We start from the raw sequence: 57,671 nt of genomic DNA on the forward strand, positions 1-57,671 counted from the left end.
CTCCGTTGTTACGGAGTTTTTATCTTTACAGATTGGCTATTTTTGAGATTGTTACATCTTATTTTATTCAAAACAGGCCTAGGCTACTTGCCATGATTAGGTTAACCGATGAATGTCTCGGCTCTGGCATCCTGCTTCGTTCTACCTTCTAAATCTATTTAGTCGTAGTGCCCCAGAAAGTCCAAAAGGATATGGGAAAAACCTGGCTGCGATAAGATCGCAATAAGAGATTACTGCGTAACGCACCCTAGATGTGTTTGCCGTAAGCTACTTGCTTAACAGCCACATCGACATACGAAGTAAACGAATTTGCTTATTGAATTAGAGTTGATTTTTGATTGACCTTCAATTTATAAAACGGTCAAAAAGAACACTATTGCCTATTGACAGAGTTAAGGCTCATATGTATTAGGCAATTGATTCTGCAACATAAATACATCAAACGCAATTACTAACTTCACCCGCAGCAAATGTAAGAGTTTTACCTTTAGTTTTAATAAAGTAAGGTGTGATTTTATGACGTTGATCTGGATATTGAGGATGAGGCACTTCAAATGATGGTTCGTCCATGTCGTTCCAAGGATACTTCCAAATATTAATACCATTGATTTTTTTAGTTTGGGATTCAAAACCAATATCGTGATACTGCCAACCATCCATGTAAATCACCTAACGAGGCTGTAGTATAACTCCAACAGCCAAATTCAATTAAAAGACGAGCTCCTGTAATTAACTCTAAGCGTTTTTAAAGCATTAGGTAATGCATTTGGAACCCATAAAACTGGCTGTCTTTCTTAAAAAAAGAGTAATTCTACAGCCTCAACCCCCAATTAAGGTGTGGGCCACGCTACCACGATGCTCAAATTGAACACCGTAAACACTGAACTAGCCCTAAACTGAAACTGCCAAGCGTGGGGAATCACTCTTAAATTGCTTGTTAGCTATCTTTTTCACAATGCAGTGGGAAATGCTGCGACACTCCCATTGCAGAACCGCATGATAGCCTAAGGTGTGTATCACGATAGTGGTCATAGCAATTATCAACTAAATTGATTGTAGCTCTTAATGCCACCTGCACTTCTTGAACTACTAGATCACAAATTTTGTCACGGGAGTTTTCATAAATACCGACCAAATCATAATCAGTGTTGTCGATAACTTTGCCTTCCATCCACGACATATTTTTGAACATTTTATCATCGCCAGTATAGAGTTCACTGAATCCCTTGTGTGCTCGGTCATTACGATCAGTCCGCAATTCTTCACCGGTTTTATCAAGAGTTTTTAAGTCCTCTAGAATTTCAGGGTACTCTGTTTTGAGAGCTTTTTTGAGTTGCTTAATATTTAACTGAAAATCAGAAAGTCCTAGCTCCAAAACTTCATTCACAAAATGAAAGGCTATATCTCTCAAGCTGGAAAAACGGAATAAAGTCAAATCAACGATAGATTTAAGCCAGTCGTATCTATTTATGTCTTGAACGCTGGATTTAACTGGAACAGTTTCAACCCCAAGCATTTGAGGGATAACCCGCAAATCAATGAATTGTTGTTCAAGCATGTTAAATCGGACATAGGTTAATTGTGCATAAGCCATATGTGGGTCAGCTTCAGAAAACTCTTCCCAGTTTTTGTAAGGCAAGTCATGCAAGAAATAACAATTTATCGAGTCGTATAAAACACCCTTGAAGCTAGAGTCTTCCAGATCCCACCAATGATATTCATTATTCATAGATACTCGCAATTTCTGACAGATAGCTAACAGCCTTTTACCAAGAATACCGATAAACACTCTTGAGTGATTACCCTGAACTGCGTAAACACACATTAAAATTTATAATAACAACTTATTAAGGTTACCTTTTTTCGTCTTCGATTTTTAATAATAGCTTTTTAATGTCGTTTTTGGCGCCCAAGATATGCTTTTTCAAAAAGTCACAGGCTTTTTTAGTGTCTTTTGCGCGACAGTGATTTAACAATGTGCGGTGCTCTTCGGGTGCGGTGGTTAAACCACCAGCCAGTAAAATATGCATGCGCACGTAGCGCTCTGAATTTTTACTATACATATCTACCAGCTCACGGGTTTGTGGCCGTTGCGCGCGCGAATATAATTTACCATGAAATCGACTATTTAAATCGCCTGTGGCAAGGTGGGTGTCGCCCGCATCCATAGCGCTTTCAAGCTCAGTTAAAATAAGCTCAGCGTCGATTAAATCTTGATCTGTTAAACCGTCTATTGAATGGCTTAATAGCTCTGCTTCAAGTAAGGCTCTTAAATCAAAAATCTCATCAATTTGTGATGCTGAAAGCTCTGTTGCCGTAGCTCCTTTGTGCGCTTCAAAGTTAACAAGCCCTTCGGCTTCAAGCTGAAGAAGTGCCTCACGTACAGGAATACGACTTACGTTCATCTCTGTTGCCAGTGCAGCTTGACGTAAGGGCTCGCCTGCTTTAATTTCACCAGAGAGAATTTTTGCGCGAATTGCTTCTGCAACAAGCTGGGTGCGGGTTTTGTGCTCGATAGCCATGGTGATCCTCTTACATTGCATTTAGCATACATTATACTCAAGTTCACTCATATGCCAAGTGAGAATCTGTCTGTACCCTATATAAACAAGGGGGAAAGCGGGAATATACAATTTGCATATCCCGCCCAATAAATCCTATGCTTGATAACAAATTGGTCGCATAAAACGTAACATTGCATTTGCGCCCACAGAGGTACTGCGTACATCGGTTGAACTTGGGAACGGCCCACCGTGGTTCATTGAAGCGCACACTTCAACACCTGTTGGCAGCTGATTTTTTATCAAACGACCTACTTTATATTGCAGCGCTTCGATAAGGCTATCGGCGTTGTTTAAATCAGCTTCAGTGCCATGAATACTGGCGGTTAACTGCCCTTGTAATTGGTTTATCAATGTCATGAGCTGCTGTTCACTGTCGTAGCGCACCACTAACGCAGCAGGGCCAAACACTTCTTCTTGCAAAGCTGAGATTGCTAAATAGTCATCAGCATTACAAGCAAATACATGTGCATTAGCATGAAATTCATGCTCCAGCTTGCCTTTACCCAGCACGCTAAGCTTATCAAGCTGAGTTCGCTCTGCTATTTGGTGTTTAAAGGTTTTAACAATCCCAGGGGTGAGTAAAGTGTCTGATGGGGCATCATTAATACACGCTGTTATATGTGCTTCGAGTTCGTCACACCCGGTTGGTACTAACCAAAGCCCTGGGCTAGTGCAAAACTGCCCGTTCCCCATCAGCATTGACTGGCAAAGTGATTGTGCCATCTCTTTGCTATGTTCAATGGCTTTATTGAGTAAAATAACTTGTGGGTTAATACTGCCAAGCTCACCATAAAATGGTATCGGCTCTTCACGCTTGGCAATTGTTGCTTGCAGCTTGCTGGCCACATTAAATGAGCCTGTAAACCCCACCGCTTTTATTGCCGGCGCAGCCACTAATTGATGCGATATGTCGTAGGCTTTACTTTGTACCATTGCAAACACGCCTAACGGCATTGCACATTCTTTAATGGCTGCAAGCGCCACACGTGCCATCAACTCACCCGTTCCTGGGTGCGCGGTGTGGTTTTTTACAATTACTGGGCAGCCTGCTGCAAGGGCTGCGGCGGTATCGCCGCCCAGTGTTGAAAAGGCGTAAGGGAAATTAGATGCACCAAATACAGCCACCGGCCCCAGCGGTAAATAGTTAAGTTCAGTGTGCGGCTTTGGTAACGGTGCTCTGGTGGCATCTGCTTCATCCACTATTTTTAAACCCAGTGGCGATTCAGGGTTGTCACGTAATGCATTAGCAAAGGCTTTAAGCTGATTTACGGTGCGCATACGCTCACCTTGCAAACGTGCCAGCGGTAAGTTGGTTTCTTGCTGTGTTTGCTCAAGTAACTCATCACCAAGCGCTAAAATATGATCAGCAATACATTCTAAAAAATCTGCTCGTTGTGCAAAACTGGTTTTACGATATTCATAAAACGCCGATTGTGCGGCTTCTATTGCACTGTCTAACTCAGTGGCGCTGAGGTTAAAAAAGCGCGTTGCGAGTGGTTCATTGCGGGCGGGGGAAAATGCGTTAAATTCACCATTTCCAGAGTGACCGAGCCATTGCCCTGCTACTAAACTTTGTCCTGTTAATGTCATGCTTTGCTCCTCATTAAATTACTTGAAACCCAAATGCGTATGGGTCATCGTCATCTACGGTGATAGCACTTGTGCCCGTCACCCTAGACCAACCTTGAATACTTGGTAAGATAGCTGTTATGCCTGCGATCTCTGTTACGTGTTCAATGCAACCAATAAACTGGCTGCCAATATAACTTTCGTGAATAAAATTTTGCCCTTGAGCCAACTGCCCTTTGGCAAATAGCTGTGCCATACGGGCGCTGGTGCCTGTTCCACATGGCGAGCGATCAATGGCTTTATCACCATAAAAAACTGCATTTGCGGCGTCTGAATTGGCATTTTTTGGGGTGCCTGTCCATAAAACATGGCTTGCGCCTTGAACGGTTGAGTCAAGCGGATGAACACATTTAATTTTGGCGTTTATTGCATCACGCACTAGCGGGCTATATTGCAAAATTTGCCCAGCCGTTAAATGTTCAATGCCTTTATAATTACCCTGTGGTTCAACAATAATGTAAAAGTTGCCACCATAGGCAATATCTACCTCAAGCTCGCCCAATTCAGGCACTTCAATAACTATCGACTGATGTGCTAAATACGCAGGTACATTATAAATTTTTACCCACTGTACTTTACCACCGGTCATTTCATAATTGATTTGAACACGCCCAGCAGGTGTGTCTAACAATAGGGTCCCTGGCACTTTTGCATGTAACAAACCATGCTCTAAAGCAAACGTAACGATACCCATTGTGCCGTGGCCGCACATAGGCAAACACCCAGATGTTTCAACAAATAAAATAGCGGCATCGCCGTCTTCCGTGGTCGGTGGATATAAAAATCCGCCCGACATCATGTCGTGACCGCGAGGTTCAAACATCAGTGCTTGGCGGATCCAATCGTGATTTTGCAAAAAATCTTGGCGCTTCTCACTCATGCTCTGCCCGCTCAATTGCGGGTGACCACTGGTTATAAGCCTAACTGGGTTGCCACAAGTATGGCCGTCAATACAAAAAAAACTTCCTTTACGCATCACTTAGCCCACTTTAATTTTGTTAGGTTAGTAGGGCTTGCTATAGCCAGTGCAATCATGCCGTGAACAGCTTTGTTGATCAGTTCATCGCTCATGTTTGCTGTTGTTGCAAAGTTAATGGAGTCGTCTGCACTAAACTGAGCCATTACTGCTGCACAGACTCCTTGCCAAGTTACTGTCATTTTAATTACCTGATTGATGTTTAGGCTTGATATCATAGGTATATTGTATACAATAATCAATATCCCACCTTAAAGTTTGTTAAAAGGTTTATCTTCTGAGGCTCTTTTGGGATTGGGAATAACTACTTAAGAAACTGAAAAACAATGCTTATTTACTGATTTAATACAGCGGGATTTTTTTCATAAATCACTGTTTAAAGTGAGATGCAATGTATACGCGCCTACAAATCAAGTGTTTGGTATTACTTTTATAGAAGAGGTAAATTATTTTGGCGGATAAAAATAAACAGCAAGTCGCCGTTATAGGAGCTGGTATTATTGGCATTTGTAGCGCATTACAACTACAACGAGCAGGTTTTGCAGTCACCTTGTATGATGAAAATGGTTTAGCGCAAGGCTGCTCTAAAGGCAATGCTGGACACTTTGCGACTGAGCAAGTGTTTCCGCTTGCGCACCCTTCACTATTAAAGAAGCTACCCGGTATGTTATTCAATCCATTAGGGCCGCTACGGATTGATTGGCGTTATGGCTTTAAAGCCCTACCTTGGTTTTGGCAATTTGTTAAAAACATGCCAAGCAAGACTTATCGCACTAACACACAAGCACTTAAGGCGTTAAACCAACTAGCGATCCCCGCTTATGAGCGCTTACTCAGTGAGTATAATTTAGGCCACTTACTAACTAAAAAGGGCAGCTTACTGACTTTTGAGACCACCCCTCTTAGTAAAATTAACGCTATGCTGCGCAGCTACCTTGATCAGGGTATTGAGGTGGAGTTACTTGATGGCGAACACGTGCGTCTACTAGAGCCCAATTTAGCTAAAACCATTACCTACGCTTTATTATTTAAAGAGGTGGCTCACAGTGTTGATCCGCATTTATTTTGCCTCAACTTAGCAGAACAATTTAGCGCGTTGGGCGGCCAATTTTGCCAACAAAAAATCACCTCGATACAGCCTGCAAAGCAAGGTTATACACTCAGTTGCCAAAATCAAATTGTCACAGCGAATAAAGTAGTCATCGCCGCAGGCGCATGGAGTAACACACTATTGAAACCTTTAGGCTACAAAGTGCCGCTTGATACTGAACGTGGTTACCATTGCATGCTAGCCAGTAATTACGGGCTTTCACGCCCTGTGGCCTCTGCCGAGCGTCACTTTATTATGACTCCCATGAGCCAAGGCCTACGCATTGCTGGCACGGTAGAATTTGCCGGCACCAAACGAAAAATGAATAACAAACGCGCATTAGCATTATTACCCAACGCTAAAGCATTACTGAATAGATCAGCCTTTTCATTACATGCTAACAGTACCTGGATGGGCTGTAGGCCATCGCTACCGGATTCATTGCCCGTTATTGGTAGCGCCCCGAACCACGATAACCTGTACTTTGCTTTTGGCCACCAGCACTTAGGATTAACCCAAGGCGCCGTAACCGCAGAGCTAATAACCGCACTGTGTTTAAACCACCCGCCGCAAATAGATATACACCCTTATTGTGTGAGTCGCTTTTCAACGCAACCCGCTTGCAGTAAAGCACAGCCACACGCACAATAGCCGCATATAAATAAAGGAGAGCACCATGACAACATTCGGAATTGGTACGCAAACTAAAGAGCAAGCACTCGCCGGTCTAAGCGATATGACGGGCGATTTAATGCCTATTCAGGCTGATGAGCATTTAGCGCGTATTGCCAAAGCACAAGCCTACATGCAAGCCAATTGTATTGATGCAATTTACTTAAATGCAGGCACTAACTTAACCTACTTTACCGGTATGCGTTGGTATGCCAGTGAGCGTATGGTAGGCGCAATATTACCGGCTAAAGGCGACGTACAATACATTGCCCCGTATTTTGAAATTGGCTCACTAAACGGTTTTAAAGTCATCGATGGCCCTATTCGTGGTTGGCAAGAGCACCAAAACCCTTATGCTTTATTTGTTGAAATACTCGCAGAAATGGGCATTGCGGCTAATGGCACTGTTGGCATTGACGAAAGCGCACAGTTCTTTATTTTTGATGGTATAAACAAAGCACAAACTGGCTTAAACCTAGTCAATGCACAACCTGTGACCGCTCATTGTCGAATGCATAAATCAGCCAACGAGCTGGCACTGATGCAACGCGCTATGGATATGACGTTAGCGGTTCACCAAGCAACTGCAAGTATGTTACACGAAGGAATCAGCACGAGCGAAGTTGAAGCGTTTATCAAGCAAGCACACCAAAAAGTAGGTGCTCCAGGTAACTATTTTTGCATCGTATTATTTGGCGTTGCAACCTCGTTCCCACATGGCGTGAAAGACCCGCAAATTCTTAAAAAAGGCGATATGGTACTGATTGATACTGGCTGTAAAGTACATGATTATTTATCAGATATTACCCGCACCTATGTGTTTGGTGAGGCCACAGAGCGCCAACGCCAGTTTTGGGATTACGAAAAAGCCGCGCAAATCGCCGCCTTCAACGCTGCAAAAATTGGTGCGCCTTGTGAAGCAGTCGATGCCGCCGCGCGTAGTTACTTAGCCGCGCAAGAGCTAGGTCCTGAATATCAAACGCCAGGTTGCCCCCACCGCACAGGCCACGGTATTGGCTTAGATATTCACGAATGGCCTTATTTAGTCGGCGGCAACAAAACCCCACTTGCAACAGGTATGTGCTTTAGTAATGAGCCTATGCTAGTTATACCTGATGAATTTGGCGTTCGCTTAGAAGATCATTTCTATATGACTGATAAAGGGCCAAAATGGTTTACTGAGCCTGCCCATAGCATCGAAGACCCTTTTGGTTTAGCTGACTAAGCTAGTCCATCATAACGACTGCACGGTAAACGCTTACCGTGCAGTTTAAGCACTTATTTCTGTAAATTGAAAATCCCCCCTCTTGAATTAACCCCTTCGCGCCTGCATATAGACCCGTACACACTGTAAAAAATAGGCTCACTCATGAAAAAGCTAAAAATCGACATCGTTTCAGACGTAATGTGTCCTTGGTGCATTATTGGTTATAAAAACCTTGAAACAGCATTAGCGCAATTAAGTGACGAATTTTCAGCTGAGATCAGCTGGAAGCCATTTGAGTTAAACCCAGATATGCCAATTGAAGGGCAAGATTTAAATGAGCATTTACAACAAAAATATGGCCTGAGCGAGGAGCAAGGCGACGAAAACCGCAAACGTATTTTAGAGATGGGTGAAAAAGCAGGCTTTACCTTTAATTTTGACGGTAAACGCATCATGATCAATAGCTTTGACTTACATCGCTTACTCACTTGGGCTGCCACTGAAGGCAAACAAACCGAGCTAAAACTCGCTTTATTTAAAGCCCACTTTACCGATTTAATTTTCCTTAATGAGCAAGACAACCTACTTGATGTAGTACAAAGTGTTGGTCTTGATAGAGCCCGCGCAAAAGAAATTTTAGACTCAGGCGAGTATTTCCAAGAAGTACGCAGCGAGCAAAATGCGCTACAGCAAATGGGCATTTCCTCAGTGCCAACCTTTATCATTAACGATCAATACGCCCTCACTGGCGGCCAGCCAAGCGACGCATTTGTGCAAGCATTTAAACAAATCGCCGAGCAAGAAGCGTAATAAAATGACAAGCGACGCAATTTACCTGTTGCGTCGCTTTTTAACTAACTTTCTTCTTTAACTTAGTGCCCCCCGTTACATTCCTTTACAGACTGACGTTGCTATTTTTATTGTGATTTTATAACTCGTGTTATCCTTAACAAAAAACAGCGAGGCATATCTGCTGCGCCAATTATAAAAATGGAGAACGTATGAGTAATTCTTTCAAAGTACCGCATACTTTGATTTTACTGCTAGGTATGATGGTCACTGCGTTAGTTGCTACCTGGTTAGTACCACAAGGTTTTTTTGACACAACACTCACCGAGTCTGGTCGGGAAATGGTCCTTGCGGGCACCTATCATACGGTCGCTGAACGTCACTATCTTACCCCTTGGGATTTATTAACGGCGATTCCGCGCGCCTTTGCTGCGGCGCAAGATGTGATCTTTTTTGTCTTGATTGTTGGCGGTGTACTGGCCATTGCCCGTGCTACCGGCACGGTTGATGCGTTGATTGGCCGTTTACTTGAGCGCCATGGTAAAAAGCCGCAACGACTTATATTTATGGTGGTTTTTTGTTTTGCCTTAGCATCAAGCAGTATTGGTACAGCGGGTGAATATATTCCATTTGTATTAATATTAGTCGCTCTTTGTAAAGCTATGCGCCTTGATGCAATGACAGCAGTAGGGATGATTGTAGCCGGTTACGGGATTGGTTATGGCGTGTCTGCGTTTAACCCATTCACAGTGTTAATTGCCCAGCAGATTGCTGAAATTCCTGTTTATTCTGGTTTATGGTTGCGCTTAGCGATATTTGTGCCCTTTGTACTAATTGGTTTTCATCATGTGTGGCAGTACACTAAAAAGGTGGCCGCCGATCCAAGTAAATCCATGATGCTTGATGTGCCTTGCCCTCTCAATGATCAAGCAACACCGCATTACCCTGAACTTGCACTGCGTCATAAATTAATTTTAGGTAGCTTTATTGTCACGCTAGGTGTTGCTGTATGGGGTATTGCAACCAAAGGCTGGTACTTATACGAATTAGGCGGCGTGTTTATCGCGTGGGGTGTGTTGATCGCTATTCTGGGCCGTTTATCTGCCGATGATGCTGCAAACCGCTTTATTGAAGGTGTTTCAGATCTCGTCACCACCGCTATTTTAATTGGTGTTGCCCGTGGTATTGCTTTAATCCTTGAAGATGGGCAAATATTGCATAGCTTAGTGCATGGCATGTCACTGCCATTATCTTATGTGAGTGCTGAAATATCAGCCATTGGCATGTTAGTAATTCAAACAGTGCTTAATACCTTTATTCCGTCAGGTTCTGGGCAAGCGTATGTCACTATGCCACTTATGGCACCACTGGGCGATTTAGTCGGCGTGCCACGCCAAGTTGCAGTGCTTGCGTATCAATTTGGTGATGGCTTTTCAAATATGATTATCCCTACCAATGCGGTATTAATGGGAATTTTAGGCATGGCGGGTGTCCCTTATGGGCATTGGTTCCGTTTTTGTTTACCACTATTACTTAAATTGATGTTAGCAGCATCGATTGTGCTCGTACTTGCAGTGATGTTTGGTTATGGTTTGGATGTACAACCAAGTGCCGTTGGCAGCTAAAGTTACTGGATACTTAAACGAAAAAACCACCTTTGTAGGTGGTTTTTTCGTTAAATCGAAGTCACTCGTTTTTCTAGCTAACTTTACTCTTACGTTCTATAAAGCACTTTTATCACATGCCAACCAAATTTAGTTTTTACTAAATGTGGTTCTAATATTTCTGCGCCAAAAGCCACTTTATCAAATTGCGGAACCATTTGGCCACGTTTAAATTCGCCTAAATCACCCCCTTTTTTACCCGATGGGCAAGAGGAATGTTTTTTAGCGAGCACATGGAACTTAGCGCCTTTTTTTAACTGCTGAATTATGTCTTCGGCAAGTTCTTTATGCTTAACTAAAATGTGTAATGCGTGTGCGGTGCTAGCCATGATCTATCTCTACAAAATTAAACTGAGGGGATTTTATCATAATAGATAAAAACTAGTCATTATCACTGGCCATAATAGCCAATTAAACGAATCGCGAATCCTACTTCGTCGCGATAATTGAGTTCTTCTCGGTATTCTATAAACGGCTCTAATTCATAAAACAGCCAACTGTATTTTACTTGCTGCCGGTAACGGTACGATACTGTATAGATAGTAAAGTCATCAAAACTATTCTGTACATTGGCACCAAACACTGCGGCTCGCTGCGCATCGGGTATATAACTTAAATAAACACCTGAGCGCATTTCGCTATCTATTTCGTCATCAATTTCACGGTAATTAGCAGAGACATTCAGCGAATAAAACTCATTGATCTTAGTATCACTGGAGAGCTTAATAAAGTAACCAAAGCCATCAGAGAAGTAATACTCTAAGCCGGCAGATGCAAAGTACTGCGTTTGATTAAATGTTTTATTCCAACGAAGTGCACTGCGTCCATAAAGTTGGCTACGTGATATGCCAACACGATTATCAACCTCTAAGTTAGCGGTACGCTCAACTAAAAATTGCAGCGCAGCATTTATGTCTTCAGTACCATTGTTTTGATTAGCTGGGGAGTCGGTTTCAAAAGGCAACCGGCTAAATTCGTCAGCGTCATTATCTATTATTAGATTTAAGCGGTTTTCCCAGCTAGGTAAGCTTAATGATACTTTAAAGCGTACTTCTGTTTCAGCTAGATCAGCACTGCGGGGAAGCCAGCCTAACCGCAAAAAACCTCTAGCATGGGCTTTGTTTGGGTTAACCTCTTCACCGAGTAAATCGTCTAACCACTGGGCGGTATTTTGCATCCGCAGATTAATTCTGTCGCGAACATCTACCACGATTGCAGAGTCATCATGGGTGTCATTTTGAGCATATAGTCCAGCACTAAACACTAAAAACAGTATATTAAGTTTAACCAAATAACCTGCCAACAGTCCGCCTTGTAAAGAAATTATAAGTAGTGGTGATCATACTCATGACTTGGGATCACGCAATAATTATATTTTCCAAATAAGCGATACCGGTTAAGTGCAATGGCATCATACCCCCAGTTGCGTATCCGTTTCGGTATTATTCGTAATATGTTAGCTAAGGGCCATGGCCAACCCAACTGTGAAACAACATTAATCACACCATCACTTTTGGTAACACACTGATTATTTTCAACATAGATCATGGTTTTAAAATTAGCTGTTGGGTAACCAAAGTGCGTGAGGATTGCTTGGCCTTTTAAAGACTGCACACTGCATAATTTAAAACACAGCTTTTTATCGTGCTTAATAATAAAATTACACCATGCATTACAAAGCTTACACTGCCCGTCAAAGAGTATTATTTTATTGTTTTGCATAAGCTGTTGAGCATTTATTTCACACATACTTAGCCTTTAATTGAACGTTTATATCAATATTTATTTAGCCCTACTCACACCAACGTCCTTGTTTTTGCATTATCAACAATAAATGCGCGGCACTCCACGAGAAATTAGGCGCGCCTTGTTGTTCGCCCGTCAAAGGATTGTAATTTTCGCGAATAGGAGCACTGGCCAATAAGCCATCAGCATGAGTAAGTAGTTGCTCACTGAGTTGCTGCGCCTTTTCACAATAACCGTAATGACTCATACCCACCAAACCAAAATACAGCTGATCAAGCCATACTCGACCTCGCCAATAGATATCTGCACCAAAAGCAGGGTTGCTCAAAGCCGCGCTGCCAAGTGGTACGTAGGTATTGAACTCTTTTTCATCAAGCATTACATCAACCACTTGCTGCGCTTGTTCAACCGTGGCTACTTGATTAAATAGCGGCGACCAGCCTTCAGGGCCTTTACCGCGCTTAACTAACGGCTTGCCTGCACAGCCACTTGCTAACGGTTGTGGTGCTATTTCAATGTCATAATAATAGCCAGTTGTTCTATCGAACATACATCGATTTATATACGCTCTTAGTTTGGCTGCTTGTTTTAAAAAATAACTCGCTTGGCGAGGATAATTCAGCTCTTTAGCAATTTTACTTAAATAGCGATTATCCGCTGCCATGTATGATGCCTGATCGACTGATTCTTGCAGTAATGAGTAGCCAATCAAACGCCCCGCTTTATCAAAATTTTCGGCAAAACCTACGTGCCAATCAGTGGCTTTACCGCCATTTTTTATATACTTCGCGAGTTGTTCACTGCTAATGAAACCAAACACCGCTGCATCATCTCGGCCCGACTCCCACGATGCCGCTGTTTGCGCAGGGATCTTTATCTGTTTTTGTGGATGGGCGATAAGCTGATCCTTATAATTTTCAAGACCACTTTGCGCAGCCCAACCCGTTGCTGTTTGCACCTCAAAGCGTAATTTACCGTCATCCGTTGTATGGGCCTTATCAACTGTTGCGCCATACTCTGGCACACCATTGCCATTGTGATCTCGATTAGTTAGCCACCAGTTTCTATAGCTGACCAACTTTGGGAATATTTCCGCAAGCCACTGCTTATCATTTGTGTACTCATAAACTTGCCACACAGCCCAAGCGGCTAAACTGGGTTTAGTATTACGTTCGTTCCAGTTAGTCCCATCACCACCCCGTTCAGGGCTTAAATTATAAGCCACTAAATCAGGAATAAACCCTACATCCCACGGTCTTACAGCATCATTTGCTGTTATTTGGTGCTCAAATACCGCATTGAGATTTTGCTTTGCGAGTACTGGGTGAAAAGTCGCCAGGGCAAAAGCGTGCTTATAACTATCCCACGGCCAAGTCTGATTACCGGAAAACCAGCGTCCCGTCACGGCAGGACTTACGGTATCAAAGCCAACAGCACCGGCTTTAGAACGCCAATTACCAATCAAGGTTTCAATACTTTTGACGGCTAACTTTTTATGCCTTTCATCGGCACTGGCTAACGGGCGCAGCGCACTATTAATATACCCTTGCCAACGCGTGGCACTGCGGGCTAAATACAGCTCGGGCTGGTTTAAAACATCTTTTATAATAGCCTGCTCGTTTGCCGCTTCTTGGCTATTTAATAAGTACGAATAAGTTGTGTAAAACGTGGTATCGCTATCAATTGTTGTGTCACTTGCATAGCTTAATGCTTCATGAGTGGTGTTGACTGATAGCGTTTTATGCAATTGTAACTGCGAGCTGCCAGAAGTTAGTAACTGGCCATGTGCACGCACTTTGCCAAACTTTAGCGTGATAGTATTATCACTCACTTGCCATTGAGGTAACAGTTGCGGGTATACTTCAAAAGGTGAACGCGCATCTTTTGCGATACCGTCTTGAGCTGTTAACTTACTCACTAACCGCCCTTCCCAGCGCAAAATGAGTGGTTTTTTGGTTGTGATCTGTGTTTTAACTAACGAAGTACGATTACTTACAAAACGTAACTCCATGCGAATACTTACGCCATCACCCGTTAATTCTTGCACTAAAGCACCCGGCAAGCTGTAACTATTCATGGCGAGTTTAACTTTATGACTTTGGTCTTTATAGACGCTGAGCTTTTCTAAATAAGGGGCGATAAAATTAAGGTATTCTTCGCTAATAATTGCAGGCCCGGTAAAGCTTCCGATATTGTCATCGCTTGGCAGTAAATGACCATGCCATGCACCTAAGTCAAATAATGGACTAAAGCGTTGATGCTCGCCTCTAGCAAAGTCTTGCATATAATATGGACTTCCCGTGCGATCAATTAAATTTTTATAATGACTATTTTCACCGCTCACTGGGTCATTTGCTGTGGCTTGTAAGCTCAACATCAGCATGGCAGCTATTAAAATAAGTCGCTGTTTAAGTTTCACTGTGGGTATCCTTATTATTTCGCGCTAGAAGGTAAAAACCAAAGCCAGTGAAAAGCGCGATCATTGCAAATAATAGCCACATGAGTGCCGGACGTTGCAGCTCTTTCACTAAGTAACCATAGCTCCAACCTGATAAAAAACCAGCAAATAAAAAACCCAGTGCCATAGATACAAAATAATAACCCATAAACATTGCAGCGCTATCTTTAGGGGCAATACTGGCAACATATTCTTGGCTTTTTGGCGAGGTGAGCATTTCACCCAAGGCAATCAATAAAATAACCGTGATCATGACCGCTCCGCCCAGTTGCGTCATTAATAAACCCGCGCTCATTAGCAATAACACTAAAAAAGCACCCGCAGTAACAATCAAACCACTGATCAAAACCGATATCACCTTAAATCTTTGGCATTTTACACTAACGATTATTTGTAATAATACTATGGCCGCAAAGTCTAAATTAATCAGGTACTCGGGATTAACTTGTCGGTAAACCAGCCATTGCTGGGCAAGTTGTTTACTTTGTTGCAGGGTAAAGTCGCTAGTCGCTATTTGCTCAATAAAAAGCGCTATTTCGCTCACTGGCACGTTTACTTTTAAATGCACTAATTCAAGGCGTATTGCTTCAAGCTCAGTGCTCGCTAAAGGTGATGAAGATGCATAATTGACTGATAGAAGCTGAATTTTTTCACTCAATGCTCCACTATCAACAAACGCAAAAAAATCCACTGTTGATTGACCAAAGTAACTGAGTAAAACAACTAACTCTTGAGTGTTTGTATAATCGCGTATAAACAACGGTAAAGTGTAAAATAGCTGATTATACACAGTCCAAAACCCTGTCAATATGGCTAAGTACAAGGCAAAATTACGGTTACTTACCCGCACCGGCTGTAAGTGCCAGTTATGGCTTTGCTTAGTACTGACACTTTTATCCCACAACCAGTTTGTCCCTAACCATAGAGCAATTAATACAAAAGCTTGCGTATAACTGAGCCAACTCACGCCTGCGGTCATTAGAATAATCACACAAGTAAATAACAACAGTGCAAAGCGGCTGTTGCCTAATACTTGTTGAGCTTGTTGTAATACCTGCTTAAGGCTGGTATTTGCTTGCGAAGATGGGGTTGTTTCGCGATAAAATAGCAGCGGAATAAAGTTAAGCAAAATCCACACGGCCGACATTACAAATACCGCATCCCAGCTGATCGCACGCATATAACCGGCGACTAATGGGCCAATAAAGCCGCCCAAATTAACCATAGTGTAAAAAATACCAAACCCTAGGCCACGGTTAGTATCATTCGTGCTGCGACTTATAGTACCAACCACCACAGGTTTAAAACACGCCGCACCAAATGCCACCAACATTAAAATCATAAAGAACGAATTAAAGTCAGTTACTTGGCCTAAAAAGTAGTAACCTGGCGCCATAATTATAAAGGAAATTATAAACAGCCTTTTATAACCATACCGATCAGCCAGCGCGCCTGTTAACACCGGTAATAAATATAAAAAGAAAGGAATAATACCTTGCACAGCACCACGCTGTGCATCATTAAAGCCCACCCCACCTTGTTCAACTGGGGTAGTCATATAGACAGATGAAACCGCAAAAAAGCCATACCAAGCTAAGCGCTCAAAAATTTCCATGGTGTTTGCAATATAAAATGCCACACCAAAGCCTTTATTAGCTGGGGTTTGCTTACTCTGCTTTGCTGCTGAGTTGGTTGTTATTGGTATTTGATTATTATTCATAGTTTACTTTCACAATTAAACACAGTATTTTATATTGCATACAATATACACATAAAACAACTATAATTATGAAAAAACTCTCACTCACTTTGTTATTACTGTTACTTGCCGCGTGTCAAAAAGAGCCGCAAGCCGATACTGCGCAGACCGTACAACCACAAACAACAACGTCAAGTGCTATGGAAACTGATCCACAACAGATGCAAGTAGACCTATCAGTACAAGGTTACACCAGTACGTTACACAAAATGGACATTGCATTCTTAGGGAAAACCATCCCCTATACATATAGCGATGGCAAAATTGGTAATAGCCGAGGATATGATTGGTGGGTAAGTAAACACTTTGCACTGAAGAGTGATTTACCAAAAGAAAAAGTAACGCTGTATTTAGCGCTTTTAGAAATGGCTTATCCACACTATGTTGCACTATTCGGTATGGAGCCACCTAATATTGAACGCCAGCGTATCGCTGTAGTGTATGGTAGCAGCCGCGATAGAGTGCGCGAGGCCATGCTTGATGACGGTTTTTTAAGAGGCGTACATAAAACCGCAGGCGGCGAAACTATGTTTTATAACCGCGCAGGATATAACTTCCCAAGCCATCGTGAGCATCACCAACGCTATATTGTCATTCACGAAACCATGCATGCTTTTCACATGGCTTTAAACGGTCATTCAACCTGGGCGCCTAATTGGATCACCGAAGGCTTAGCCGACTCGGTCGCTCACCATGTTTACGATGCCAAGCAAAAACAACTGACTGTGATGGTGTTTGATCGTGCCCCTATGAATTATATTGAGACCGGTTTAAAGCAATATTACAGTGCTGATAAACCCACTCTTGAGCAAATAAACGATGATCCTGCACTTAAACGCGGCCTTAATTTTTTTATCATTCATTACCTTTTAAGCTCTCCAGAACGCGCACAATATTTTGCATATTTTGTGCAGCAACTTAGGCTTGCCAACCCACACAGTGACGCCACGCTCAGCACAGCCAATTCACTCCTTAAACACACTTTTAAAGATTGGCAGGCAATAGAGCAAGGCTTTGCTGACTTTGTGCAAAATATAAAACCCAGTTTTCATATTGTATCAGGCCCGTGGGAGCAAAATGGTAATGCTTATTGGCTACGAAATACAGATTCAAATACCTTATCTCGATTGGATATAAACCCCGCTCTCACTACTGATGTATCGCACCCAGTGATGGACTTTCCCGCACCACAAGTAAATGCGTTAATCGATCTGACAAATAAGCACCAAGTGGCTGCTTTAATTGAATTTGAACCGGCACAATTACAGCGCGGTGAAATAGGCATTGCCATGCAAGGCAAGCGCAGCGAGCAAAACCAACAATACCGCACTACGTTTATTGGTAATGAGCAAGCGAATGACGACCAATTACTAAAACTATTAATAGAAGATGCTGAGCGGTTAATAATAACCGCACGTAATTTCAAGGATTTTCAGCCTGTGCAAATCGCACTTAGTCCTGAGTTAAAAGCCGCTTTAGCTCAACACGCAACACTTGGTTTAAACCTTACATTAGAGAGCAGCCAACTAACGGTGGGCTTAAAAGCGGATAACGGGACGAATATCATTGGGCAAACATTTACCCTTGCTTTATCGACTAAAATAACAGCCGCACTCGATACACAAAAAATCAGCTTATTAAGTAAAAATAACAATCACCAGATCACACCTTACTTATTTGCAACGCCAGCTGGCGATGCTAAATATTTAAATTTAGCAGCACAAAACCAAACACAGCTTACTGATCCGTGGCTATTTACAGGTTATAAATTATTAAATCGAGTGTTTAGAACCTGCCAACAACATCAGCGCAAACTGGTTAATTGCGATGTCGAGCTGAGTAAGTTAATGGCAAAATTACCTCAGCCGAGCAACCATACAGCCATAAATGCTGAACTTGCAGTTATATTTAACCGCTATAAAACCCTATTAGGTAATAGTGGTTTTAGCGCACTCAGTGGTATTAATTCTGGTGTTTACTATCACCACAACAAAGCCTTTTTACGCGTCGAAAACCCTACCGATTTTGAGCTGCAATTGGCCGCCCAAGTTAGCTTTGCAACTGCAGGTAAGGTGCTTAACAAGCACCATCTCCGTCAGCTCTTAAAACCCGGTATCCACAACATTCACTTACCAGCGTCAACACAAGCTCAAACAATTGTTGTCGAACAAGATCTTAATTGGCAAGGATTAAATAAAACCCGTGAAATTAGTGCTGCTAATGTCCCTTTCAACGGAGTTGGGATGACACTCACTCAGACTAAAAATAACGCGGGTGATTGGCTATTTACCGCGACCCTATCAGGCCCTTATTCAGGTGCGACAACGGGGCAAATAACACTGACAGCTACGCCCTTTATACAGCTTGAAAGTGTAATGACACAAAAACACCCTGTGGAGATTGCGCCTTATGCAGTACAAAACTATCAATTTAAATTCACAGCGAGTAGCGAACCGATGTTGATCACCGTCACTGCGTTATTAGATGTCGATGGGGAGGAGATCCGACTTATCAAACGGATAAACTTATAATTTAGTTAGCAGCTAAGAAATAACCTCTTAGCTGCTTTGCTTTAGCCACAACTCAACGACCCGTTGGCACGTCCCTAATATCGCCAAATGCTTTATAAATAAAGACAAAATAGAATTTAGTCCGTAAAATTAGTATCCTTGATTTTAGTCATGGTTACATATATGATAATGCCTATCATTTACAATCATCTTTTCGGATCCACTTTCATGAAAGCATTATTTAAATCAGCAACAACCTTAGGTGTGAGCCTTCTTTTAGTATCAGCATTTGTTGCGCAACCTGCATTTGCTAATGGCCCTATTGGCGAACATGTAAATCACTTACAAGCAAATATCAAAGATTACTCAGAAGAAGTTGAATGGATGATCGGCAAAGTCGATACCATGGTAAGCGACTATGAAAGCAAAGGCGTAAAAGCAGTAAAAAGCGATGACCTAATCGAGTATTGGGAATCAGTGAAGTTTCACAGCGCGATTGAAACAAATTTTGTGCCGGTATATGCGTCAATCTGGCAAGGTATTTATGGCGTAAAAATGGCCATTGATAATAACAAGCCGGCGACTGAAGCTCGTAAAGAACAACAAGCGATGAATGCTGCCTTGTGGCAAGGTCTTGGCGCAGTTAAACTAGCGGCGCAATTTCAACAAAAAGGTTTGCTTGCAAACGTTAAAGCAACTGCAACCACAAGCATGACTCAAAGTGCTACAATCGATGAAATTAAACATAAACTTGATCGTGTCATTGCCAAATATGCAGAGCGTTTAAGTGATGAAGCAACCAGCATTGTGCACGATACTTACCTTCACCTATTTGAAGGTGTTGAAGGCACACTTATCGAACAAGATGCCAAACTTGTTGAAATATTAGAAAAAGATTTTAACGTGACACTGCCAAAAGCAATTTCAGATAACAAAAGTGTTGATGAAGTACGCGATGTGGTAAGTAGCATGCACACTAAATTAGACCGCGCCAAGGTATTACTCGAAAAAGCCGAAAAAGCACGTAAGGATGTATTTTAAGTGAAGCGTAGGACCTTTATACAAGGCCTAGCTGCGTTTGGGGCAATCGGTGCATTACCATTGCCTCTTTCTCGCGCACTAGCTGCCAACATAGCAAACCCAGTTTCTGTTGATGACTTACCTAAACTTGAAGGTGAGCTGACCTTATACCTAGGTCGTGGTGAAGGTGGTTTGTATGAAAATGTGCTACAAGCAATTCAAGACAGAAACCCCAACTTTAAACTAGGCATTCGTCGTGGTCCTACAGCAGCTTTAGCCAATACCATTGTTGCTGAAGCAAAAGCAGGGGTGCGTAGAGCCGATTTGTTTTGGGCTGTTGATTCTGGCGCTATTGGCTTGGTTTCAGATGCCGGCCTTGCACAACCAATTCCGAGTGATCTATCAGCGCAGTTGCAACCACAGTTTCGCTATAAAGATTGGGCCCCTGTCACCGGTCGTGTGCGCACCATACCCTATAACACTTCGCGTTTGACCAAAGAGCAAATTCCAACCAGTATTATGAACATTGCTGATAGTGACTTAAGCATTGGCTGGGCACCTGCGTATGCATCGTTTCAATCATTTGTAACGGCAATGCGTATTCTCGAAGGTGACGATAAAACAGCGAAATGGCTGAAAAAGATTAAGAAGCGTGCTAAAACCTATGCCGGTGAGTTGGGTGTAGTAATGGCCGTTGAACGTGGTGAAGTGGATATTGGTTTTGCTAATCACTATTACACCTTACGTTTAAAATCAGGCAAACCAGATGCCAAACTTGATTTAGCATTTACCCAACAAGATGCTGGCTGTTTAGTCAATGCATCAGGTATTTTGGCATTGAACGACGACCCTCTTGCCACTCACTTTATGCGCTATTTATTAAGCATCGAAGTGCAAGGTTACTTGGCTCGTGAAGCCTATGAAATTCCGCTGGTAAATGGTGTCCCTCTACCTGAAGGGTTACCATCTTTAGCCAATATTTCACCACCCAAAGTGGACTTAACACAGTTAGCTGATCTTCGGCCAACCATAGCTTTGATGCGAAATAGCGGCGTACTGTAATGCGACTACCAGCTTCTTACCCAATGGCGCTGCTTGCAGCGCTTATTGTTTTATCTCCTATCTTTATTTTAATAACGCTGGCCACTGATGCCAGCTCTTTGTTTGATAATCATAATTTAAGTATTCTCGGCAATACTTTGTCCTTGATGGTATTAACGGTCATTGGTTCTATTTTAATCGGAGTACCGTTAGCATTTATCAGCGCTTATGTGCGCTTACCGTTTAAAAAAGTATGGTTGGTGTTTTTTGCCGCGCCTCTAGCCATTCCCAGTTACATTGGTGCATTTACGCTTTATGCGGCTTTTGGCTCCGGCGGAGAGATACATAATCTACTTGGTATTGAACTGCCATCGATGGATGGACTCAGCGGCGCAGCTATTGTCATGACTCTTTACACATTTCCATTTGTAATGATGACTACCCGCTCATCTTTACTTAGTCTTGATGCAAGCATGGTTAATGCGGCCCGCACCTTAGGTATGTCGATGACCGAAAGTGTATTTAAAGTCATTTTACCCCGTGTAGTAAATGGCATTGCCGCAGGTTCGTTATTGGTTGCACTGTATACTTTGTCTGACTTTGGCACACCTGCAATGATGCGCCTTGATACCTTTACCCGGGTTATTTATGTCGAGTACAATGCGTTTGAGTTAAGTCGTGCAGCAATGTTATCGTTACAGTTGTTGGTGATTGTGGGCTTTTTACTGTTGATTGAGTCACAAATTAAAACGGCTAGCGAACGCCATGGCCGGCCATTAATTTTGTTTCCTAGTAAGTTGCAACTAGCGGCTATGTTTGCCACTTTTGCGCCTATTTTATTATTAGCCATTGGCTTACCTCTGGCGATATTTTCGCTGTGGTTAGCACGTGATGGCTTTAGCTCATTTGATTTTAGCATCGCGTGGAATTCAGCGTATGCCTCAGCCATTGCTGCAGTGGTTGCGGTGATTGTAGCTATCCCTGTTGCCCATGCTGCACTTAGCGGTAAAGCGGGTCGTATCATGGAGCGTGTTACTTACTTTGGTTTTGGTATTCCAGGTATTGTAATGGGCACCGCGCTAGTTTACGGTGGTTTGCAATTGCCGTTTTTATATCAAACATTAGGGCTGTTGATCATTGCCTATATGCTGCGTTTTTTACCCTTAGCGGTAGGCTCTGTGCGCACTAGCACTGAGCACCTTGATCCAAGTTTAGTTAAATCTGCGCGGGTCTTAGGCGCCAGTCCGCGCGAAGCATTTACCCGCATAACTTTACCACTAACAATGCGTGGGATCATAGCCGGTGCCGCTTTAGTATTTTTAGAATCCATGCGTGAATTAGAAGCAACCTTATTACTTGGCCCAACTGGCTTTGAAACACTATCGACTTATTTATGGCGTGTTTATGAGGCGGGCTATTTTGGTCGTGCTGCTATTCCTGGGTTATTGTTAGTACTGATTTCTGCGTGCGGTTTAGCTATTATGATGTCTGGCGAAAAACGTAACCAACTCGAACATTGAGGATTTAAATACAAATGCTATCTGTAAGCCAGTTGTCTATAGATTATGGCAGTAACCGTGTAGTAAGCGACCTAAATTTGTTGCTTGGTGAAAGTGAAATTCTCATGCTAGTAGGCCCTACGGGCTGTGGTAAAAGCACAATTTTACAAGCGCTCGCCGGACTAATTCCTATTAGCGAAGGTGAAATTAACTTAGGTAAATGGCAGGCTACCCCTAAATTGACTGTGCCACCTGAGAAACGCAGCGTAGGTATGGTATTTCAAGACTTTGCGTTATTCCCTCATTTAACCGTTGAGCAAAACATTGGCTTTCGTTTAAAAGATACCGCCGTTGCTGATCATTGGATAGCCCTACTGGGTCTTGATGACTTTCGTCATAAAAAGCCAGCCACCCTTTCAGGCGGTCAAAAACAACGAGTTGCACTAGCACGTACCCTTGCCCACCAACCTGACTTTGTGTTACTTGATGAGCCGCTTTCAAACCTTGATGCGGCACTAAAAGATATGCTGCGCTGGGATATCCGAAATGCCCTGAAAAAAGCTGGCGTGCCTGCAATTTGGGTGACTCATGATCAAGAAGAAGCTTTATCAATAGGCGATCGTGTGGGTGTGCTCAAGGCCGGAAAAATCCAGCAACTTGATACTCCTGAGCGTTGTTTTAGTGTGCCCAACAATCGCTTTGTTGCACGTTTTTTAGGTGAAGCAAGTTTCATTAACGGTTTTTTTGAGAATAATCAAGCAACTACAGCCATCGGCAATGTGCCCGCTCACGGCGTAGATTGCCAACAAGGTGAGGTGGATGTCCTACTTCGCCCCGACGATGTAATGCTAGTACAAGGTGAGATCGGCAACAACGGTGTGGTCGTATGGGTACGCTTTGAAGGAGGGAGTCGTTTATGTGCAGTAGAGCTTGCCTGTAAAACAGTGGTTACTAGCCGCGTAAGCCACGAAGTCGTTGTATACCCTGGCGATAGCGTGCACGTATCGTTAAGTACTTCGCATCCACTCGCGGTGTATAAACGAGCAATCTAAACTCACTTTAACGCTTAAGTTACAACACTAAAAAAGCCCATCTAGATGGGCTTTGCTGTAGGTGCTTTACTTTTTTAATATGATAATTTTAACGACACCCTTGGCTATTAAAATCAACCACTAGACTTGCACCAGTACTATTACCCGACACCTTTAAATAACCCCAATATTGGCTTTGATCACTAATATAAATACATTCGCTATTGCCGCTATTACTGGACTGAGCCTGTTCATTACTGCCATTTGGCCAGCTGCTGTTTGAATAACTTAGGCTGATGTCGCCACTGCCATTAGCGGTAGTTATCGCCACACCACTTTGACTTTGTACGTCAGCAATACTAAACCACATAGGATCGCTGTTACCCAAACAAATCACTTCACCGTCATTTAAACGGCCATTGCTACGACTACCTTGGGTAGCACATGCATCAGGTACACTACTACTTACTCCTGTGTATGAAGCGGTTAATTTCACATTATCAAACATGTTATAGCCACGAATCATTACTTGATAAACACCTGCTTGCGCAGGATTTATTACACATTGTTCACTATTACCACCGACATAAGGACGACAATCATAACTATCCATTGTTGGTGTAGCAGCATAACTCACATATAAATCAGCATCGCCCGTGCCACCACTTAAGCTAAACACTAAGTCGCTGGCACCTTGCGGTACATCAAAGCTGAAATACAACAGCTCATCTTGCTCGCCAGCAATAGTCATTGGTTGAGCGTTTATCAACTCGCCGTTACCAACGCTGCTATCCTCTTCAATACTAGCCAATGTTGATGCGGTTTGGCTGGCACCTTGGTTATCAACAACCGTTAACGATACGCTATATTGTCCTGATGTTGTATAAGTATGCACCGGGTTTGCTTGATTAGAACTACTGCCATCACCAAAGCTCCACTGATAACTAACAATTGAGCCGTCACTGTCAATACTGCCATTGCTCGTAAAATTGATCTCATTGTTTTGCATACCGGCATAAGGTCCATTGATGTATGCGATTGGTGGCGTATTAGTGGTTGTACCTGCAACTAAGTCATCACACCATTGTACAAACTCGTTTTCATAATTATTTGCCCACTGCACAGTTTTCGCTTTATAAGCACTCCAATTACCAATGCGTGTATCTGCAAGCATGGCATTAATTTCACTGTAATGGCGTTCGAACATAAAGCGCACAGCTAAGTAACCCCAGCGATAAATACGGTCTTGATCAAAACCGTCATAGTTAGTGGCAAATACTTGCGCTAAGGTATAACGCGAACCATCACTGATGGTATTTTTAGCGGCGTCATTATTATCAAGATTAGCAACATATTCTGCAACGCCTTCTGACCACCACACAATATCTTCAGTTGGTGAATTAAAGTTTCCATATAAGTCAAAACGACCATCTAAGTAATGCACATATTCATGCTCTAGATTCCACACGTAATGCTCAGCATTGGCGTAGCTCGCCTCATAGGCAATAAAATTTGCTTGATTACCCACAACTGCGGGGTCACCTTCTAAATACATGCCGCCATTATTGGTGTTAATGCCAAAAATCGCACCTGCGTATTTACTATAATCATCGCTGCTATCAAATATATTTACTTGTAAAAAACTATTGTTATCATCGGCAACTGGGGCGTTATTGGTGGCAAGTTTAGTGTGAAATAAACCTTCTTCTGCGCCCATTGCAGCACATGCAGCTGTATGTTGTGCTGCAGTCATATTTTGTGAGCGAATTTTAATAGTGCTACTACAGCTATAATTTTGCGAAAGCGCTTGCTGAGTAAGTTCATCAACAAAGCCACAAATACCATAGTCATTACAATCAGCGTAATAACTGACAGAATCTGCCGCAGCAAGCCATACTGCATCACCATAGCCAAAGCTGTTATAAGTACTAAAAACCGCTTTTAAGCCAGTATCAACAGTAGCTTGAATAGCAGTGTCGGAATATTGCTTAAGGCGCGCAAGCTCACTGGCTGCATTAACAATTAAATATTGTGCGTCAGAGTCAATCATCCACTGCTTTTGGGTAAATGCATTCAGCTTAGTAACTAAATCAGTATCGCTAGCTACAGCTGTAACAAATGCATCATTCCACTGGCCGCGATAAAGCAAAGTAAAAATACCATTCACCGCACTGCGTATATTCCATTTTGCAGCATAGCTTTCGTTAAAACGCGTTAGCCACTGTTTCACCACATACAAGTAACGATGTTGCTGTTCAGCGCTGTCCATCGTAATGATCACTTCAGAAAGCGTTTTACCGTGGCCGTCATTATCGTCATAAAAATGGCTGTTGTTTACAAAAGCATCTATCGCATCAATTACGGCAGGCGTAACCCAAGAGCTAAAGCTCACGTTGTCGTTGTAAAATTCCGCATAAAAACCAGCTCGTAAATATAGGAACAATGCCTCGAGTTCAATGTCACCACCGCCAGCATAAGTCTGTGAGAGTGACTTTGCATGATTAGCAACCGCATACATATTATCAGAACTAAATACTAGGCTCTGAGTTGATGCTGATGCACTAAATAGTTCATTAACACAGCCACTACCTTGATTTTTAAGCTCAGTAATAATGCTCGTTGAACTAGCATTAGCCAGTGCATTTAAATCGCAGCTGACTGTGGCCGCTTGGCTACGCATCATTAACATACTAAATTTTTGGGGTTGTGATTGCAGCTGTGCTATTGGTGCTTTTTCATTATGGCCGTGTTCAACGCCATGATGATGCACACGTTCAACAATCGCAGCTTGTGGCTTGAATACGCGCTGATGGGTCGTATTAGCAAGCGCCATAGAGCTTGCCCCTAGTAACGGTAACGCCAAAATCAATCTATTCATTTTCATAATTTACCTTTGATAAATTTTATTATTTCAATCCAGAACGGGTTATCGAGGACGCAATTTGCAACATATAATCGCCATTACATACAATATACTTTGCCTAAAACTAAAAAATTTTTAATTCATTAGTTGTAGCAAAATAGAAAACAACAGCACTTTATCATCAAAAAGGGTACATATGTAAAGATATAAATGATAAGGCGACTTTGTGAAAAATCACCCAAACAGTAACGTGTGAGTTAGTAAGCTATCAGATATAAAAAAGCCAGTACTTTATTATTAATAACAACCACTTTCTAGTTCATTCTTGTTCCTAATACCTAATTACGTAACTTGCTATACACGCTACAATATAATTAACACTTTGATTTAGCGTGAAATATGGTAATTTATTAGTGAATCGCGTTCACTATCATGAGAAGTCGTATGACCCAAAAAAAACATTGGACATTAAAAAGCATCGCCAAAGAATTAGGCGTTTCTAACGCCACCGTTTCAAATGCATTTAATCGTCCAGATCAACTATCAAAAAGTCGTCGCGAGTCTATTTTATTGGCGTGTAAAGAGCTTGGCTATTTTGGCCCCAATAAAGCAGCGCAGTCATTACGCCGTGGTAAATTTAATATTGTTGCGCTGGTATTACCTGACAGTATTGAGTATATGGTGTCGGATCCTGTGGCCAGTAGTTTTATGCGTGGTGTGGCTTCTATCCTTGAAAAAAACAATATTAACTTATTATTATTTTCGGGAAATAGTCAAAACCTTAACAGCGTATTAGATTTTGTTGATGGCTTTATTTGTTATGGTCGTCCGCGCAATCAATCACTTGTAGATCAATTAAAAATTGTACCCAAACATGTGGTTACCGTTGATTTTGATATTGATCGTAATGCCTCAGTAAACATAGATAACGAACAAGCTAGTTATGAAGTGGCCAAACACGTATTAAAAAGCAGTGCTGATCAGGTCGCTATATTGGGACTGCGGTTATTAGATGAAAATGTATTGTGTCGTGTATATGAGCACCATGAATGCGAAGCCGGTCAATCAATTGCACATCAAAGATTACGAGGTTATCAAAAAGCATTAAGCGAAGTTAACATTACCTTAGGTGACGATAGAACTTGGAATATTCCAGAAAGTAGCGAACGTTATGCAAGCATCGCAGCAAAAGAAGCGCTCAACTGCATACCTAGACCCAATGTATTACTTTGTATGAGTGATCTTATTGCCCTCGCGGCAATTCGCGAAGCAGTTAAAATAGGTATAAAAATACCCCAAGAATTGCGAATTGTTGGATTTGATGGCATTGATGAAGCGCAGCGCTCTATGCCAACATTAACAACTATTCATCAAAATAGTGAAGAAAAAGGAGCATTAGCAGCTAATTTATTTATTAGCAAAAAAGAGCAAAAAGCACTTATCAACTACCAATTACAGTTAGGTCATAGTGGCTGATAAGTGACTGATTGTAAGGTTAACTTAGTTTAACAAATCATTTAGTGAGGTGAGTATTTGCTCATTCCCAGTGCGTGCAATTATTAACGCTTCGCGACGTGCAAAATTAACTTTTAGGACAATTTCACTGTCGTTTAATAGCCACTTTAAAGCACAACTATTGTCATCACCTTCAACACTAAACTCACCTGCAAAGGCACTGTGAGTATTACGTATCTCAATTAATTTTAGTAATCCCTGTACAACAGGCTTTGCAAGAGACTGCGCAATGATATCAGCATCTAAATATGGACGATTAATATCACGACCTACATTTGATTTTGCTAGTAACGCCATATCATTTTCAGCTGCGAATAAGCCACCGTAGTAAACTTGTGGTACGCCGGGTGCAAAAAATTGAATCGCGCGCGCAACTAAATAGTCAAAATCATTTGCGCCTAACGCATTGTAATAAGTGCAATTTACTTGGTACAAGTCGACATTACTGGCAGCAGCCCCAGTTGCTTGGCGGCTTTGGTTATTGCTATTTGCATGAATAGTTTCAACTAGATTATCAATTTGCGCTGCATTTAATAATCCTGGCTTATCACCCATTGGACCCGCATCAATAATACCAATGCCATCATGGGTATCGAGTACTGTTAAGCAATTACGTGGTGAAATATTTAACCACTTTACAAGTGCATCACTGTTATTGGTAAATAAGCTGTGCAAAATCAATGGTGGTAATGCGAAGTCATAAACCATATTGACCCGCTTTGCGACGTCAACTTGAGTTTGATAATGGCTGTGGATTTCAGCAATTGTTTCCATACCCAATGCATTAGCTTGCGCCGATAACTTATCTAAATAATCAAACGTTTCATCTAGCATAAAGCAGTTTGTGCCGGCTTGCTTAATCGCGTAACCCGCCGCATCTAAACGAATAATATTAACGTTATTAGCAGAGAACTTCGTTAATACATTATTTAAATACGCAATGCCCGCAGCAACTTTAACATTAATGTCGATTTGATTATCGGTAAACGTGGTCCAAAAATCATACGTTTGACCATCGCCACATGGCATTGGAGTAAAACAACTGCCAGGGCGCGGGCGATAAATCGCTTTTTGCTCGGCGTCGCTCATGCCATTTGGAAAGACATCTTCTTTAGTTAAAAATAAATCCCAAAACGAAGATGCTTTGCCTTTTGCCAGTACGTCCTGAAACTGAAAAGATTGCGCCGATACGTGGTTTACAATCAAATCGGCCATCAGATCATAGTCTGCGCCTAACACTTGAATGTCTTGCCAAGTACCGATCCGTTCATCCACGGCACTATGATCAATAGGGTCAAAGCCTGCATCACTACCATCAATTGGATTATAGAAGGGCAATAGGTGCACACCTCCAAATACGCCGTGTAATGGGCCATTTAAAAGTGTGGTCAATGCGTTGATATCTTGACCAGTGATCCGATCAGCGTATGTGATCAATTGAACTTTATTCTTCATCATTGTGTGATTACCATGTTGAAACTTAATCGATTAAGATATATCTTTAACTAGCGAGTGAGAATTTACAAGTAATTTTTAATAATTTTACATACAAAAATCGTGGCTTACGTAATACTACAATAAGTAACTAACTGACTTACTGAGTGTTAACTGAGCATTTAACGAGGAAAAAAGTACATGACAAAATCACACACACACGTAAGCAGCGACCCGTTGCAACAAATACGCTGGCTTACATATATGATGTTTTTTATGTTTGCCATGACTTCTGATGCGGTGGGCATGATCATACCTGAACTTATTAAAGAGTTTGGTTTAAGCATGACCCAAGCAAGCGCGTTCCATTATGCACCTATGGCGCTAATTGCTTTTAGTGGATTGTTTTTAGGTTTTTTAGCAGACAGTTTAGGGCGTAAAACAACCATCATGCTAGGCCTTTTAATATTTTCGGCGAGCTGTTTCTTGTTTGCGTTTAGCACCAGCTTTACCTTCTTTTTATTGCTACTTTGCTGCATAGGCTTAGCCATTGGTTTATTTAAAACGGGTGCGCTTGCGTTACTTGGTGATATTTCACATAGTAACGAAGATCACACTAAAACGATGAATAAGGTAGAAGGCTTTTTTGGCATAGGCGCCATTGTAGGGCCAGCTCTAGTAGGCGTCTTACTGGTGCAAAATGTAAGCTGGACTTACCTGTACATTATTGCAGGTGTAATGTGTTTAATTCTCGCTTTACTAGCGTGGCGTGCAGACTACCCAGCCGTTGTAAAAACCACAGCAAAGCCCACTTCGCTTGCCACCACCATGAAAATGATCAAAAATCCGTATGCGCTAGGTTTTTCTCTGGCAATTGCCCTTTATGTGGCCACGGAGGTTGCTATTTATGTATGGATGCCTACGCTGTTAAAAGATTATACTGGCTCTTGGCCACTACTTGCAACCTATGCATTGACAATATTTTTTGTACTGCGTGCCGCAGGGCGATTTATTGCCGTATGGTTACTAAACCGCTATAGCTGGCAAGGTGTTATGGCCTATTTAAGCTTAGGCATTGCGCTGTGTTATGTCGGTACATTATTCGGTGGCGTTGATTGGGCTGTGGGTTTATTGCCGCTTTCGGGGTTATTTATGTCGATGGTTTATCCGACTTTAAACTCTAAAGGTATATCCTGCTTTGCAGTGCAACAGCACGGTGCTGTGGCGGGCGTGATATTATTTTTTACCGCACTTTCGGCGGCTTTAGCACCCTTGTTCATGGGTATGATCAGCGATTACTTTGGCCATGTGCGTTACGGTTTTTATTTAGCTACGGGCTTTGCTGTCATTTTATTTTTAGCTATGCTGTTTAATTATTTTAAAGATCCATCAGCAACGGCTTTACAGCAAGATAACCCTGTAACTGAGTAAACCTATATTCTAAGACAATAAAAAATACTTTATAAATCAATGAATGAATAAAAAAAGAGCAAATTAAGCACAAAATAATTTGCTTCTTGTAAAATATTTGTTATTTTTACTTAATCGATTAAGTAAAAATACAAATCCAATTGGGTTCAACACAACGAGGCGTAACCATGACAACACACAACACACCTTTATATTTAATCAGTGCATTAGCACTTGCCGTAAGCCAAGGCGTACATGCGCAACAACAAGATCAAAATTCTCAAGTACAAGCTAACAAAGGTCTTGAAACAATCGTTGTAACTGGTGTACCACGTCGTACAACGATTATGGCATCAAGCGTATCAGTCAGTAGCTTGTCGCTTGAACAGGTTGAAGTGTCTACACCTCGCTCAACCGCTGAGGCGTTTAGAATCATTCCGGGTATTCGCGCAGAATCGACCGGTGGTGAAGGTAACGCAAACATTGCTGTGCGTGGTTTACCTGTGGCATCTGGCGGTGCGAAATTTTTACAATTACAAGAAGACGGTTTACCTGTACTGCAATACGGTGATATCGCTTTTGGTAACGCTGATATTTTTATGCGCTTAGATAATACAGTACAAACAATCGAATCAATTCGTGGCGGCTCAGCATCGACGGCTGCAAGTAATGCACCTGGTGGCATTATTAACTTTATTTCTAAAAATGGTGAAAACGAATCAGGCAGCGTATCAACTACTCTGGGCCTCGATTACGATAGCGTTCGTACAGACTTTGAATACGGTACTTACCTAAGCGATAGTGTACGTTTTCATGTCGGTGGCTTTGTTCGCCAAGGTGAAGGTCCACGCGAAACAGGTTACACATCAAATAAAGGCGGGCAAATTAAAGCCAACCTAACCAAAGATTTTGAAAACGGCTATGTTCGAATTTATTACAAGCATTTAGATGATAAAAGCGTAGGTTACTTACCGATGCCAATGTATGCAAATGGCGATTCTATCCCTGGGTTTGACGCACAATCGGATACACCACACTCGGCATTATTTACAAAAACAGTGCGTCTAAACGGCGAAAACCAAATTAGCAGTGGCGATATTCGCGACGGTATGAACCCTAACGTTGACTCAATTGGCTTTGAAGCAGTATTTGACTTAGATAATGATTGGCGTATCGAAAACCGTTTTCGTAAATCATCTGTAAGCGGTAACTTTAATTCACTTATTCCTGCTGAAGTAGGCAGTGCAACGTCGATTGCAGAAAGTATTGGCGGCGCAGGTGCAACACTCAGCAATGCAAATACTGGGGCTGCATTTAAAGACAATTTAGCAATGCGTATTCATACGTTTGACGTCACAATGAACGACTTTGACTCTATTGTGAACGACTTTAAATTGACTAAATCGCTCGATGACGACACCAGTATTACGTTTGGTTACTACGCATCAACGCAAAACATTGCCATGTCGTGGTTATGGAACTCTTATCTAATGGAGCTTAAGGGCGATAACGCAGCCTTATTAAATGTCACAGCTGCCGATGGTACTGAGTTTTCTGAAAATGGTTTATACGCATACGGAACACCTTTTTGGGGTAACTGTTGTCAGCGTGATTACGACACAGAATACGACACTCGCGCCCCGTACGTTGCATTTTCTACAAAACTTGGCGATGTAAGTATTGATGCAAGTGCCCGTTACGATAGTGGCGAAGCTCGCGGTAATTACGCAGGTGCAGTAACCTCTACAGTTGATATGAATCGTGATGGTGAAATATCCGTTCCTGAACAAAATGTTGCAGGCATTGATATTACTAATGCCAGCCCAGTTAACTACGACTGGAACTACACATCTTATTCAATTGGTGCTAACTATCAAATTGACCCAAGTCTGGCAACATTTGCTCGTATCAGTAAAGGCGGACGAGCGAATGCTGACCGACTTTTATTTGGTAAAATACGTGCAGATGGCTCTGTTGCGAAAGAAGATGCTGTAGATGAAGTTAATCAATATGAGTTTGGGGTTAAAAAACGTTTTGATTCCTTCTCTGTATTTGCAACTGCTTTTTATGCAGAAACTGAAGAGCAAAATTTTGAAGCTACATCACAAACCTTTTTCGACCGTGAATACGAAGCCAAAGGGATTGAGATTGAATCAACTTACTTCATCGATGCGTGGGATTTTCGCGGTAACTTAACCTGGACCGATGCTGAAATCGTTAAAGATGCACTAACACCGGAAGTAGAAGGTAATACGCCTCGACGCCAAGCAGATTTAATTTACTCACTAATGGCGCGTTATAGCTACGAGAAAGGTGCAGCTGGTGTAAGCTTTATTGGTACTACCGATGCATACGCTCAAGACAACAACGACCTTAAATTTGATGGTTACACCCAAGTAAATGGCTTTGTAAGCTACGATTTATCTGAAAACCTTAGCATCGCGCTTAATGTAAATAACCTATTTGATACAGTCGGTATTACTGAAGCCGAAGAAAGTTCTATCCCAGATAATAATATTATTCGTGCCCGCACTATTAACGGCCGCACAACGTCACTAACACTTAAATACCTATTTAATTAACCGAGCTTTAGTATTTTTAAGCGCTGAATAATGTATTTTCAGCGCTTGATCTCCTAACATCTATTTACCTTGAAAGACTCTCCCACTACTTTTGACCTAGCCCTTGCTAGGTTTTTTAGGATTTACAATATGACCAAATTACTTAGCCTTGGCGAGCTGCTTATTGATATGCTGCCGCAAGATTCTCAAAACAGTGCTTATTTGCCCATTGCTGGCGGCGCTCCTGCCAATGTAGCGGTAGGTTATGCCAAACTGGGCGGCAAAGCGGCTTTTTGTGGCGGTATGGGCGATGACTATTTTGCTAAACAATTAAGTAAATCGCTTGCGCAATATAAGGTAAGTACAGAGTACTTATTTACAATTAAAGACTCTCAAACGGCCGTGGTTATTGTCAGTTTGGATGAAACCGGTGAACGCAGCTTTAATTTTTATCGCCACAATACCGCCGATTTACTGTTAACGAGTGAGCATTTAAACCATATCAAATGGGATGAATTGAGTACCCTACACTTTTGTTCCAACACGTTAACTAATTTAGCCATTGCGCGCACCACGATCAATGCTTTAAAGCTGGCTAAAAAGAACCATAAGCTAGTCAGCTTTGATGTGAATTTACGCTATAGCTTGTGGCAAAATAGCAATGACATTGAGCAAAATGTACACGCGTGTTACGCCTATTGCGATATAGTTAAGCTATCGCGGGATGAGCTAAATTTTTTAGCTGAGCAAACACAGCAAACACCTGATGATTACTTGCAATCGATTCTAGATACGGATGTTAGCTTAGTGTTTTTAACCGATGGTCCCGCGCCTGCAACCGTTTACCATAACGCATTTGCATTTACTGAAGCTGCACCAATTATTACGGCGGTTGATACCACCAGTGCGGGCGATGCGTTTATTGCCGGGGTTTTGTATTATTTAAATCATAATGATGAAAATATATTGCTCACGGATAAACTCAACAATCAGCAAATAGTAAAACGCGCTTTAAATTTCGGCCTTCGCTGTGGTTCAAAAGCCTGTTTAGCCAAGGGAGCATTTCCCGCATTACCAATGTTAGTTGATGTAGTTTAAAAGATTAAAGCCCATGTTAATGCCAGTTAATTAGTATTGACTGGCATGAAACAATAACAGCGCTTGGTATTTACAGTATTTTATAAATACCCTACTCTTCTAGCCACTCAATTGCAGCTGTCGCATTTTCAAAATAGGCCATTTCACCTGATACAACGCGGTTTCCTATTTTAGCAATATTGGACTGCCATTTTTTATTGCCATAAATAGCAACTTTTTTCAGCTCTTTATTGTGTCTTATACCTAACTTTAAATCATCCCATGCGGCTCTAAAGCCACCGCCCTGAAACTCGATACTATCAATGAGTACATTTATTATTGGCTGTTTTACTTGCGATAAGGCTGAATCAATCATCGGGGGGATGGTTTTATAATCTTCGTGAGTAAGCTTGCCAACCGCTTTTAAGGTTAAGAAAAACTCACGGCCTGCGCCTTCAATATCAATAGATAAACCATGGTTTAAATGTGTCATAACTTAGTCTCATTTATACGTTAAGGTTTGAGAATACGTTAAGTTAGATTAATAAATTATGAAGCAAATCAAAATACAGCTGGAAAAGTAAAAAGTGAGCATTTGCTCACTTTTTATATAAGCTTTAAGGGTTTTCCAAGCGATGAATTTGCTTATCTGCATCCGTTAAATGACCTGTTTTAAGCCAAACTTTTGCGCCTTCACTGCCTGCTTTAGCATTAACCATGCTGTTTATGGGAACTCTTAACCAACTGTTTTTTACAAGTGTATCGCCCTGCTCTTCAAGTGAACCTTCAAGTACTAAAAGCTCAGCCCCACCGGGTGCATTTATCGCTATCTCGGCGTTCGCTTTAAAATGCATTAAACTCACCTCTTCAAAGGCGTCTTTATAAAGAGGAGCTACATTTACATCACTAAACTCAGCGTGAGGAACACCTTGCATGGTATTAGTTTGTAAACGTACATGCTCTCTGTCCTCTGGCTGAAACTGCCATAATTTTACAAATATAACGCAGCCGCTTTCGGAGCCTGGAGTATGCTTTGATTCGGGCGGATTACGAATATAAGAACCCTTGGGGAAATCACCATGTTCATCTTGAAAAACACCTTCAAGCACAATAAATTCTTCACCGCCGGTATGTGTATGGGCAGAAAAATGGCTATTTGGCGCATAACGTACAATGCTGGTTGCGCGTGCAACCTCATCGCCTACTCTATCAAGTGGACGCCTATCAACACCCGCCATCGGTGACGCTATCCACTCGAGTGATTCACTGTGCACGACAACACGTTTGCTAAAGTCTGCTGCAATTTTCATATTTGCCTCCAAATTATAAATCTATTTAGCAATACTTGGACGCTGCGCGACCTTTTGTTGCCATGCAATTAAATGTGATAGCTCACTTGGAATAACAATTTGTGCAAAGCCTGCAAACACCAGACCGGCGTACAAAGTAATATCTGCAACAGTAAATTGCTCACCGGCAACATAAGCAGAATTGGCTAACACTGTATTAAAATAAACAAAACCTTGGTGCGCTTTTTCACCTTGCTTTGCTCCCCAAGCAACATTTTGATAGGTTTCAAGTGCTGGGCCTAAACCATCCGTTGCATGATGAAAGTAACTGGCTACCGCATCAAGGACCATTGACTCCGCACGCTTTTGCATCATATTAATCACCGCGCGTTCTTTTGCCTCAATACCCGTTAATGAAGGGCCAGCAAAAGTGGTATCAATATATTCAGTAATCGCGGTGCATTCCGCTATATATGTCCCGTCATCTAGCTCTAAAACAGGCACGCCTGCTAAGGGGTTTTTAGCTAAAAAGGCTTCAGTACGATGCTCACCATTTAATAAATCAACAGCAACAAATTCAACTTTGTCAGTCGCATTTTTTTCAGCAAGAGCAATACGTACACGTAATGGATTAGGAAAGTTTTCTACGTCATAAATTTTCATAATTATCTCTTTATATTTTTAACCACAGTTTGAACTAATATTGGTAAGATCAAGCCCACCTACCTACTGATAGGTAACTTATATTAAGATCTCGATCTTTGCAAACTAAAAATAAAAGAGCTTGAAAATAACTACCTACTGGTTGATAATTTTTTGCAGCGATATGAAGGAAGTTTTAAAATGACAAAAAAAGCAGCCCTGTTAAAAGCAGCAGAAAATAAGGTTAGACTTGGTGGCTATAGCAATTTTAGCTTTAGAGAGTTGGCGAATGAAATTGGTATTAAAAGTGCGAGTGTGCATTATCATTTTCCAACCAAAGCTGATTTAGGTGCTGAACTCGCGCATCAATATACGGATGCCTTTATCGCTGTGCTTGGCGAACCGGAGGCACACAAAGCAAACGGTAAAAACCCTATTGATATTTACACGCAATTATTTACAAACGCGTTAGTTATAGATAAAAAGATGTGTTTATGTGGCTTACTTGGCGCACAAAGTGACAGTCTTCCTGATAAAGTGCGCGATGAAGTAAAACGCTTTTTCATTAAAAACTTAGCCTGGTTAACTCAAGCACATAAAATAAATGGAGAGCTTAATCCTGAACGTGCCGCGATTAAAACAGTGAGTTTATTAGAGGGCGCGATGATGATCAGTAACACCCTTGACGATATTAGTTACTTTGAACAAGCCATTTTCTAACAGGCATTACGTCACTTTAGAACTATAAAAAAAAGCGAGCTTTACAGCTCGCTTGTTACGTCATTAATACACTGCAGTGTATTAATTTACACGCACTTTATGTTTTGAATGTACTATAGCTAGTGCAATAAATCCTACCACAGCAACCACAACACCAATTGGTTTGCCCATATCACTTGATAAGTTAAGGCCAATTGCAGCGGTCATGATGTACGATAACGTAACGGCTGTAGCTATTACTGCAGGAATACTCGCAATCCAATGGAATGTTCCACGGTCAAATAAGTACTTAGTCGCAAGCCATAACACACTCGTAGAAAGCAGCATGTTTGAAAATGCGAAGTAGCGCCAAATAACAGAGAAATCGAGTTTTGTCATAAAGTATGCGATTGCTAAAATTGGCACCGCAAGCAATAAACGATTACGCAAACTTTGCGGAATATTAAACGCATCAACCACGGTTAAGCGCAGTGAACGAAACGCCGTATCACCTGAGGTAATTGGGAATACTGCTACTGCAATAATCGCCATAATTCCACCAAACACACCTAAATAACTGTTTGCTATATGATTAACCACTAAACCTGGGCCGCCTAAATCAAGCATTGCTTTTAAACCTGCATAGCCTTCTGGGAACGCAGCAATACCAGCCAGTGCCCATACACAACCAACAATACCTTCACACATCATTGCGCCATAATAAACTGGACGAACGTATTTTTCGTTAGTTAAGCAACGTGCAATAATTGGTGCTTGCGTAGAGTGGAAACCACTAATCGCACCACAGGTTATGGTAATAAACAATAATGGCCAAGTAGGTAATCCATCTGGATTTGGAGTTAAAAAGTCGTGGGCATGATCAGCTTCAAAATACGCTAAAAAATCACCTGCTACTGGTAAATGCGGCGCATTAATTAACAGTGATACAGCAATTGCAACTGTCATCACAATCATTAATAAACCAAAAACAGGGTAAAATTTAGTAATGATTTTATCAATTGGCAGTAAAGTAGCTAAAAAATAATAGGCCAAAATTGCCAAAACCCAAAAGGTATTATTGGCAAATATAGTATCTTTAAATACGTCTAAGTTACTTAATAATCCAGCGGGGCTCATTATGAATACCACGCCGACAAAAAACAGTAACATCGCCGTAAATATTAACATAAAGCCTTTAAATACAACGTTATAATATTTACCTGCAATTTCTGGTAAGCTTTTGCCATCCTCTTTGATACTCATAACACCTGAGTAAAAGTCGTGTACAGCTCCACCTAATACATTACCGAGTACGATCCAGACCAAAGCAATTGGTCCATATAGAGCACCTAGAATAGGGCCAAATATTGGGCCTACCCCTGCAATATTTAAAAACTGAATTAAAAACGCACGAACAGGATGAATTGCAACATAGTCAACACCTTCGCTAAAGCGTTTTTGTGGTGTATCAATGGTGGCGTCCATACCAGCTTGTTTTTCTACAAAGGGACTGTAGAACTTGTAACCTAATATTAAAATAGTCAGGCAGATAAAAAAGATGATCATAAGCACGTTTCTCTTTTTGTATTATAGAGCGCGTTGTCAGTCGCCCCGAATTTCAAACTATGGGTAATCGTTGAACGTTAGCAGAGCCTGTTAAAATCCACAATACGACTATCTGATAATATTATTAGATGTTTGAAGTGCCGAGTTTAACTATCAGGAACAATATAGTAGGCAATAAAAAAGCCTTGCAGGGGAACAGCAAGGCTTGGGACTTCACGGGGAATTATTTAAATGTTAAGTGCACTTATTCAAATGTCACTGTTACGATATTTGAACATACATCTGCTGTAACACAAACTTGGTAATCATAGGCTGGCAAAGTTGCATTACGTAAGAAGTCACGGTGACGGCCGTTATCAGTCGTTGTTCCTACAAACTCACCATTACGATATACATTAAGTGACTGAGCACCCACTTGTTCCCAGCTAAGATCAACACGCATAGTATTAAGGCGTGTTTTATTGGCACGTACCAAACTCAACTCTATCTCAACATCACTCACAACCACGGTTTGCGTTGTTGTATCAGTATTGCCTTCGCTATCAGTAACCGTAAGACTAACGTCATAATTACCTGCTTGTGCATAGGTATGAGCGGGGCTTGCATCGGTTGACGTTGCACCATCACCAAAGTCCCAGCTCCACTGCGTGATATCATCATTTGCATCACGGCTGCTGTCTGTAAAGCTCACAGAAAGACCTTGTGCATCAAACTCAAAACCGGCCTCTGGTGGCTGCGGGCTGACTTCACCAATGGCACTAAATGTAAGTGACCAATTATTCAGCGTACCTGTATCTGCTGCATAGGTATCTTCAATATGTAATACCCAATCACCCGTTGCCACTTCACCATTAAAATCAGCTAAAGAGTAGCTTTGAACTATATCATCTGCGCTACCGCCTGATTGACTATGTAATGTAGAGCTTGTTCCGCTAGGCGAAGTTAACGTAACGATTAAATCACCAATGTAAGTATGTGAAATATCAATACTCGCTTGAGTTGCAAAAACAGTCAGTGGATCATTTACGGTGATCACAGAATCAACACCGTCAACATTGTTATCGGGGATTGCTACTGCGGTATCATTCGTATAGGTAAAATCATTTAAGCCAACAGGATCAACTAATAAGCTTACTGACTTCTGCTTAGCCAACTCGCCAGAAGATGCATTTACGCTAAAGTCATAGCGCCCCCATTGTGTTGACTCTTGAGTTGGCACACTAAGTATCACCACATCACCAGGCGTTGCAGTGTTTGCTGATAAACTAGCACCAGCTAAATCGCCAATTAATTCAAGATCTACCACCCCTTGCCACTGGGCAATTGAGCCAATTTCAAATGTATATGTTGCCGTTTCACCGGCAGTGATCTGCTGAGCTGTTGGTGTAACAGATAGTTTAAAGCTTGGTGTAGGGTCTGCCTGCTCAAGAGCTTGATTAGCGTTTAAGCGTTTGCCCGATACGGTCTTCCCTGCCAGTTGTGCATTATCATCGCCACTATCCATAAGCAGCTGTTTAAGCTCACTTGTTGATAAGTCAGGATTGAGTGATAGTACCAAAGCAGCGACACCCGCAACATGCGGTGTGGCCATTGATGTACCAGAGTAAGTGGCATAACCATTACCCGGTACGGTTGATAAAATAGCGCTCCCTGGTGCGGCTAAATCAACACTGGTTAAACCCCACTGTGAAAAGTCTGACATATTATCGTTACGATCAGTGCTGGCCACTGACAACACGCTTTCATGCTCATAATTGGATGGATAATGTGGATTTTGATCATTATCAACGGCGTCATTACCTGCAGCGGCAACAAATAAAATGTCAGCTTGTTCGCTGGCGGTTATCGCATCAGCAAGCGCTTGGCTAAAGCCACCACCGCCCCAACTATTATTTAGTACGCGAACATTTACACCCGCATTTTTCAGACTCACCATATAGTCAATACACTTAATAGCGTCGGATGTAGAGCCACTGCCTGATGCATCTAAGAACTTACAACCAACAATCGCCGCTTCATGATTAACACCCACAACACCATTATTGTTATTACCTGCAGCGCCGATTGTCCCTGAGACATGCGTACCGTGACCTTGGTCATCCATTGGGTCGCCAACATTTGTAATGGCATTAATACCATGCACGTCATCAATGTAGCCATTACCATCATTATCGATGCCATCGCCTGCGATTTCATTCGGGTTTATCCACATATTTGCCGTTAAATCACTATGACTGTGATCTACACCAGTATCGATAACGCCCACAACGACATCTTTACCACCTGTTGTAATTGACCATGCTTCGAGTGCATCTATATCCGCATCGGCCGTCCCACCAGATTGGCCTTCATTGTGTAATCCCCACAACTTTGAAAAATCAGGGTCATTGGGAGCCGTAGCAATACTCACGCGATAATCTGGCTCAACATATTCAACCGCTGCATGTGTTTGCAGTAATTTAATTGCTTGCTTGGTGCTCATGCCAGTTACTTCAAACTTAGCTAGACGACCAGATAAAATCGACGAATAGTTGTCATCAACACCATCTTTATTTAAATCACTTACTTTAGCTTTTACTAAACTGCGGGCTTGACTACGCATTGCCACAGAAGTGCCTTTTTTATACATAACGAGCAATGAGTCTTGAGAAGCTCGTGCTGAAGGCTCTGCAGCAATGGTTGTTACTTGTGCTGCAGCTAAACATGGCAAAATAGCCAAGCTTAAAATAGATAATTTAGTTTTCATATTTTGTATCCATAGTTAGAAATATTAACTTAGCTTTGTTACTAAGTTTCGCTAACTTCACTACTTTTGAAATATCACTGGCAAGCACCATAAATGACAGAGAAAACCTAAACCAGACAAGAAAAATTCAATAAATTACTAAAAAACCAGTCTTTAACACTGTTTTTAACGGTCAATTTATTAACAACACAATCGTTTTTATGAGTAATTAGCGCTCAGTAGATGCCTTACTCGCCTCATCTTTTATTACCAGATTATTCAACATTCCAAGCTGATTACGGTGGAAAACAAGTAAGCAATTGAAAAGAAAGTAGATTAAAAATCATAAAAAGAGATGATTTCGAATATTACGTTTACACAATAAAGTTAACCGTCAATTGGTAGCAGTGCGTAAGTAAAAAAGCATTAATTGCATAAAACACAACACTGCATATCAATATAATTCTTCACTCACTTTTGTATGAGTGAGCTTTTTGCTCTTGATATCACAAAACTTAAATCGGCAAGGCATGCCGAACAAACTATGCAGAACATTAAGGTATCCACAACCCATTAATGACTGCTCTAATAATTATAAGTTAAGGAAAAATCATGAAGTTAAATAAATCTTTATTGACATGTGCAATCGCAGTTGCATTAAGTTCAAGCTTTGTTGCACACGCAAATATCGACGATAAAAACCAATCAACCTCTGTATTAGCAAGTCAAGTGTCAACTACTGCGGTAGGCAATGTCCTCACTATTGAACAAACATCATTGCAAGGTATGGGTAACGATGTAATGGTCACGCAACAAGGTGATGGCCTTGAAGCAAACGTAACAAGTTTAGGCGATAACAACAGCATTAATGTTGATCAAAAACAAATTCAAAACTTGTCTTTAACGTACGTAATAGGCGATAACAACACCCTAAGTCACAGCCAAGATGGTGAAGTTAATGGCGCTCTATCAGACATAACAGGCGATGATAACTCAGTCAATGTTGCGCAGTTTGGCACGGGCTTTTTTGGTATTAATAACGAAGCGATTAACGTAGTTCAAGGTGATGCTAACGACATTGCAGTTACTCAGCAAGATGGCGGCCATTGGTTTTATAATTTGGATTTGCAAGGTAATAGCAACAAAATTAGCGCATCTCAAGCAGGCCTTTTAAATGAAGCAACGCTGGCAACTATTAGTGGTGACGAAAACACCATTGAAGTTACTCAAAACGGCTTGTTTAACGCTTTTACACTTACTGAACTCGTTGGTAATACGAATGAAGTAGTAATAGCACAAGAAGGTAATTTCAACGGCGTTACGGTTGCTTCTGTTCGCGGCGATGAAAACAGCTTAGACATCGAACAAGCGGGTGATTCAAATACTGCGACTTTTGCAAGTGTTGAAGGAAACGAAAACACCCTATCAATCGACCAAGAAGGTAATACCAATACCTTCACATCTGAGTTATTTGCCGGTAATGACAATCAAGTTTCGGTTGATCAACAACAAGATAATAATCAAGTTGGGGCTGATGTATTAGGTGATAACAATGAACTCACTGTTATGCAAAATGGCTCAATGAACGAGACCTACTTGGGCACAATTGGCGCTGACAATGAATTCTCAAGCGTTCAAATTGGTAACGAAAACAGCGCTCACATCGCTAATTTTAATGGTCAAGGCAACGACGTTGATTTAGCTCAAGCCGGTGACATGAATACCGCTTTAATTCAATCTTCGTACCCTGACACATCGCTTACTTCAAACGATAATAACATTAATATCAGTCAATTAGGCAGCACAAATGAAGCAACATTAACCTTTGCAAGTGTGCTAAATAGTAATAACAATAGCGTTGATTTTAGCCAAAGTGGCGATCTGAATGCGATTGATTTAGTTATGGAAGGCAGCAACCATTCTATTGATATTTCGCAGCAAGGCGATATGAATATGGTAGCAGGTATCGATACGGGTGCATTTATCGTTGGTGGTGACAACATCAACTTCACAGTCACACAAGTAGGCAATGGCAACTTAGTTGAAGGTGCTATTACCGCTTCTAACACTTCAGTCGTGATCACCCAAGTGGGCGATTACAACACAGCAACTGTGAGCCAAGAATAAGGATATTGGGGGGCACGTCCCCCCATATTAAACATGACATTAGTTAGAACGCTTATTACCGCGCTAAGCCTGCTTTTTTTAACTACCTTTAGCCACTTATCTCAAGGCGCTGACGAATTAGAAATAGATGGCCTAGTGCTCGATCGCAGCATTAGTCGCTTTGGTCACCAGTTTTATTTTGAATTTTCAAACCTTTGGCGCGACCTACCCTCAACCGCTGGTTTTAATATAGAAATAAAAGAGACCGTACTTCCTCGGGCTGGCACAAAACTGACCTTAGTAATGAATAATCAAATTGTATATGTAACCTATTTAGGGCGTCGCTTGGAGCCTATTGATGAGCGTGTAGAACACGCTTTATACAGTGTTATGGATGCGATGGCGCGCTCTAATTTACATAAAGCTTCGCCCGATATGGCAAAAAATGGATGGTAAAATGGCCCCCTACTCAAGAAAATATATAACAACAATTATAATGATATTACTCCCCTTATCTGTATCTGCAACAGAGCTTGTGTATACACCCATTAATCCAAGTTTCGGAGGTAGTCCACTCAATGCCAGTATGCTATTAAATAAAGCGCAAGCGCAAAATAAACATAAAGCACCAATAATTGAACAAAGCTACGCTGAGAAATTTCAAGATTCTCTAGAACGTACCTACTTAAACCGCATGGTAAGAGAGATCACTGATATTGCCTTTGGTGAAGATATAGATGAAAGTATTTTTAACCAAGATTCAATTTTTTTAAGTGGTGATTACGAAATTCAAGTGATCACCAGTACCGTAGATTCAATTACAGTGCGAATAACCAACACCACTGACAACAGTGTCGTGGTCATTGAAGTACCGAGGTTTAGCTAAATGAAAGCGCTATTTATTGCAGTACTTACCCTGGCATTATCCGCATGCAGTAGCATGGGCAATTTGATCCCACCTTCGCAACAGTTGGCCGCAAGTTTAACCCCCACTGAAACCTTTAAAGCACTTCAACAGTTACCAACACCTGCTGGCAGTATCGCCGTATCGGTATATTCTTTTCGTGATCAAACGGGGCAATATAAACCGCAAGGCAATGTTAGTTCATTTTCAACCGCCGTCACTCAAGGGGCTAATTCCATCTTAATACAAGCGCTGCACGAATCTGATTGGTTTATTCCGGTTGAACGTGAAGGTTTGCAAAATATTCTGACTGAAAGAAAAATTATTCGTGCCGCCCAAGCCGAACAGCCAAATGCTGTTGAATTACCACCACTGACCACCGCTAAAATCATTTTAGAAGGCGGTATAATTAGCTACGACACCAATGTAAAAACCGGTGGTTTTGGCATGGAATATTTTGGCATCGGCGCGTCAGAACTCTACCGCGAAGATGCAATCTCGATTTACTTACGTGCCGTAGACGTGCGTACTGGGCAAGTATTATTGTCCGTAGCCACCAGCAAAAAAGTGCTCAGCCAAGAAATGCGCGCAGGGTTTTTCCGTTATGTTAGTTATAAACGTTTAGCCGAAGCCGAAGCGGGTTTTAGTGATAACGAACCGATGAGCATTTGCGTAACCCAAGCAATTGAAAAAGCCCTCAGTGATCTAGTCATCAAAGGCATAGATAAAGGCATATGGGCAACAAAGCGTAGTTAATTAAACACTTAACATGATTGCTTTGGTAAATAGTTAATTCATTTACTAAGGCCACATGCTAATCTCTAAAATTAATCTTGCTTGAAAAGGAAGCTGTATGTCATCAGTCCAAATTGCCCGATATATCATTAGTTTTAGCTGGTTATACCACGGCATATTTCCAAAACTTGTGCATATTGCCCCGCTTGAAAAACTAATAACTGCAAGCCTTGGCTTTTCAGAATCGATGTCTTATTTAGTCACTAAATCGGCGGGGGTGGGCGAGGTCGCCTTCGCTATACTGCTATTTATATATTATCAATCTAAAATAATCATTGTTTTAAATATCATTGCATTAGTTGGGTTACTATTCTTTGTTGCTGCGCTACAACCACAACTTTTAGTTGAAGCATTTAACCCCGTGACTACAAACTTGCCAATTATTGGCCTAAGCTTAGTACTATTAAATAGCCTAAAAGCTCAGCCCAATAACTAAGTTGGGAAAATAATCTCAATGGTAATTACCGATTGAGTGCTATATAAAACAAAGGTTATACGTGCTCTGAGATCTGTTTGGCTAAAGCTGCAAACTCACTGTCGTCGGCTCTTTCACAATCGTGAGATGATAAATTTCAAAAACATACCTGTTCGCCCCACTCCCTCTAGCGCAGAGTCAAAAGTGCCAAGGCTCATCATCTTCCCAAACAGGATGATAAGGTGCTTTACCTGAAACAATATCACAAAATATGCAGTTACTAATGGTCCAGCCTACTGATTATAATTGGGCGTATATAATGGTTGATCTGTTAGTCATGCAACGGCAACCGTACCGCCATATAGCGCTGTGCCCAATTAGATAACTCAATACGATTTCGTGAATTGGTTTTTTTAAATGCGCTATAAAGGTGTGTTTTTACGGTGTGATCACTGATATTTAACCGCTCTGCGATACTATGATTATTCGCCCCTTGTGCGAGTAAATGGATCACTGACTTTTCACGTTTGGTTAGATTTGCTAGTGCTTCATGTTCACTATCAGCATCGTAGTTAGAATGTGGCTCAAAACGACTTACCATGGCGAGCACTTCATTAAATGTAGAAGAAATAATCTTGCGACTGAACCAGAGTTCATCATTAATGATCCGCATTAATCCGGTAAATACGTCTTCAGGAAGATCATTGTTATAAAAAACTCCCTTAAAGTTATTAAGTAATAAGTTTTTTTCACAAATAGCGTCAGAATGCGCATTAAACACAATTACAGGTTTCACTTTGGCTAAGGCTAATAAGTCTGCTGGTATTAAATTTTGCCAATTGCAGCCGCTGCTATCAATTAAGAAAAGATCAAACTCATTACGGTTGTCATTATGGGGGAGACTGTCGTCCATTTTTACTTTACTAAAAAATGCATCTAGCGTTTTAATTAAGTATGGATAACACTGTGAACGAACTGGCATTTTAAATACGGTTTTGATAAATACGGAGGTTGGTTGAATCATTGCATCTCGTCCTTGAAACATTTCGTTCACAATACCTAAAACAACTCCAATGTTCAACCTATTTCACTCAAATCTATTGATTTATAAAGAGAATAAAAATTCTAGACGTCTAGATACTTGACTACCAAGCAGTTTAAAAGTCAACCCTTTTAATTATAAAATCTATTTAAATCAACCCTTTGTTACTAACTTGTTACTTTATTAAATGATAAAATCGAGAAGTAACTCCATTGGTCCAACCAAAGCCTTGCTGCACTTTGTACTCGCCACCTCCAGCTCTATTTTCAGGCTCATAAACATTGTATTTTTCGAGTAGACAGTGGTCGGTTTTAAAACTGTTTTCTATCATCTGTAACCAATTGCTCATTATGATGTTTGCATCTGCAACAAAGCCATACTGGTGAAATCCGTGTACAGCAAACCACTGCAGTGGTGCCCAACCATTAGGGCTATCCCATTGCTGGGAAGTCTCATTGAGGGTTGTTACTAATCCGCCTGGTTTTAAAAAGTCACTCATAAGCTTATTTTTAACCAACACCGCCTGCTCTTCGCTGGCACAATTGACAAATAATGGGACGGTGGCGGCAAGCGACAGCACTGTAGATTGTTGCTGGCTTTGATAATTAAAATCAACAAAAAACCCCATATCAGTACTGAATAAATACTGATTAATTGCCGCACGTCTTTGAGCTGCTTGTTGCTCAAAATACTGTTGCTTATTTGTATTGTTTAATACCGCAAAATAATGACCCAGCTGTTTTTCAAGGTAATAAAGTAAACTATTGAGGTCCACAGGAATGATATCTGTGGTTTGAATACTGGTAAGCTTATTATTACCCAGCCAGCGACTACTAAAATCCCAACCAGACTCGCACGCAGCTCTAATATTTCTATAGTAATTAGCTCTTTGCTGTTCAGGAAGTAATGAGGCATCATGCAAATCTTCACGCAGTGATTCTGGCCGTGGTGTTGCTTGATCATCCCAATAACGGTTAAGTAATGCACCATTTGCCATTTTTACTACACGCTTATGGCTTGATATTTGCTCACTCAGTAGCTCTGCCCCCTGCATCCAAAATGTATATTCTTGCTCAAGGGCAACAACGCAATCAGTTAACCATGCAAAGTCACTATTTTTACAGTATTTTGCTTGCCAAATTAAATCAACCATCAGCGCTAGAATAGGAGGCTGCGAGCGAGAACTATAGTAACTGCGGTTGCCATTGGGAATACAACCATTACGATTTTGCAGATCAATAAAATTAGCAAGCATGGCTTCGATACTGTCTATATCGCCAATATCTTGCAAACCTAACGCAGTAAAATAACTATCCCAATAATATATTTCTTGAAAGCGCCCACCCGGTACTATGTAGCTGTGTTTAAGTGGTAATAAAGAGCTGGCTTTAGCTGTGTCTGCATTGCGATGCAAATACGGCCATAAATTAGCAATATAGCTTTGCACACTATCGCTGCTGCTTTGCTGAGTTGGGAGCTGTGTTGATTCAAACGTAAAATGCTGTGCTACAAATTCTGTTAACTGTGGTGTAGTAAGTGGTTTAACGCGTAAGTAAAGGTCGCATGCTAACTGCCAACTATCATTAGCAATCGCATCAGCAAAAGTTTTACTGTCACTAAATATAGCCGCCAGTTGCACATCTAAAAATAATTGGCTATTTACAAAGTTCATATCGTTCCTTTTTCTGGCACTGCGCCTAAGTTTACTGTCATTTTTTTAAATAAAGTTACACTGATCAACAACAAGCTAATTGGGATCAAGGTAAGATAAAAGGCATGTTGGCCACTAAATTTATCAAAGATGAAGCCGGTAATTACTGAACCAGTGGTGCCGCCTAATGCTGAAAAAACCACGATAAGTCCGGTCATAGCTGCCTGCTGGTGAGCGGCTAACGCACTGAGCATCACAGAGTTAAGTAATGGGTAAAGAGGAGCCATAAAAAAGCCAATGAGCGGCAGCATGTATGCTGCAAAAGGCACATCAAATACACTCGTTACTTGGCTGCCATCAATTTCATGAGTCAGCGGTAAAACTAGTAGCACCAGCACGGCCATAGCAACCAAGCAACTTAACAACAAACTATACCAGCCAATAACGCGTAATATCTGCCCCGCCACTAGTCTACCTAGCGCCAGTGCTGCGGCAAACACACTGGCCAATTGAATACTAATATCAACTGGCAGCTTAAGTACTTGATTATTAAAAGTAGGTAACCAAGTCCCTACCCCTTGCTCAATCAACACATATAAAAATGCACTGATAATAAATATAACCACTAGAGGTTTATAAGTGAGTGTTAGCATGTCAATAAAAGCAGCTAATTGACTGGTACGTAATGTTGCTTTTTGAGGTGCTTTTATTGGCGCTATAAGCACTGTAATAAAAGCCATACCCGCTAACAAAGCCAGCAAATAATACACGTTCAACCATGCTGTATTTTGCGCATTACTACTATCAATAAACCATGAGAACACCCAATAGCCAGATAACACCCCAAGCATAAAAATACCTTCAATGGTGTTAAGCAATGCTGAGTGCTGATTGGCGTTATCAGTGACTTGGCCAATAACCGAGTAAACGGATACTTTCATAATCGCGAAACTGCAACCGATCACAGCAAACAATACTTTGAACGCATAAAACTGTGCAATTGAGGGCATTAACAAGCACATTAAGGCAACCAACCCCAACGCTACAAGCATGGCCAGTTTATAGCCAAGTCGTGGAATAAATGATGCAACAATAAAAGAAACTATTGCTATGGTAAGGTCTTTATAGCCTTCTAAAACAGAAGCTTGCGTTTTTGTTATGTCAAAACTATTGATGGCTTGTAAAATTACGGTGCCAACACTATTGAGTAAAATAGCGAACACGAAATAGCTACACGCCAACGCTATGGTTATTCTTATTGGGTTCATACACGTTAACCTGATGTTGATTTCTTTTAGCATAGTGTAGCGCAAAATAAAATGCAAACGTTTGCATTTTATTTCTAAATTGAGTTAACTCACCCTACAGTTTATCCTTTGCTAGATTGACGATTAATTAATTCTATTTCAACAACTTGCGATTCAGCTGACTGGCCTTGTAACTGCGCTAATAATTTTTCAACCAGTAATACTGAGGCTCGCTGAGTGTTTTGTTTAATGCTCGAAAGTGATGGGTGACTCACATCTGCCATGGCAATATCATCAAAACCAACTAACGTAACATCGTTAGGAATACTGATATAGCGCTCTTTTAACGCTTTCATAGCGCCTAGTGCCACCATATCGCTGCACGCCATAATGCCGTCGAAACATAAACCTTTCGCGACTAGTAATTGGTTGATCCCGTGGTATGCTGCGCTACTAGTAATATCGATAGACACTACGTGTGCTATAGCGTTAGCCGTATTTAGAGCCGCTAAATAGCCACGGTAACGTTCGCCAATTTCAGCATGTCCTGGGTCTCCCAAAAATACAATATTTTTAGCGCCACCTGCTAATAAGTGTTCAGTAGCAAGACGACCCCCAACAAAGTTATCACTGCCTACAATGGGATAATTACTGGGAGTTTTTGGGTCACCCCAAACAACTAAGGGCACGCCTGCATTAGCGGCGGCTTCAATGTTTGCCGGATCTTTGCCTTGCCCAACCACAATAATGCCATCAGCCCGACGGCTATTGATAAAGTAATTAGCCCAGTCATCACCGGCCATAAATGAGTTTGAGAGTAGAAGTTCTAGCCCTTGTTTATTCAACGCGAGGTTTATCTCTCCGACTACCTTAAGCAAAAAAGGGTCGTTAATTGATTGCTCAGTGCCACTGTCGAAATTTATGATCACTGCTACAACATTGGTTTTTTGTGAGCGAAGGCGGCTCGCAGCCGTATTTAAACTGAAGTTATGTTGCTTTGCTAACTGCTTTAATTTATCTCTAGTTTCTTTTTTTATCAATGGGTTATCATTTAACGCACGAGAAACAGTCGAGGTTGATACTCCAGCAAGCTTGGCTAGATCCGCTAACTTTAGTTGTTTGTTATTCATTGCTAAGTACGAAGCCTTCCTTAAATCGTGAAGTTGCAATATACCATCATTATTAAAATTAGGCTGCGCCAAGGCCTAAATTTAGTCATAAACATAACCGTGTATAAAAATAATACAGAAAGTTAAAAAAATAATTGCAAACGTTTGCATAAAGTTCTAAGGTTTAAAAGAACACAGCATTAACATTTCATTAAATTAGTTAGTGCTTTGTTATTTATAGTTTTTTAAATAACGAACAAAAAATGGGAATACCAACATGACAACAACACACACACCAAGCAAACTTGCTTGCGCTATTATTTTAGCGCTATCCAGTCAAACCGTGCTTGCAGATCAACCAGCAACAAGCGCGCAAACAACCACAGATAAAAAAAGTTGAACGCATTGTAGTTTCTGGTACACCTGCAGGTATGGGCGTTCGTAAAATTGATGCCAGCTATGCTGTGACAAATATTGATGCTGAGCAAATAATTAAACTATCACCAAAAAGTACTGCGGACTTATTTAAAGCAGTTCCCGGTGTGTGGGTAGAAAGCTCGGGTGGTGAGTCTGGTGCCAACGTATTTGTGCGTGGTTTTCCTGGTGGTGGTGATGCGCCATTTTTAACCCTAAGCCTTGAAGGTTCTCCTATTTACCCAGCACCAACATTATCGTTTTTAGAAAACTCATCATTATTTAGAATCGACGAAACCATTGAAACCATGGAAGCATTACGTGGTGGTCCAAACCCAGTGGTTTCTAACGGCCAACCGGGCTTAACAACCAACTTTAGATTAAAGCGTGGCAGCGAAGATACTCAAGGCTTATTTAAATACACCACCTCAGACTACGACTTGCAACGTGTTGATGCTGTTTTAAGTGGCGAAATCAGCGACGACCTATATTTTATGGTAGGCGGCTATGTAAAAAGCTCACCGGGTATTCGTGATGCAGGCTTTACCTCTGAGAAAGGTAGCCAGTTTACGGTTAATATCACCAAAGAACTCGATAACGGTGAAATGAATTTCTACACTCGCCAAACAGACGATCATGGCGCATGGTACTTACCAACACCACTCAATGTTAATGGCATTGATGCTGAATATACCCAACTTGGCACACTAAACCGCCAAGCGACCATTTATACCGGGCCAAATAATGACGCGCACCAAGTTGATATTGGCGATGGCCGCGGTTGGAATGGCCATGTATCTGGCGGTAGTATTAAACTTGAATTTGACAATGGCTGGAGTTTTTCAGACCGCTTTAATATCACCAAAGGCGATGCCAATACACTTGGTTTAGTGCCCGCAGGCTCCGCAACAACACTAGGTGAAGTGGCTGATAATGGTCAGTCTGCAACAGGCGCCGCGACAGGCACAACTTATGACAGTGATACACCCGTACAACAAGTGGGTCGTTGGGTGGTACTCAAAGAAATTAGTTCATTTACTAATGATTTAGCATTTTCAAAGCAATTTGAAGACCTCTCTGTTGCTGTCGGCTATTACACTGCAAGCACCTCTGCCAACGACTGGTGGAGCTTAGGCAATACGGCCTATCATGTTCTTGAAGCGGGTGGTGAAATGCTCAATGATATTACTTGTAATGAAAGCGCCGAAGGCTGTGACTTTAACTACGACATTAATTCATCAGGTGATGCACGCACTAATGCTTTTTATACCACGGCACAGTACAAGCTAAGCCAAGATCTCACTCTTGACGGTGGACTACGTTATGAAAGCCATGATGTACAGTACAGTGTTGATGAAGGCCTTGACGGTATTATCAATAAAACCGTTGATTACGATGAGAGTAAAACCTCATGGACAACCGGTTTAAACTATTCAATTAATGATGACATGGGCGTATTTGCTCGCGTTAACCGTGGTTATAAAATGCCATACTTCGATGATTTTAGAGATAACTACGTCGCATACCACCAAGACGGCGAGAAACTCATTAAAGAAGTCACTCAAGCTGAACTTGGCTATAAACTGATCACTCAAAGCACTGACTTTTTTGCCACTTTATTTACCAACGAAGTCAAAGGCGATACCTTTGTAAGTCGCCCAGACGTGCCCGCTGAAATCTTAACCAACGAAGCGTATGGTGTTGAACTTGATTACAACTTTAATCATGAATCTGGCTTTTCTGTTAATTTAAATACTACATTACAACAAACAGAAATCACGAAAAGTCCAAAAAATAAAGGCAAAGAAGCACAGCGCCAACCTAAATGGCAAGTACGTGTAACACCAAGCTATGACTTTGAAGTAGACGGCATGTACGCCACACTCTATGGTACTTTGTCAGCAGTGGATGACCGCTTTGGTAATAATGAAAACACCGTGACACTTGATGGCTACGAAAAAGTTGACTTAGGTTTTATCCTTGAGCCAATGGAAGGGATCAAACTGCAATTAGCAATTGATAACTTAACCAACGAGCAAGGTATTACCGAAGGCGACCCACGTAATGCTGACGCCCCCAATGGCCGTTACATTATGCCTCGTACAACACGCTTAAGCGTAAGCTACGAATTCTAACCCTCATCTCTCTGGATCAATACCCAAAGCCGTGGTGGTTAATACACTGCGGCTTTTTTAAATCACGTTTTGAACAAAAAGCTGCTCTTGCGACTCGCTCTCTTGGCGCTTTAAATAACTAAATATTATTAAAAAAGTCATAGCAATGCTTGCCGCAATAAGCGAGCCTAGCGTGGCAAAACGAAAACTAAACCACTGTGCAATTAAACCGGTACTGGCAGTGCCAAGCATGACCCCTACTTTAATGGCATTGCCATAAAAAGCAGAGGTAAAACCAATTCGTGATGGTAGCTGCTCTTGTAAAATAGTCAGGCCGATACCCGCAAAGATCCCATAAAAAATAGCATTTACACCTTGCAGTACAAAGAATTGCCATACTTGATCGGCAAAAAATACGCCAATATAGAACAAAATAGCGCAACTAAAAGCAAAACCTAACAAGCCTGTTTTAGTGATGCGTTTACTGAGCTTTGCGCTATACAACATCACAGGGATCTCGATTAATGCCACCATGCCCATAAATATTCCAGGTATATTATTAGCAAAGCCCAGTTCATTTATTGTATAAAGCGGTAAGGCACTGGCGTACATAATATTGCCAATTGAACCAAAGGTTATAGCAGCCCCTAAGGCCCAAAATGATTGATTGATCGGCTGATTTGGCTCAGCTTTCTTAGCTCTGTCGTTAGCATTAACACTGGGCAAAAACTTCATTGCAAAAATTAATGCCAACAACGCAAACGTAGCTGCGGTATAAAATGAGCGACTAAAGGCAACTCCTGATGCAAGTAAATAGCCAAGCGGCGGGCCTGCGACCCATGCAAATGAAATTGCCGCTCTAAGGCGAGTATTAAACTGGGTGATATCAATATGATCTTGCTCATCAGCCCACTGGCGAGCAATAGTCATAACTTGCGGTATCGCGGCATTGCCCATTGAAAGCAAGAGTACTCCGGCAGCAAATACCTGCCAAAAAGACGTTGCGTTAGCGAATATGATTAACGCCATCCCCATGCCAGAGACCGCAATCATAAACATCTTTTTAGCGCTCACGCCCTTATCGGCCAATCCACCTAACCATTGGCTAAAAAGAATGCCCATCAAAGTGACACCTGTAGTGTACACACCCAAATATATAGGTGGGCTTTGTAAGCCTTCAACAATAAACAAACTCATTAGTGGATTAACAAATGCGCCTATTAAGCCCGTTAATAAGCTTAACAAGATAAATACCACACCATATTGTTTGAATATCGACTTCAAAAAACACCATACAGACACTAAAAATAAGCCGCATATTATACGTGGCTTTAAGTAATATTAAAATACAAAGCGGGTTGTTTAATAATCACGATATACTCTCTATAGTTGATGAGCAAAACCTTCTCATTGTGTCAATAAGCTAACTAAGTGCTCAGCAAGTAAGCTATGTGTAGCTGGTGCTAAGTGAATCCCTTCATCAGAACATGGATTTACTTGCGAATAAGCATCTAAAAAATTACATCGATGCAATTTTGTAACGTCAGCAAAGTGTTGTGCTAACTGTTGTGATTTAATTTCAGCACCAGCATAAATACGTTGATATTGATTAACTTCATAAACTTTAGGCGGGCTAATAATAATACGTTTTGGTAAAGTGGTATTACTATAAAAGTTATCTATCTCAAGCAGTAACTGATTTAAGCCCAGCGAAATTTGCTCTGGTGTTAAGTCAAAGCGCGCTTTTAAATCATTAGTACCGAGTTGAATAATAACAACATCAACAGTATGTGCTTCCAAATACGGTTTTAAATACTTAATGCCCGATTTGTCGCCCATAAACGGGGGATTATTGACTAAAGTACGATTAGGCTCCCCGGCTTCAATCACTTCAAAGCCTGTGCCCAACAGCTGCTTTAATAAAGTAGGCCAGCGTTCAGTTTCGCTCAGCCGTTTCCCATCAACAGGAGAAATACCAAAGGTATTAGAGTCGCCAAAACACAAAATATTCATTTTAAAATGGATTCAGCGTGTAGCCTTGTTGCTGTAACTGCGCATGAGCGGTCATTGCAGAAAGCGCCATTTTCACCCCTGGGATAAGCTGCTCTGCTGCTACCTTCATATGCATTGCCGACTGCCCGCACACATACACAACCGTGTTATTAGCAAGTAGCTGGGTGATCAAAGACTGGTTTTTATTATCAACATCAAAGCGGCTTTTATAAACGCTGTTTTCCAGCACATCAACACTCGCGCTACCGTGTACAACGAGAGCTAGCTGGATGTTTTCCGGCTTTACCCCATGGGCAACATGCATATTGATAAAGCGCGCTAACGAATTAATATGATTATTTTGCGCGCCTTTTTCAGCGCCATCTCCTACATCAAAGGCAATTTTAAACTGCGCTTGGCTTAAGTCTGATACTTGAGCTGGTACATTGTAAAAATAACCAAAGTCATTGATAACAGGAGTTGGCTCAGCAGCGATCGTTGTTAAGCTAGTTGCAAGAAGGCCAAAGCCTAAAAGTGAAGTTTTCATAAATCATCCTTTTTTGTTTAGCCTACCCGTATTTAACCAGCCTGTACATGTGAATGAGCTTTAAAAGTCATTCCTAAATAATTAAAGGTTTGTTTAAACATGTCTATAAAGGCGTCTGGCGCAGAGGGAGATGAGGCATTAGACAATAGTGAAAACTGTTTTTGACGTAAAGTTCTAAGCTTCGGTTTTAACGCCTCGTCATCCATGTAATCTGTGATCCTATCCATAAATGCTTTCATTTGTGGCGTGGTGTTATACCAGTACACAGGCGATGCGAACACCCAATGTTCGTAGCGAAGTAACACTTCAAACAAATTATAAAAATCATCATTGTGATACTGCTTATCGTAGCGATAAGGTGAAATAACATAATCATCTAAGCAAAAAACAATGCCGCTTTGTTGCTTACTATAGGCATTAACTTGCGCCGTAGTATTACCGTTTTTACGGCCACTTGAATAAATAATAGCGGTGTTATGCATTGATTTTTCTTGCATTTTATTTCTCCTTTTTTATGGTTGCAAAGAGCATAAAACCTCAAGTAAGATTGAGGTCAACCTTAAAAATTGATTTTTAATAAAAAAGAAGAAAACTATGACCGATCAACAAAAAAAACTTGTTGAAGCTAATTTAACTGTGGGCTTTGTAGCTAAACGCAGCGGCGTAAAAGTCTCCGCACTACACTTTTACGAAACCAAAGGCTTGATCCGCAGCTGGCGGAACAACGGCAACCAACGCCGTTATAAGCCTGATGTACTGCGCCGTGTGGCGGTCATCAAAGCAGCGCAAGCAATGGGCATTACTCTTGAAGAAATCAAACAAACCCTCGCCACTTTACCTGATAAACGTACCCCCACTAAAGAAGATTGGTCAACATTATCAAAAAACTGGCAAGCACAACTTGATGAACGTATTGCTTTTATGCAGCGCCTACGCGACAGAGTCGACGGCTGCATCGGCTGCGGTTGCCTGTCAATGACAAAGTGCCCGATTTACAATAAAGACGATTACTTAGGCGATACCCAAAGTGGTGCAGTGCTATTAGTAAATGATTAATCTAAAACCTCATACAATTTGCAGCTAAATACACAGAGCAACAAATTATAAGCGCTAAAACATAAGAATTTTTCGATTTTAAATTAACAGTAATCAATCAGATAGATGTGATGTGCTTTATATAGTTAGCGCATTTGCATGAGATAGCACAACAAACGTATGAAGGAGGTTTGTTTAATGAAGCCGATTATCAAAGAAATAGAGAAGAAATTAGGTGCTCTGCAGTTAGCTATAACGTAAATGATTTATCAAAAACGATACACTGGGAAGGCGAAAAAAAGTGGGTTTATTGTTTCTTTTAGAACAGAATAAGGCAAAGTAAGCAATGAGGTTTTATAGTGTTTAAACAGGTAAAAATAAGGTTAGTAATGATCTATGTGTAACATTAACATAAATCATTACTGTAATTTATAAATTAATAAAGTGCTTTAATTTTCTTAGCAAAATCAGAAGCATTACGAGACATTTTATGTCCAGTCTCAACAGTTAAAGCGTTATCTGCTAATGAGAACTCACTTGCAGAGTCTGAAAAGTCATCTTTAGCTGTAACATTTATTTTAGTTAACTTAGCAATCTCTTCTTTATAATCCACATCATCTTTACAAATTGCAGAAAGAGCCTCAAGTGTTGCAACAGTTCTTTGGCCTGAATGAGCAATAACCCACTGGCTTTGATAATTATCTTTAGCTAATTTATCTTTATTCGCGGCGATCATTTTTTTATAATCTTCCCAATCGACTTTTACATCTAGTGAAGCATTACCACAAGCCGCTTTAACTTTATCAACCTCTGCTGAAATACTAGCATCAGCTGCTCTAATAGCCTTTTTGTCTTTAATAGATG

The 57,671-nt window shown here is 41.3% G+C and carries 47 protein-coding genes and 1 pseudogene (1 of these 48 cut by a window edge); 21 read left to right on the top strand and 27 right to left on the bottom strand.

The annotated features are described in order from the left end of the window. Positions 1-438: 438 nt before the first annotated feature. The 6 genes from H5154_RS05185 to H5154_RS05210 form a co-directional block, all read right to left on the bottom strand. Positions 439-660 carry a hypothetical protein gene (locus tag H5154_RS05185; protein ID WP_182717613.1) on the bottom strand — a complete coding sequence of 74 codons (222 nt, stop codon included), beginning with the start codon at positions 658-660 and terminating at the stop codon, positions 439-441. A gap of 277 nt (positions 661-937) precedes the next feature. Beyond that, positions 938-1,729, bottom strand: coding sequence for a Cthe_2314 family HEPN domain-containing protein (locus tag H5154_RS05190; protein ID WP_182717614.1), 792 nt, complete (start codon positions 1,727-1,729; stop codon positions 938-940). A gap of 124 nt (positions 1,730-1,853) precedes the next feature. After that, the gene (locus tag H5154_RS05195) at positions 1,854-2,522 is read right to left on the bottom strand and encodes a GntR family transcriptional regulator (protein WP_145234461.1); all 669 of its coding nucleotides are present in this window, start codon (positions 2,520-2,522) and stop codon (positions 1,854-1,856) included. 135 nt (positions 2,523-2,657) lie between these two features. Next, positions 2,658-4,154 carry an aldehyde dehydrogenase (NADP(+)) gene (locus H5154_RS05200; RefSeq protein ID WP_182717615.1) on the bottom strand — a complete coding sequence of 499 codons (1,497 nt, stop codon included), beginning with the start codon at positions 4,152-4,154 and terminating at the stop codon, positions 2,658-2,660. Between the two features lie 13 nt (positions 4,155-4,167). Continuing rightward, entirely contained in the window at positions 4,168-5,169 is a 1,002-nt protein-coding gene (locus tag H5154_RS05205) for a 4-hydroxyproline epimerase (RefSeq protein WP_182717616.1), read from the bottom strand. Continuing rightward, entirely contained in the window at positions 5,169-5,351 is a 183-nt protein-coding gene (locus H5154_RS05210) for a hypothetical protein (protein ID WP_145234469.1), read from the bottom strand. Before H5154_RS05210 ends, H5154_RS05205 begins: the two co-directional genes overlap by 1 nt. A gap of 269 nt (positions 5,352-5,620) precedes the next feature. On the opposite strand from H5154_RS05210, the gene H5154_RS05215 reads away from it, so the two are divergent. From H5154_RS05215 to H5154_RS05230, 4 genes are all read left to right on the top strand, one after another. Beyond that, positions 5,621-6,910, top strand: a complete 1,290-nt coding sequence (locus H5154_RS05215) for an FAD-binding oxidoreductase (RefSeq protein WP_145234472.1) — start codon at positions 5,621-5,623, stop codon at positions 6,908-6,910. Positions 6,911-6,935: 25 nt separating this feature from the next. After that, positions 6,936-8,156 carry a Xaa-Pro peptidase family protein gene (locus H5154_RS05220; protein ID WP_182717617.1) on the top strand — a complete coding sequence of 407 codons (1,221 nt, stop codon included), beginning with the start codon at positions 6,936-6,938 and terminating at the stop codon, positions 8,154-8,156. Positions 8,157-8,300: 144 nt separating this feature from the next. Continuing rightward, entirely contained in the window at positions 8,301-8,948 is a 648-nt protein-coding gene (locus H5154_RS05225; protein ID WP_138554903.1) for a DsbA family oxidoreductase, read from the top strand. 191 nt (positions 8,949-9,139) lie between these two features. Continuing rightward, positions 9,140-10,552, top strand: a complete 1,413-nt coding sequence (locus H5154_RS05230; protein ID WP_145234478.1) for a YfcC family protein — start codon at positions 9,140-9,142, stop codon at positions 10,550-10,552. 89 nt (positions 10,553-10,641) lie between these two features. Here the strand turns inward: H5154_RS05230 and ppiC are convergent, their stop codons facing one another. The 5 genes from ppiC to H5154_RS05255 all read right to left on the bottom strand — a co-directional run bounded on the left by ppiC (position 10,642) and on the right by H5154_RS05255 (position 16,515). Beyond that, positions 10,642-10,920 (bottom strand): peptidylprolyl isomerase PpiC, encoded by a 279-nt coding sequence (gene ppiC / locus H5154_RS05235; RefSeq protein WP_145234480.1) that lies wholly within the window; start codon positions 10,918-10,920, stop codon positions 10,642-10,644. A gap of 62 nt (positions 10,921-10,982) precedes the next feature. Beyond that, positions 10,983-11,894 carry a hypothetical protein gene (locus tag H5154_RS05240; protein WP_182717618.1) on the bottom strand — a complete coding sequence of 304 codons (912 nt, stop codon included), beginning with the start codon at positions 11,892-11,894 and terminating at the stop codon, positions 10,983-10,985. Positions 11,895-11,914: 20 nt separating this feature from the next. Continuing rightward, the gene (locus H5154_RS05245) at positions 11,915-12,340 is read right to left on the bottom strand and encodes a thiol-disulfide oxidoreductase DCC family protein (RefSeq protein ID WP_145234484.1); all 426 of its coding nucleotides are present in this window, start codon (positions 12,338-12,340) and stop codon (positions 11,915-11,917) included. Positions 12,341-12,383: 43 nt separating this feature from the next. Continuing rightward, the gene (gene ygjK / locus H5154_RS05250; protein WP_182717619.1) at positions 12,384-14,756 is read right to left on the bottom strand and encodes an alpha-glucosidase; all 2,373 of its coding nucleotides are present in this window, start codon (positions 14,754-14,756) and stop codon (positions 12,384-12,386) included. Beyond that, positions 14,746-16,515 carry an MFS transporter gene (locus tag H5154_RS05255; protein ID WP_182717620.1) on the bottom strand — a complete coding sequence of 590 codons (1,770 nt, stop codon included), beginning with the start codon at positions 16,513-16,515 and terminating at the stop codon, positions 14,746-14,748. The genes ygjK and H5154_RS05255 overlap by 11 nt, the downstream gene beginning before the upstream one ends. 68 nt (positions 16,516-16,583) lie before the next feature. Between H5154_RS05255 and H5154_RS05260 the strand changes: the two genes are divergently transcribed. The 5 genes from H5154_RS05260 (at position 16,584) to H5154_RS05280 (ending at position 23,676) form a co-directional block, all read left to right on the top strand. Continuing rightward, positions 16,584-19,085, top strand: a complete 2,502-nt coding sequence (locus H5154_RS05260; RefSeq protein ID WP_182717621.1) for a hypothetical protein — start codon at positions 16,584-16,586, stop codon at positions 19,083-19,085. A gap of 207 nt (positions 19,086-19,292) precedes the next feature. Continuing rightward, positions 19,293-20,105 carry a hypothetical protein gene (locus H5154_RS05265; protein ID WP_182717622.1) on the top strand — a complete coding sequence of 271 codons (813 nt, stop codon included), beginning with the start codon at positions 19,293-19,295 and terminating at the stop codon, positions 20,103-20,105. Next, positions 20,106-21,146 carry an extracellular solute-binding protein gene (locus H5154_RS05270; protein ID WP_182717623.1) on the top strand — a complete coding sequence of 347 codons (1,041 nt, stop codon included), beginning with the start codon at positions 20,106-20,108 and terminating at the stop codon, positions 21,144-21,146. It begins immediately after the preceding gene. Next, positions 21,146-22,645, top strand: a complete 1,500-nt coding sequence (locus tag H5154_RS05275; RefSeq protein WP_149981801.1) for an iron ABC transporter permease — start codon at positions 21,146-21,148, stop codon at positions 22,643-22,645. The genes H5154_RS05270 and H5154_RS05275 overlap by 1 nt, the downstream gene beginning before the upstream one ends. Before the next feature lie 14 nt (positions 22,646-22,659). Continuing rightward, entirely contained in the window at positions 22,660-23,676 is a 1,017-nt protein-coding gene (locus H5154_RS05280) for an ABC transporter ATP-binding protein (protein WP_182717624.1), read from the top strand. A gap of 88 nt (positions 23,677-23,764) precedes the next feature. On the opposite strand, the gene H5154_RS05285 is transcribed toward H5154_RS05280, so the two are convergent. Continuing rightward, complete coding sequence (locus tag H5154_RS05285) at positions 23,765-26,539, bottom strand: collagenase (protein WP_182717625.1); 2,775 nt, start codon at positions 26,537-26,539, stop codon at positions 23,765-23,767. A gap of 423 nt (positions 26,540-26,962) precedes the next feature. Here H5154_RS05285 and H5154_RS05290 point away from each other — a divergent pair, with 423 nt between their 5' ends. Then, positions 26,963-27,994 carry a LacI family DNA-binding transcriptional regulator gene (locus H5154_RS05290; RefSeq protein ID WP_149981804.1) on the top strand — a complete coding sequence of 344 codons (1,032 nt, stop codon included), beginning with the start codon at positions 26,963-26,965 and terminating at the stop codon, positions 27,992-27,994. A gap of 24 nt (positions 27,995-28,018) precedes the next feature. On the opposite strand, the gene gtfA is transcribed toward H5154_RS05290, so the two are convergent. Then, positions 28,019-29,491, bottom strand: coding sequence for a sucrose phosphorylase (gene gtfA / locus H5154_RS05295; RefSeq protein WP_182717626.1), 1,473 nt, complete (start codon positions 29,489-29,491; stop codon positions 28,019-28,021). Positions 29,492-29,668: 177 nt separating this feature from the next. Between gtfA and H5154_RS05300 the strand changes: the two genes are divergently transcribed. The 3 genes from H5154_RS05300 (at position 29,669) to H5154_RS05310 (ending at position 34,536) form a co-directional block, all read left to right on the top strand. Then, entirely contained in the window at positions 29,669-30,898 is a 1,230-nt protein-coding gene (locus H5154_RS05300; RefSeq protein ID WP_149981806.1) for a sugar MFS transporter, read from the top strand. Positions 30,899-31,065: 167 nt separating this feature from the next. Then, positions 31,066-33,459 (top strand): TonB-dependent receptor domain-containing protein, encoded by a 2,394-nt coding sequence (locus H5154_RS05305; protein WP_182717627.1) that lies wholly within the window; start codon positions 31,066-31,068, stop codon positions 33,457-33,459. A 129-nt stretch (positions 33,460-33,588) separates the two neighbouring features. Continuing rightward, positions 33,589-34,536, top strand: coding sequence for a carbohydrate kinase (locus H5154_RS05310; RefSeq protein WP_182717628.1), 948 nt, complete (start codon positions 33,589-33,591; stop codon positions 34,534-34,536). A 91-nt stretch (positions 34,537-34,627) separates the two neighbouring features. Here the strand turns inward: H5154_RS05310 and H5154_RS05315 are convergent, their stop codons facing one another. The 3 genes from H5154_RS05315 to H5154_RS05325 form a co-directional block, all read right to left on the bottom strand. After that, positions 34,628-35,008, bottom strand: a complete 381-nt coding sequence (locus H5154_RS05315) for an STAS/SEC14 domain-containing protein (RefSeq protein WP_182717629.1) — start codon at positions 35,006-35,008, stop codon at positions 34,628-34,630. A gap of 124 nt (positions 35,009-35,132) precedes the next feature. Then, positions 35,133-35,825 carry a cupin domain-containing protein gene (locus H5154_RS05320; RefSeq protein WP_182717630.1) on the bottom strand — a complete coding sequence of 231 codons (693 nt, stop codon included), beginning with the start codon at positions 35,823-35,825 and terminating at the stop codon, positions 35,133-35,135. 21 nt (positions 35,826-35,846) lie between these two features. After that, positions 35,847-36,467 carry a glutathione S-transferase family protein gene (locus tag H5154_RS05325; protein WP_182717631.1) on the bottom strand — a complete coding sequence of 207 codons (621 nt, stop codon included), beginning with the start codon at positions 36,465-36,467 and terminating at the stop codon, positions 35,847-35,849. A 180-nt stretch (positions 36,468-36,647) separates the two neighbouring features. Between H5154_RS05325 and H5154_RS05330 the strand changes: the two genes are divergently transcribed. After that, positions 36,648-37,166: a TetR/AcrR family transcriptional regulator gene (locus H5154_RS05330; protein ID WP_182717632.1), complete on the top strand. Its 519-nt coding sequence runs from the start codon at positions 36,648-36,650 to the stop codon at positions 37,164-37,166. 81 nt (positions 37,167-37,247) lie between these two features. On the opposite strand, the gene H5154_RS05335 is transcribed toward H5154_RS05330, so the two are convergent. Further along, positions 37,248-38,711: a carbon starvation protein A gene (locus H5154_RS05335; protein ID WP_149981813.1), complete on the bottom strand. Its 1,464-nt coding sequence runs from the start codon at positions 38,709-38,711 to the stop codon at positions 37,248-37,250. Positions 38,712-38,955: 244 nt separating this feature from the next. Next, on the bottom strand, positions 38,956-41,457 hold the full coding sequence (locus tag H5154_RS05340) for a S8 family serine peptidase (protein ID WP_182717633.1): 2,502 nt from the start codon (positions 41,455-41,457) through the stop codon (positions 38,956-38,958). A 591-nt stretch (positions 41,458-42,048) separates the two neighbouring features. On the opposite strand from H5154_RS05340, the gene H5154_RS05345 reads away from it, so the two are divergent. From H5154_RS05345 to H5154_RS05365, 5 genes are all read left to right on the top strand, one after another. Continuing rightward, on the top strand, positions 42,049-43,563 hold the full coding sequence (locus H5154_RS05345) for a curlin (RefSeq protein WP_182717634.1): 1,515 nt from the start codon (positions 42,049-42,051) through the stop codon (positions 43,561-43,563). Positions 43,564-43,596: 33 nt separating this feature from the next. Beyond that, positions 43,597-43,998, top strand: a complete 402-nt coding sequence (locus tag H5154_RS05350; protein WP_145234525.1) for a curli production assembly/transport protein CsgE — start codon at positions 43,597-43,599, stop codon at positions 43,996-43,998. After that, positions 43,988-44,428, top strand: a complete 441-nt coding sequence (locus H5154_RS05355) for a curli assembly protein CsgF (RefSeq protein WP_149981821.1) — start codon at positions 43,988-43,990, stop codon at positions 44,426-44,428. Before H5154_RS05350 ends, H5154_RS05355 begins: the two co-directional genes overlap by 11 nt. Beyond that, the gene (locus H5154_RS05360; protein WP_145234530.1) at positions 44,429-45,202 is read left to right on the top strand and encodes a CsgG/HfaB family protein; all 774 of its coding nucleotides are present in this window, start codon (positions 44,429-44,431) and stop codon (positions 45,200-45,202) included. Between the two features lie 97 nt (positions 45,203-45,299). Further along, positions 45,300-45,677, top strand: coding sequence for a DoxX-like family protein (locus H5154_RS05365; protein ID WP_182717635.1), 378 nt, complete (start codon positions 45,300-45,302; stop codon positions 45,675-45,677). Positions 45,678-45,987: 310 nt separating this feature from the next. On the opposite strand, the gene H5154_RS05370 is transcribed toward H5154_RS05365, so the two are convergent. The 4 genes from H5154_RS05370 to H5154_RS05385 all read right to left on the bottom strand — a co-directional run bounded on the left by H5154_RS05370 (position 45,988) and on the right by H5154_RS05385 (position 50,726). Continuing rightward, positions 45,988-46,701, bottom strand: coding sequence for a LuxR C-terminal-related transcriptional regulator (locus H5154_RS05370; RefSeq protein ID WP_310736214.1), 714 nt, complete (start codon positions 46,699-46,701; stop codon positions 45,988-45,990). Positions 46,702-46,873: 172 nt separating this feature from the next. Continuing rightward, positions 46,874-48,370 carry a trehalase family glycosidase gene (locus tag H5154_RS05375; protein WP_182717636.1) on the bottom strand — a complete coding sequence of 499 codons (1,497 nt, stop codon included), beginning with the start codon at positions 48,368-48,370 and terminating at the stop codon, positions 46,874-46,876. Beyond that, positions 48,367-49,617: a sugar MFS transporter gene (locus tag H5154_RS05380; RefSeq protein ID WP_182717637.1), complete on the bottom strand. Its 1,251-nt coding sequence runs from the start codon at positions 49,615-49,617 to the stop codon at positions 48,367-48,369. The genes H5154_RS05375 and H5154_RS05380 overlap by 4 nt, the downstream gene beginning before the upstream one ends. 101 nt (positions 49,618-49,718) lie before the next feature. Next, entirely contained in the window at positions 49,719-50,726 is a 1,008-nt protein-coding gene (locus H5154_RS05385) for a LacI family DNA-binding transcriptional regulator (protein WP_182717638.1), read from the bottom strand. A 256-nt stretch (positions 50,727-50,982) separates the two neighbouring features. Between H5154_RS05385 and H5154_RS05390 the strand changes: the two are divergent. Next, a pseudogene (locus tag H5154_RS05390) lies at positions 50,983-53,254 on the top strand (TonB-dependent receptor). Between the two features lie 57 nt (positions 53,255-53,311). Here H5154_RS05390 and H5154_RS05395 read toward each other — a convergent pair. The 4 genes from H5154_RS05395 to H5154_RS05410 all read right to left on the bottom strand — a co-directional run bounded on the left by H5154_RS05395 (position 53,312) and on the right by H5154_RS05410 (position 56,269). After that, entirely contained in the window at positions 53,312-54,517 is a 1,206-nt protein-coding gene (locus H5154_RS05395) for a sugar efflux transporter (protein WP_220491224.1), read from the bottom strand. 123 nt (positions 54,518-54,640) lie between these two features. Next, the gene (locus H5154_RS05400; protein WP_182717639.1) at positions 54,641-55,246 is read right to left on the bottom strand and encodes a GDSL-type esterase/lipase family protein; all 606 of its coding nucleotides are present in this window, start codon (positions 55,244-55,246) and stop codon (positions 54,641-54,643) included. A gap of 1 nt (position 55,247) precedes the next feature. Further along, entirely contained in the window at positions 55,248-55,772 is a 525-nt protein-coding gene (locus tag H5154_RS05405) for a DsrE family protein (protein WP_182717640.1), read from the bottom strand. Between the two features lie 32 nt (positions 55,773-55,804). Next, positions 55,805-56,269 carry a flavodoxin family protein gene (locus H5154_RS05410; protein WP_182717641.1) on the bottom strand — a complete coding sequence of 155 codons (465 nt, stop codon included), beginning with the start codon at positions 56,267-56,269 and terminating at the stop codon, positions 55,805-55,807. 97 nt (positions 56,270-56,366) lie between these two features. Between H5154_RS05410 and soxR the strand changes: the two genes are divergently transcribed. Next, positions 56,367-56,828, top strand: coding sequence for a redox-sensitive transcriptional activator SoxR (gene soxR, locus H5154_RS05415; RefSeq protein ID WP_182717642.1), 462 nt, complete (start codon positions 56,367-56,369; stop codon positions 56,826-56,828). A gap of 415 nt (positions 56,829-57,243) precedes the next feature. On the opposite strand, the gene H5154_RS05420 is transcribed toward soxR, so the two are convergent. After that, positions 57,244-57,671: the 3' portion of a hypothetical protein gene (locus H5154_RS05420; RefSeq protein ID WP_182717643.1), read on the bottom strand. 58 nt of this gene lie beyond the right edge of the window; the window shows 428 of its 486 coding nt (coding positions 59-486); its start codon lies off the right edge, out of view — the gene reads right to left on this strand; it ends in the stop codon at positions 57,244-57,246.

This window comes from Pseudoalteromonas sp. SR44-5, from assembly GCF_014163675.1.
Taxonomy (GTDB): Bacteria; Pseudomonadota; Gammaproteobacteria; order Enterobacterales; family Alteromonadaceae; genus Pseudoalteromonas; species Pseudoalteromonas rhizosphaerae.

Bases quoted from the DNA above. Each gene is read 5' to 3' on its own strand.
- H5154_RS05185 (WP_182717613.1), bottom strand. From the start codon at position 660: ATGGATGGTTGGCAGTATCACGATATTGGTTTTGAATCCCAAACTAAA.
- H5154_RS05190 (WP_182717614.1), bottom strand. From the start codon at position 1,729: ATGAATAATGAATATCATTGGTGGGATCTGGAAGACTCTAGCTTCAAG.
- H5154_RS05195 (WP_145234461.1), bottom strand. From the start codon at position 2,522: ATGGCTATCGAGCACAAAACCCGCACCCAGCTTGTTGCAGAAGCAATT.
- H5154_RS05200 (WP_182717615.1), bottom strand. From the start codon at position 4,154: ATGACATTAACAGGACAAAGTTTAGTAGCAGGGCAATGGCTCGGTCAC.
- H5154_RS05205 (WP_182717616.1), bottom strand. From the start codon at position 5,169: ATGCGTAAAGGAAGTTTTTTTTGTATTGACGGCCATACTTGTGGCAAC.
- H5154_RS05210 (WP_145234469.1), bottom strand. From the start codon at position 5,351: ATGACAGTAACTTGGCAAGGAGTCTGTGCAGCAGTAATGGCTCAGTTT.
- H5154_RS05220 (WP_182717617.1), top strand. From the start codon at position 6,936: ATGACAACATTCGGAATTGGTACGCAAACTAAAGAGCAAGCACTCGCC.
- H5154_RS05225 (WP_138554903.1), top strand. From the start codon at position 8,301: ATGAAAAAGCTAAAAATCGACATCGTTTCAGACGTAATGTGTCCTTGG.
- H5154_RS05230 (WP_145234478.1), top strand. From the start codon at position 9,140: ATGAGTAATTCTTTCAAAGTACCGCATACTTTGATTTTACTGCTAGGT.
- ppiC (WP_145234480.1), bottom strand. From the start codon at position 10,920: ATGGCTAGCACCGCACACGCATTACACATTTTAGTTAAGCATAAAGAA.
- H5154_RS05245 (WP_145234484.1), bottom strand. From the start codon at position 12,340: ATGTGTGAAATAAATGCTCAACAGCTTATGCAAAACAATAAAATAATA.
- H5154_RS05255 (WP_182717620.1), bottom strand. From the start codon at position 16,515: ATGAATAATAATCAAATACCAATAACAACCAACTCAGCAGCAAAGCAG.
- H5154_RS05260 (WP_182717621.1), top strand. From the start codon at position 16,584: ATGAAAAAACTCTCACTCACTTTGTTATTACTGTTACTTGCCGCGTGT.
- H5154_RS05265 (WP_182717622.1), top strand. From the start codon at position 19,293: ATGAAAGCATTATTTAAATCAGCAACAACCTTAGGTGTGAGCCTTCTT.
- H5154_RS05275 (WP_149981801.1), top strand. From the start codon at position 21,146: ATGCGACTACCAGCTTCTTACCCAATGGCGCTGCTTGCAGCGCTTATT.
- H5154_RS05280 (WP_182717624.1), top strand. From the start codon at position 22,660: ATGCTATCTGTAAGCCAGTTGTCTATAGATTATGGCAGTAACCGTGTA.
- H5154_RS05285 (WP_182717625.1), bottom strand. From the start codon at position 26,539: ATGAAAATGAATAGATTGATTTTGGCGTTACCGTTACTAGGGGCAAGC.
- H5154_RS05290 (WP_149981804.1), top strand. From the start codon at position 26,963: ATGACCCAAAAAAAACATTGGACATTAAAAAGCATCGCCAAAGAATTA.
- gtfA (WP_182717626.1), bottom strand. From the start codon at position 29,491: ATGATGAAGAATAAAGTTCAATTGATCACATACGCTGATCGGATCACT.
- H5154_RS05300 (WP_149981806.1), top strand. From the start codon at position 29,669: ATGACAAAATCACACACACACGTAAGCAGCGACCCGTTGCAACAAATA.
- H5154_RS05305 (WP_182717627.1), top strand. From the start codon at position 31,066: ATGACAACACACAACACACCTTTATATTTAATCAGTGCATTAGCACTT.
- H5154_RS05310 (WP_182717628.1), top strand. From the start codon at position 33,589: ATGACCAAATTACTTAGCCTTGGCGAGCTGCTTATTGATATGCTGCCG.
- H5154_RS05315 (WP_182717629.1), bottom strand. From the start codon at position 35,008: ATGACACATTTAAACCATGGTTTATCTATTGATATTGAAGGCGCAGGC.
- H5154_RS05320 (WP_182717630.1), bottom strand. From the start codon at position 35,825: ATGAAAATTGCAGCAGACTTTAGCAAACGTGTTGTCGTGCACAGTGAA.
- H5154_RS05325 (WP_182717631.1), bottom strand. From the start codon at position 36,467: ATGAAAATTTATGACGTAGAAAACTTTCCTAATCCATTACGTGTACGT.
- H5154_RS05330 (WP_182717632.1), top strand. From the start codon at position 36,648: ATGACAAAAAAAGCAGCCCTGTTAAAAGCAGCAGAAAATAAGGTTAGA.
- H5154_RS05335 (WP_149981813.1), bottom strand. From the start codon at position 38,711: ATGATCATCTTTTTTATCTGCCTGACTATTTTAATATTAGGTTACAAG.
- H5154_RS05340 (WP_182717633.1), bottom strand. From the start codon at position 41,457: ATGAAAACTAAATTATCTATTTTAAGCTTGGCTATTTTGCCATGTTTA.
- H5154_RS05345 (WP_182717634.1), top strand. From the start codon at position 42,049: ATGAAGTTAAATAAATCTTTATTGACATGTGCAATCGCAGTTGCATTA.
- H5154_RS05350 (WP_145234525.1), top strand. From the start codon at position 43,597: ATGACATTAGTTAGAACGCTTATTACCGCGCTAAGCCTGCTTTTTTTA.
- H5154_RS05355 (WP_149981821.1), top strand. From the start codon at position 43,988: ATGGATGGTAAAATGGCCCCCTACTCAAGAAAATATATAACAACAATT.
- H5154_RS05360 (WP_145234530.1), top strand. From the start codon at position 44,429: ATGAAAGCGCTATTTATTGCAGTACTTACCCTGGCATTATCCGCATGC.
- H5154_RS05365 (WP_182717635.1), top strand. From the start codon at position 45,300: ATGTCATCAGTCCAAATTGCCCGATATATCATTAGTTTTAGCTGGTTA.
- H5154_RS05370 (WP_310736214.1), bottom strand. From the start codon at position 46,701: ATGTTTCAAGGACGAGATGCAATGATTCAACCAACCTCCGTATTTATC.
- H5154_RS05375 (WP_182717636.1), bottom strand. From the start codon at position 48,370: ATGAACTTTGTAAATAGCCAATTATTTTTAGATGTGCAACTGGCGGCT.
- H5154_RS05380 (WP_182717637.1), bottom strand. From the start codon at position 49,617: ATGAACCCAATAAGAATAACCATAGCGTTGGCGTGTAGCTATTTCGTG.
- H5154_RS05385 (WP_182717638.1), bottom strand. From the start codon at position 50,726: ATGAATAACAAACAACTAAAGTTAGCGGATCTAGCCAAGCTTGCTGGA.
- H5154_RS05400 (WP_182717639.1), bottom strand. From the start codon at position 55,246: ATGAATATTTTGTGTTTTGGCGACTCTAATACCTTTGGTATTTCTCCT.
- H5154_RS05405 (WP_182717640.1), bottom strand. From the start codon at position 55,772: ATGAAAACTTCACTTTTAGGCTTTGGCCTTCTTGCAACTAGCTTAACA.
- H5154_RS05410 (WP_182717641.1), bottom strand. From the start codon at position 56,269: ATGCAAGAAAAATCAATGCATAACACCGCTATTATTTATTCAAGTGGC.
- soxR (WP_182717642.1), top strand. From the start codon at position 56,367: ATGACCGATCAACAAAAAAAACTTGTTGAAGCTAATTTAACTGTGGGC.